This is a genomic window from Amycolatopsis sp. TRM77291, assembly GCF_054166285.1.
In genome coordinates, this window is the sequence record NZ_JBSZHF010000001.1 from 3,624,752 (window position 1) to 3,673,059 (window position 48,308).

At 69.9% G+C, this 48,308-nt stretch carries 43 protein-coding genes and 1 pseudogene; 21 read left to right on the top strand and 23 right to left on the bottom strand.

Going from position 1 to position 48,308, the window contains the following annotated elements; genetic code table 11:
* Positions 1–82: 82 nt before the first annotated feature.
* The 4 genes from ACXIZN_RS16865 to ACXIZN_RS16880 form a co-directional block, all read right to left on the bottom strand.
* The gene (locus ACXIZN_RS16865) at positions 83–529 is read right to left on the bottom strand and encodes a DUF6098 family protein (RefSeq protein WP_457955563.1); all 447 of its coding nucleotides are present in this window, start codon (positions 527–529) and stop codon (positions 83–85) included.
* Positions 530–680: 151 nt separating this feature from the next.
* Positions 681–1,604 carry an alpha/beta hydrolase gene (locus ACXIZN_RS16870; protein WP_457955564.1) on the bottom strand — a complete coding sequence of 308 codons (924 nt, stop codon included), beginning with the start codon at positions 1,602–1,604 and terminating at the stop codon, positions 681–683.
* The gene (locus ACXIZN_RS16875; protein WP_457955566.1) at positions 1,591–3,615 is read right to left on the bottom strand and encodes a CocE/NonD family hydrolase; all 2,025 of its coding nucleotides are present in this window, start codon (positions 3,613–3,615) and stop codon (positions 1,591–1,593) included. The genes ACXIZN_RS16870 and ACXIZN_RS16875 overlap by 14 nt, the downstream gene beginning before the upstream one ends.
* A gap of 3 nt (positions 3,616–3,618) precedes the next feature.
* Entirely contained in the window at positions 3,619–4,917 is a 1,299-nt protein-coding gene (locus tag ACXIZN_RS16880; protein ID WP_457955567.1) for an ATP-grasp domain-containing protein, read from the bottom strand.
* A gap of 74 nt (positions 4,918–4,991) precedes the next feature.
* Between ACXIZN_RS16880 and ACXIZN_RS16885 the strand changes: the two genes are divergently transcribed.
* From ACXIZN_RS16885 to ACXIZN_RS16895, 3 genes are read left to right on the top strand one after another with little or no spacing between them, the layout of a single operon-like run.
* Positions 4,992–6,506, top strand: a complete 1,515-nt coding sequence (locus tag ACXIZN_RS16885; protein WP_457955568.1) for an FAD-dependent oxidoreductase — start codon at positions 4,992–4,994, stop codon at positions 6,504–6,506.
* Positions 6,506–7,603, top strand: a complete 1,098-nt coding sequence (locus ACXIZN_RS16890; RefSeq protein ID WP_457955569.1) for a carboxylate-amine ligase — start codon at positions 6,506–6,508, stop codon at positions 7,601–7,603. Before ACXIZN_RS16885 ends, ACXIZN_RS16890 begins: the two co-directional genes overlap by 1 nt.
* 18 nt (positions 7,604–7,621) lie before the next feature.
* A complete protein-coding gene (locus tag ACXIZN_RS16895) occupies positions 7,622–8,632 on the top strand; it encodes an iron-containing redox enzyme family protein (protein WP_457955571.1) in 1,011 nt (336 codons plus the stop codon).
* Here the strand turns inward: ACXIZN_RS16895 and ACXIZN_RS16900 are convergent.
* Both ACXIZN_RS16900 and ACXIZN_RS16905 read right to left on the bottom strand, forming a co-directional pair.
* Entirely contained in the window at positions 8,600–8,815 is a 216-nt protein-coding gene (locus ACXIZN_RS16900) for a CDGSH iron-sulfur domain-containing protein (protein WP_034322975.1), read from the bottom strand. The genes ACXIZN_RS16895 and ACXIZN_RS16900 overlap by 33 nt on opposite strands.
* The gene (locus ACXIZN_RS16905; RefSeq protein WP_126730861.1) at positions 8,799–9,491 is read right to left on the bottom strand and encodes a methyltransferase; all 693 of its coding nucleotides are present in this window, start codon (positions 9,489–9,491) and stop codon (positions 8,799–8,801) included. Before ACXIZN_RS16905 ends, ACXIZN_RS16900 begins: the two co-directional genes overlap by 17 nt.
* A gap of 357 nt (positions 9,492–9,848) precedes the next feature.
* On the opposite strand from ACXIZN_RS16905, the gene ACXIZN_RS16910 reads away from it, so the two are divergent.
* The 3 genes from ACXIZN_RS16910 to ACXIZN_RS16920 are packed head-to-tail and all read left to right on the top strand — an operon-like array spanning position 9,849 to position 12,521.
* Positions 9,849–10,280 (top strand): DUF4383 domain-containing protein, encoded by a 432-nt coding sequence (locus ACXIZN_RS16910; protein WP_126730859.1) that lies wholly within the window; start codon positions 9,849–9,851, stop codon positions 10,278–10,280.
* 28 nt (positions 10,281–10,308) lie between these two features.
* Positions 10,309–11,274, top strand: a complete 966-nt coding sequence (locus tag ACXIZN_RS16915; protein WP_457955574.1) for a glycosyltransferase — start codon at positions 10,309–10,311, stop codon at positions 11,272–11,274.
* Positions 11,275–11,303: 29 nt separating this feature from the next.
* On the top strand, positions 11,304–12,521 hold the full coding sequence (locus tag ACXIZN_RS16920) for a glycosyltransferase (protein ID WP_457955575.1): 1,218 nt from the start codon (positions 11,304–11,306) through the stop codon (positions 12,519–12,521).
* Positions 12,522–12,845: 324 nt separating this feature from the next.
* Here ACXIZN_RS16920 and ACXIZN_RS16925 read toward each other — a convergent pair whose 3' ends face one another.
* Genes ACXIZN_RS16925 through ACXIZN_RS16935 form a run of 3 tightly spaced genes read right to left on the bottom strand, consistent with a single transcriptional unit; the run spans position 12,846 to position 15,497 of the window.
* Positions 12,846–13,751: a glycosyltransferase family 2 protein gene (locus ACXIZN_RS16925; RefSeq protein ID WP_457955577.1), complete on the bottom strand. Its 906-nt coding sequence runs from the start codon at positions 13,749–13,751 to the stop codon at positions 12,846–12,848.
* Entirely contained in the window at positions 13,741–14,613 is an 873-nt protein-coding gene (locus ACXIZN_RS16930) for a glycosyltransferase family 2 protein (protein ID WP_457955578.1), read from the bottom strand. Before ACXIZN_RS16930 ends, ACXIZN_RS16925 begins: the two co-directional genes overlap by 11 nt.
* On the bottom strand, positions 14,610–15,497 hold the full coding sequence (locus ACXIZN_RS16935) for a polysaccharide pyruvyl transferase family protein (RefSeq protein ID WP_457955580.1): 888 nt from the start codon (positions 15,495–15,497) through the stop codon (positions 14,610–14,612). The genes ACXIZN_RS16930 and ACXIZN_RS16935 overlap by 4 nt, the downstream gene beginning before the upstream one ends.
* Positions 15,498–15,567: 70 nt before the next feature.
* On the opposite strand from ACXIZN_RS16935, the gene ACXIZN_RS16940 reads away from it, so the two are divergent.
* The 11 genes and pseudogenes from ACXIZN_RS16940 (at position 15,568) to ACXIZN_RS16990 (ending at position 25,837) form a co-directional block, all read left to right on the top strand.
* Entirely contained in the window at positions 15,568–16,527 is a 960-nt protein-coding gene (locus ACXIZN_RS16940; RefSeq protein ID WP_457955582.1) for a UDP-glucuronic acid decarboxylase family protein, read from the top strand.
* Between the two features lie 401 nt (positions 16,528–16,928).
* Positions 16,929–18,550, top strand: a pseudogene (locus ACXIZN_RS16945) (carbamoyltransferase family protein).
* A 15-nt stretch (positions 18,551–18,565) separates the two neighbouring features.
* Positions 18,566–19,129 carry a D-sedoheptulose-7-phosphate isomerase gene (locus ACXIZN_RS16950; RefSeq protein ID WP_257487514.1) on the top strand — a complete coding sequence of 188 codons (564 nt, stop codon included), beginning with the start codon at positions 18,566–18,568 and terminating at the stop codon, positions 19,127–19,129.
* Positions 19,126–20,484, top strand: a complete 1,359-nt coding sequence (locus ACXIZN_RS16955; RefSeq protein WP_457955584.1) for a PfkB family carbohydrate kinase — start codon at positions 19,126–19,128, stop codon at positions 20,482–20,484. Before ACXIZN_RS16950 ends, ACXIZN_RS16955 begins: the two co-directional genes overlap by 4 nt.
* Positions 20,484–21,170 carry an SDR family oxidoreductase gene (locus ACXIZN_RS16960; RefSeq protein WP_257489706.1) on the top strand — a complete coding sequence of 229 codons (687 nt, stop codon included), beginning with the start codon at positions 20,484–20,486 and terminating at the stop codon, positions 21,168–21,170. The genes ACXIZN_RS16955 and ACXIZN_RS16960 overlap by 1 nt, the downstream gene beginning before the upstream one ends.
* Positions 21,167–22,105: a glycosyltransferase family 9 protein gene (locus tag ACXIZN_RS16965; RefSeq protein WP_457955585.1), complete on the top strand. Its 939-nt coding sequence runs from the start codon at positions 21,167–21,169 to the stop codon at positions 22,103–22,105. The genes ACXIZN_RS16960 and ACXIZN_RS16965 overlap by 4 nt, the downstream gene beginning before the upstream one ends.
* A 4-nt stretch (positions 22,106–22,109) precedes the next feature.
* Positions 22,110–23,408: a UDP-glucose dehydrogenase family protein gene (locus ACXIZN_RS16970; RefSeq protein ID WP_457960534.1), complete on the top strand. Its 1,299-nt coding sequence runs from the start codon at positions 22,110–22,112 to the stop codon at positions 23,406–23,408.
* A complete protein-coding gene (locus ACXIZN_RS16975; protein ID WP_457955592.1) occupies positions 23,405–24,016 on the top strand; it encodes a flavodoxin family protein in 612 nt (203 codons plus the stop codon). The genes ACXIZN_RS16970 and ACXIZN_RS16975 overlap by 4 nt, the downstream gene beginning before the upstream one ends.
* 8 nt (positions 24,017–24,024) lie before the next feature.
* Positions 24,025–24,438 carry a hypothetical protein gene (locus ACXIZN_RS16980; protein ID WP_457955593.1) on the top strand — a complete coding sequence of 138 codons (414 nt, stop codon included), beginning with the start codon at positions 24,025–24,027 and terminating at the stop codon, positions 24,436–24,438.
* Between the two features lie 98 nt (positions 24,439–24,536).
* The gene (locus ACXIZN_RS16985; protein WP_457955595.1) at positions 24,537–25,211 is read left to right on the top strand and encodes a DUF6766 family protein; all 675 of its coding nucleotides are present in this window, start codon (positions 24,537–24,539) and stop codon (positions 25,209–25,211) included.
* A 62-nt stretch (positions 25,212–25,273) separates the two neighbouring features.
* On the top strand, positions 25,274–25,837 hold the full coding sequence (locus ACXIZN_RS16990) for a hemerythrin domain-containing protein (RefSeq protein WP_457955596.1): 564 nt from the start codon (positions 25,274–25,276) through the stop codon (positions 25,835–25,837).
* Between the two features lie 284 nt (positions 25,838–26,121).
* On the opposite strand, the gene ACXIZN_RS16995 is transcribed toward ACXIZN_RS16990, so the two are convergent.
* From ACXIZN_RS16995 to ACXIZN_RS17020, 6 genes are read right to left on the bottom strand one after another with little or no spacing between them, the layout of a single operon-like run.
* The gene (locus ACXIZN_RS16995) at positions 26,122–26,793 is read right to left on the bottom strand and encodes a phosphate signaling complex PhoU family protein (RefSeq protein WP_457955597.1); all 672 of its coding nucleotides are present in this window, start codon (positions 26,791–26,793) and stop codon (positions 26,122–26,124) included.
* Complete coding sequence (locus tag ACXIZN_RS17000; protein ID WP_457955598.1) at positions 26,790–27,527, bottom strand: metallophosphoesterase family protein; 738 nt, start codon at positions 27,525–27,527, stop codon at positions 26,790–26,792. Before ACXIZN_RS17000 ends, ACXIZN_RS16995 begins: the two co-directional genes overlap by 4 nt.
* A complete protein-coding gene (locus tag ACXIZN_RS17005; RefSeq protein WP_457955599.1) occupies positions 27,524–28,333 on the bottom strand; it encodes a nucleotidyltransferase family protein in 810 nt (269 codons plus the stop codon). Before ACXIZN_RS17005 ends, ACXIZN_RS17000 begins: the two co-directional genes overlap by 4 nt.
* Positions 28,330–29,385 carry an NAD-dependent epimerase/dehydratase family protein gene (locus tag ACXIZN_RS17010; RefSeq protein WP_457955600.1) on the bottom strand — a complete coding sequence of 352 codons (1,056 nt, stop codon included), beginning with the start codon at positions 29,383–29,385 and terminating at the stop codon, positions 28,330–28,332. The genes ACXIZN_RS17005 and ACXIZN_RS17010 overlap by 4 nt, the downstream gene beginning before the upstream one ends.
* A gap of 28 nt (positions 29,386–29,413) precedes the next feature.
* Complete coding sequence (locus ACXIZN_RS17015; RefSeq protein ID WP_457955601.1) at positions 29,414–30,460, bottom strand: FUSC family protein; 1,047 nt, start codon at positions 30,458–30,460, stop codon at positions 29,414–29,416.
* On the bottom strand, positions 30,460–31,824 hold the full coding sequence (locus tag ACXIZN_RS17020; protein ID WP_457955602.1) for an aldehyde dehydrogenase family protein: 1,365 nt from the start codon (positions 31,822–31,824) through the stop codon (positions 30,460–30,462). The genes ACXIZN_RS17015 and ACXIZN_RS17020 overlap by 1 nt, the downstream gene beginning before the upstream one ends.
* Positions 31,825–31,930: 106 nt before the next feature.
* Here ACXIZN_RS17020 and ACXIZN_RS17025 point away from each other — a divergent pair, with 106 nt between their 5' ends.
* The 3 genes from ACXIZN_RS17025 to ACXIZN_RS17035 are packed head-to-tail and all read left to right on the top strand — an operon-like array spanning position 31,931 to position 36,586.
* On the top strand, positions 31,931–34,036 hold the full coding sequence (locus ACXIZN_RS17025; RefSeq protein ID WP_457955603.1) for a catalase: 2,106 nt from the start codon (positions 31,931–31,933) through the stop codon (positions 34,034–34,036).
* A gap of 40 nt (positions 34,037–34,076) precedes the next feature.
* Positions 34,077–35,564, top strand: coding sequence for an HAD-IIIA family hydrolase (locus ACXIZN_RS17030; protein ID WP_457955604.1), 1,488 nt, complete (start codon positions 34,077–34,079; stop codon positions 35,562–35,564).
* The gene (locus ACXIZN_RS17035) at positions 35,561–36,586 is read left to right on the top strand and encodes a glycosyltransferase family 9 protein (RefSeq protein ID WP_457955605.1); all 1,026 of its coding nucleotides are present in this window, start codon (positions 35,561–35,563) and stop codon (positions 36,584–36,586) included. Before ACXIZN_RS17030 ends, ACXIZN_RS17035 begins: the two co-directional genes overlap by 4 nt.
* Here the strand turns inward: ACXIZN_RS17035 and ACXIZN_RS17040 are convergent.
* The 8 genes from ACXIZN_RS17040 to ACXIZN_RS17075 form a co-directional block, all read right to left on the bottom strand.
* Positions 36,549–37,403: an SDR family oxidoreductase gene (locus tag ACXIZN_RS17040; RefSeq protein WP_457955606.1), complete on the bottom strand. Its 855-nt coding sequence runs from the start codon at positions 37,401–37,403 to the stop codon at positions 36,549–36,551. The two genes, ACXIZN_RS17035 and ACXIZN_RS17040, sit on opposite strands and share 38 nt — an antisense overlap.
* Positions 37,404–37,821: 418 nt before the next feature.
* Positions 37,822–38,832: a TauD/TfdA family dioxygenase gene (locus ACXIZN_RS17045; protein WP_457955607.1), complete on the bottom strand. Its 1,011-nt coding sequence runs from the start codon at positions 38,830–38,832 to the stop codon at positions 37,822–37,824.
* On the bottom strand, positions 38,829–40,238 hold the full coding sequence (locus ACXIZN_RS17050) for a cation:proton antiporter (protein ID WP_457955608.1): 1,410 nt from the start codon (positions 40,236–40,238) through the stop codon (positions 38,829–38,831). The genes ACXIZN_RS17045 and ACXIZN_RS17050 overlap by 4 nt, the downstream gene beginning before the upstream one ends.
* Positions 40,239–40,250: 12 nt before the next feature.
* Positions 40,251–41,063 carry a dimethylargininase gene (gene ddaH / locus ACXIZN_RS17055; RefSeq protein ID WP_457955609.1) on the bottom strand — a complete coding sequence of 271 codons (813 nt, stop codon included), beginning with the start codon at positions 41,061–41,063 and terminating at the stop codon, positions 40,251–40,253.
* A 74-nt stretch (positions 41,064–41,137) separates the two neighbouring features.
* Positions 41,138–42,391 carry an ATP-grasp domain-containing protein gene (locus ACXIZN_RS17060; RefSeq protein WP_457955610.1) on the bottom strand — a complete coding sequence of 418 codons (1,254 nt, stop codon included), beginning with the start codon at positions 42,389–42,391 and terminating at the stop codon, positions 41,138–41,140.
* A complete protein-coding gene (locus ACXIZN_RS17065) occupies positions 42,388–43,539 on the bottom strand; it encodes an NAD(P)/FAD-dependent oxidoreductase (protein ID WP_457955611.1) in 1,152 nt (383 codons plus the stop codon). The genes ACXIZN_RS17060 and ACXIZN_RS17065 overlap by 4 nt, the downstream gene beginning before the upstream one ends.
* 103 nt (positions 43,540–43,642) lie before the next feature.
* Positions 43,643–45,196 carry a carbamoyltransferase C-terminal domain-containing protein gene (locus ACXIZN_RS17070; protein ID WP_457955612.1) on the bottom strand — a complete coding sequence of 518 codons (1,554 nt, stop codon included), beginning with the start codon at positions 45,194–45,196 and terminating at the stop codon, positions 43,643–43,645.
* Positions 45,197–45,298: 102 nt separating this feature from the next.
* Entirely contained in the window at positions 45,299–46,750 is a 1,452-nt protein-coding gene (locus ACXIZN_RS17075) for an NB-ARC domain-containing protein (RefSeq protein ID WP_457955613.1), read from the bottom strand.
* Between the two features lie 862 nt (positions 46,751–47,612).
* Between ACXIZN_RS17075 and ACXIZN_RS17080 the strand changes: the two genes are divergently transcribed.
* A complete protein-coding gene (locus ACXIZN_RS17080; protein WP_457960535.1) occupies positions 47,613–47,963 on the top strand; it encodes an MmcQ/YjbR family DNA-binding protein in 351 nt (116 codons plus the stop codon).
* The last annotated feature ends 345 nt before the right edge of the window (positions 47,964–48,308 follow it).

Here is a 48,308-nt window from a genome sequence, read left to right on the forward strand (position 1 = left end):
TAACTCGCGTGCTTGGAGGCGTAACTCGCGAGTTACGCCTCCAAGCACGCGAGTTACGCCTTCAAGCACGCGAGTTACGGCGTCAGGTCCGGCCCAGCTCGGGCGGACGGCGCAACGGGCCCCAGTCCGCGTCGGAGCGAGCCCTGTCGCGCAACAGATCGCGGGCTTCGTCGAGGACCTCGGTCGAGATCCTTCCGACGGGTTCGGGGTCGGTGAGCAGCGGCTCGTTGTCCGGACCCGAGCCCACGATCCGGCCCGCCAGTACCCAGGGCTTGGTCTCGCGGCGGCGTTCGTGCCGGAGGTGGCAGTAGTCGTACAGCCGCCTGGCCAGCCAGAGTTCGAGCGGCTGATCCCGCCACCAGGGTTCGGGATCGAGCGGATTCACCGAAAGGCCGGGCAGTTCCGTGCCGGTGAGTTCGTCCAGGCTCGTCCCGGGACGGTGCTCGGGAGTCGGCGCCCACCGCACGTACAGGCCCTTCCGGCGCCGGACCAGCGCGGCGAGCTCCCCCAGTGATTCCAGCTGTTGCATCGAGCGCTCCTGTGCGACGGATGGACACGGTGACCGGCGCGCCGGCGTCCCTGCCCCGCCGGGGTTGCCCACGCCGGTCCACCTCACGGCCGGCGGACGTACAACCTCGCTGCACCGGCCGTTGACCTCCGGTTACCCGCTCTTCACGCGGCTACACCACTTTCACGAGCGCCCGGTCCACGAGATGCGCGATCTCCTCCAGCGCCAGCTTCGCTTCCGGGATCGAGGCCAGCATCCACGCGTGGATCATGCCCTCGTACTCGTGGTAGCTCAAGGGCACTCCCTGCTCGGTGCACAGCGTGTGGAGCCGCCGGGCGTCGGAGAGGAGGACGTCCTTGGTTCCGATGTAGACCGTCAGCGCCCCGAGTCCGGAAAGGTCGCCTGACAACGGCGTGAGCCGCGGATCGGTACGCGGCAGCTGTCCACTGTAGAGCCTGGCCGCCTCGTTCAGACCGGTGAGCGCGAGGTACGGGTCACGCTCGTCCAGCGCGGGTTGCGCCGGATGGCTCATCGTCAGGTCCAGCCACGGCGACAACAGGACGGTCTCCTTGGGCACCGGCCTTCCTTCGTCCCGTAACGCCTTGGTGAGCGCCAGCGCGATCCCGGCGCCGGCGGAATCCCCCATCACGATCTGTTCCTCCGGATCGGCACCCGCGGAGAACTCGTCGTAGGCACGGCGGACGAACGCGGTGGTCTCCGGGCACTGGTGGTCCGGCGCGAGCGGATAGATCGGCACGGTGACCGAGCAGCCGGTGCGGTCGATCAGCCGCCCGAAGAACCGCCAGTGGTCGTGCTGGATCTGGTGCACGTACGCACCGCCGTGGAAATACAGCACCTTCTTGCCGTCCCCACCGCCGCGCGGGCGGATCGAGTAGCACGGCCGTCCGTCCACTTCGGACCGGCTGACGTCGAACCGGCGCCTGATCGAGCGGATCGGCCCGCGATCTCCCTTCGCCTGGCTGTTTTCGATGCTCCGGCGGAACCGGTCGAGGTCGGCGTAGGTGCGCTTCCGGTTGGTAAGACGCAGCCACGCGAGCAGCGCCGTCGCCGGAAGGCTCGTCTTAGACCAGATCACGGGGTACCGTCCGATGCCAGTTGCGGGAGAACGTCCTTCGCTCGCCTTCGTAGGCGTCGAGCTGCGCGTCGATGACGAACTCGGTGGGAGTGCAGGAAACCCGGGTGCGGGTCTCGGATCGCGCTTCCCAGTCACCGCGGGCGAACTTCATCGACCAGGACGTCTCCGCCACCGGGGAACAGAAGTCGTCGGCCACCCACGAGTAGCGCTCGAAGACGTTCCTGGTGACGTCCAGATCGATGTCGTCGAACCGGACCTTGCCCTCGTTCTTGACGATGTCGAGCGCGGACCGGTAGTCGATCAGGTCACGCGAGACGGTCCAGCGCTGTTCGCCCGGCTCGATCTGGGTCGCGGGCAACGGTTCCGTCCCTTCGGGTTCCTCGAACGGGCGCGCCGGGACCTCGTCGGCTTCCGCCATCGGACGCACCGGCAGCGTGACCGAACTGCGTCCCGTGTGGACGGTCACCATCGCCGGTTCCGGCGGCGGCCACGCCAGCGGCCAGTACGACGACGAGAGCGACAGCCGGATGCGGTGCCCGGCGGGGAACGCCTGCGCGACGGCGTTGAGTTCGACGCGCACCCGGTACCGCTTGCCCGGTTCGAGCGGCTCCGGTTCGTCGTGCCCGTCCCGGTGGGTCAGGTTCAGCAGCCCGTAGGTCACCCGGGTGGCCCTGCCGTCGGGCGCGACGTCGGACAGCCGGACGGCGACCTGCGCCACCGGCTTGTCCGCGGAGACCTCCAGATCCACCACCGGCGAACCGAGGATCTCGCACGGCTCGGTGAGCGCGTCGGTATCGAAGACGAGCGAGCCGCCGTCCTCTTCCCGCTGGTCGTACGGCAGATCCGGCGGAGCGCTGTAGGAAGCCCACTTCCCGGCGAACTGGCCGACCGAAAGCGGCGACTCCACCGACAGGTCCTCCTCCGGGACGTCCTCACCCGGCCGGGCGATCCGGTGCCGCGTGAGCCGGTGCTCGGACGGGCGCACATGCGGCGAAGGCCAGGACGGCTCGCCCACCCAGCGGCCGGGGCGGTCCTCGTACGAGGTCGACGGTGGCACGCTGTCCTGCATCCAGGTCTGGAGCATCGGCCCGTCCATGACGCCGTTCTCGACATCCTTCAGCCAGTGGTCCCACCAGCGGACCAGCTCCTGCAGATAGCCGATGGCGGGGCCGGGCCGCCCGAGATGCGGATACTTGTGGGACCACGGGCCGATCAGCCCGCGCCGCGGCACGTCGAGATTGGCCAGCAGCCGCGAGACCGCGTTCGAGTAGCCGTCCGCCCAGCCGCTGGAGGCGAGGACCGGTACCTGGACGTCGCTGTAGTTCTCGCAGACCGACGCGTGCCGCCAGTAGTCGTCCCGGCGCTGGTGGCTCAGCCATTCACCGGCCCAGAGGCTGCAGTTCTCCAGGCGTTCGTGCCACAGCTCGCGCCACCGTTCACCCGCCAGCGCGGGGTCGGGCGGCAACGTGGCGTAGGCGAACATCGTGGAGGCTTCGGCGACGTTGTCCGAGAGCAGGCAACCACCCATGTAGTGCATGTCGTCGGAGTAGCGATCGTCGGTGAACGACGAGATCGCGATCGCGGTCAGGCTCGGCGGTTTGCGCGCCGCCACCTGCAACGCGGCGAACCCGCCCCACGAGATCCCCATCATGCCGGTCCGGCCGGAGCACCACGGCTGCGCGGCGATCCACTCCAGGACGTCCTCGGCGTCGAGCTGCTCCCGTTCGAGGTACTCGTCGGTGAGAATCCCCTCCGACTCCCCCGAACCACGGATGTCGACGCGGACACAGGCGTAGCCGTGCCCGGCGAGGTACGGGTGGTGCACGGAGTCCCGCACCGAGGTCAGGTCGCGGTGGCGGTACGGGATGTACTCCAGGATCGCGGGGACCGGCTCACCGTCCGAAGCGACCGGGCGCCAGATCCGGGCCGACAGCCGGACACCGTCGGACACCGGGATCCAGACATGGTCCTCCTCGGTGATCTCGTACGGCAGCGAGGCCACCGTCCGCATGGGCTATCCCTCCTCGAAGTCGAACCGCAGCGCCTCGACGCACCGGCGGTATTTGCTCTCCATCTCCCGTTCGGTCTGGGCCGCGACGAAGATGTGCGCGAGCTCGTAGCTGTAACTGTCCTGTTCGGGCAGGTCGGAGAGCCGGATCCCCTTTTCGGCCACCGGCTCGATCTTCACCCCGGGGATCTCCGCCTCCAGGTCCGCGATCTCGCCGCGGGTGGGCACCCGGGTGACCAGCCCGTCGCGGAAGCGGCGGTAGTACCACTTGCCCGCGATCCGGTAGTCGCCGCGGTTCCGCCGCGTCCGGGGATCCTGCCCGAGGCCCAGCTGGACCATGATCTGGTGGTTCGCCACCCCGTCGACGTATTCGAACAGCTCCGCGTGGGACTGCGAATGCCGCGGGTTGATCTCCAGCAGGCAGGCCTGCCCGGATTCGGGGTGACAGAAGAACTCGATGCTGAACGTGGCGTTGTCGAAGCCGATCTGCTCCATCACGCGGACGGAGATCTCCTTCATCCGCTCGACGGCGTCCTCGGGCAGCTGCGACGGGTACTGGTGCCGCTGGAACGACGCGGTGTCGGGGTAGTTGATCGAATCGAGCACACCGTAGACCGTGACCTGTCCTTTGTAGACATAGCCTTCGGTCGCGGCCTGCACGCCGTTGAGCTCGCCTTCCGCGAGGCACGCGGCTCCCCCGGCGGCGGCCACCTCGGCCGGGAGGTCGACCGTGGCGAGGACCCGCTCGAAGGGCTTCCCGACCCTGTCCACACCCGCCCGGATCTCGGCGACGGCCTTGTCGAACTCGTCCTCGTCACCGACGTGGAAGGCCAGCTCCGACGAGAACGACTTCACCGGCTTGAGCCACATGGGGTAGTCGACGCCCTCAGGCGGACGGGGGTCGTCCTCGTCCAGGTCGACGATGCCGAACGCCGGCACCTCGTCGATCACCTTCGACTGTTCGAGCCTGCTCCAGTACTTGTGCTCGCATTTCAGCACGGCCTCCAGCGAAACACCGGGAAGACCGTACTTCTCGCACAGCATGGCCACCATCGTCGAAGACGGGAAGTCCCAGTAGCTGACGATGGCGTCGATCGAGCCGTCGAAGGCGTCCAGCTGTGACTCGGCCTTCTCCACGAGTTCCACGATCGGGATCTCGCCGTGCTGGAGTTCCTCGGGCGACAGCAAGGCGTGGAAGCGATACCGGTCGGCGCCGGGAATTCGTCTCAGCACCTCTTCATTGCTGTCGTCGAGACCGATGACGAAGATGTTCTTTTCCTCTGGGGACGTGGAGGATGTGGTCATAGGCAAGTGCTACCCGCTCCGAAGTTCCGGAAAACCCTGGTTTGCCCCTGTCGCCGCCCGGGAATCCGGCCGTCATGACGGAGTTGCCCGGAACGCGTTCACTGTGGCTCGACACCGCTCCCGCTCCCGACCGCACCGGGACGCCGCTGCCGGCGGAGGTCGACGTCGCCGTGCTCGGTGGCGGTATCGCCGGGCTCACGACGGCGTACCGGCTGGCGAGGGCGGGCCGTTCGGTCCTGGTGCTGGAGGCGGGCCGCCTCGCGGCGGGGGTTTCCGGCCATACGACCGCGAAGATCAGCACCCAGCACGGGCTCAAGTACGCCACGCTGGCCAAGACCAAGGGTTCCGAAGCCGCCGCGACGTACGCGTACACGCAGGCGGCCGCGCTGGACTGGATCGCCGCGGCCACGGCCGAACTCGGCATCGACTGCGGTTTCACCCGTGCCGACAGTTTCGTCTACACCACCCACCCCGGGACGATCGAAAGCCTCGAACGTGAGGCGGAAGCGGCCGCCGAGGCCGGGCTCCCGGCCTCCTACGTCACCGAGGTCGACCTCGACGTGCCCGCTCTCGGCGCGGTGAAGTTCGCCTCACAGGCGCACTTCCACCCTCGTCGCTGGCTGCTCGCGCTGGCGGACGAGATCGAACGCGCGGGCGGGACGATCGTCGAAGGTGTGCGGGCGGAAGGTGTCGACGAACTCGGCGGCGTCAAGGTGCGCACCAGCTCCGGCGAGGTACGGGCGGGTGAGGTCGTGGTGGCGACCCACTACCCCGTTTTCGACCGCGGCCTGTTCTTCGCCCGGCTCGACCCGGTGCGCGACCTGGTCGTCGCCGGCCCGGTCGAAGGCAACCGCCCGCCGGAGGGGATGTACCTGGACGCCGACACCCACCACTCCGTGCGGAGCTACCTCAAGGACGGCGTCCCCTACGCGGTCGTGGGCGGCGAGCATTACCGTGTCGGCGACTCCGTCGACGTCGAGAGCCGCTACGAACGACTGGCGAGCTGGGCGGGCGAGCACGCGGCCGTGCACCGGGTCACCCACCGGTGGTCCGCGCATGACCTGTCCACTCTGGACTCGGTTCCGTACGTCGGGCGTTATCACCCGGCGAGCCGCCACCTCTGGGTCGCCACCGGCTTCGGCCAGTGGGGCATGACCGGCGGCACCGCGGCCGGGCTCCTGCTCGCGGATCTCCTCACCGGACGCGACAACCCGTCCGCGGGGCTGTACGACCCGAACCGTTTCGACCTCCGGTCCGCGATCTCGTCCGTCGAGAACAACGCCACGGTGGCGAAGTTCCTGGTCGGCGACCATCTCAGCGCGCTGCGCAAACCCGCGTCCGTGGACGAGATCCTGCCCGGCGAGGCGAAGGTGACCCGTGACGGTGGCGAACTCGTCGCCGCCTACCGCGATCCGGGCGGCGAACTGCACGCCGTCGGTGCCCACTGCACCCATCTGGGTTGCCTCGTGGCGTTCAACAACGCGGAGAAGACCTGGGACTGCCCTTGCCACGGTTCGCGGTTCGGTCTGGACGGGTCGGTGATCCAGGGGCCGGCCGTCCGCGCGCTGCCGAAGAAGCGGGAGCGGTGATGACCGGTATCGGTATCGAAGAGGAGTTCCTGCTGGTCGATCCCAGGACCGGGGTGAGCTGCCCCCGGGCAGAGGCGGTGCTCGAACGGCACCGGATCTGCTGCCCGCTGCCGGACGGCGCCGCGGTCCACCGCGAACTGCGGCCGACCCAGATCGAGGCCGCCACCGGCGTCTGCGAAACCGCCGACGAGCTGTACGAACACCTGACCGCCGGGCGCCGGACGCTCGCCGAAGCCGCCGCGGGCGAGGATTGCGCCATCCTCGCCTCCGGCACTCCCCCGCGTCCCTCACCCGACCGCGACTACGGCGCCGACGACAGGTTCGGCAAGGTCGACGCGCTCTACGCGGGCGTGGTCAAGGCGTACGAAGCCTGCGGATGCCACGTGCACGTCGGCGTTCCGGACCGGGAGACCGCGGTCGCCGTCGTCAACCACCTGGGTGAATGGCTGCCCACCTTGCTGACCCTGTCGGGCAACTCGCCCTTCGAGGGCGGTCGCGACACCGGATACGAGAGCTGGCGGATGGTCGAGCAGAGCCGGTTCCCCGGTTCGGGCATCGCACCGTACTTCGCCGACGCCGCCGCCTACGAGGAGCAGGTCGGACGGCTCGTCGACTGTGGTGTCCTGGTGGACGAGCACCAGACGTTCTGGCTCGCGAGGCCGTCCGCGCGGTGGCCCACGGTCGAGGTCCGCGCCGCCGACACCGCCTCCACTGTCGACGAAGCCGTCCTTCAGGGCCTGCTGACCCGCGCGCTGGTACGCACGGCCCTCACCGATCTGGACCGCGGAGTGGAGGCCACGCCGCTGGATCCGCAGATCGCCGCCGCCGCGGTGTGGTCGGCCGCGCGTCACGGCCTTTCGGGACCGGCCGTCGATCCGGCGGCGGGGAAGCCGGTCCCCGTGGGCGACCGGGTCGCCACGTTGCTGGCGCACACCAAGGAGGCGCTGGAGGAAACCGGCGACGCGGAACTCGTCCGCACCCTTCTCGGGCAGCTGGAACGGGAGGGCACCGGCGCCGAACGGCAGCGCCGGGCCGCCGCCGACGGCGAGGTCGCCGTGTTGCGGATGCTGACCGAAGAGACGGTTCCGCACGCCTAGATCGGGTACTCCCGGGGCATGACGACGATCGACCGTGAGGTGGCCGCGAGGCTGCCCGAAATCCGCGGCCCGCTCTCGGCCGCCGTGGTGGACACCCTGGCGGGCGGCCGCCGCGACGACTTCGACCTCGAGGCGGCGGCCGACGCCGACCCGTTCGGGGAAGACCTGCAACTGGCGCTGTACGTCTGTTACGAGCTGCACTACCAGGGCTTCGACGACGTCGACCCCGAGTGGGAATGGGACTCCCGCCTGCTCGGTTTCCGGTCCGTTCTGGAGCGCGCGTTCCTCGACGGGATCCGCGCCGCCGTACCCGGCGGGGACGACGTCGCCGGGCTGCTGGACGAGTTGCTCGTCGAACCGGTCGACGGTGGCGGGGTCTCCCACTTCCTGCGTGACGAGGGCGAATGGTGGCACGTCGAGGAGTACTTCGCGCACCGGTCGATCTACCACCTCAAGGAGGCAGATCCCCACGCGTGGGTGATCCCGCGGCTGCGGGGCAGGGCCAAGGCGGCGCTGGTCGCGGTGGAATTCGACGAGTTCGGCGGCGGGCGGGCCGACCAGGCGCATTCCCGCCTGTTCGCGGATCTGCTCACCGCGGCGGGCCTGTCCTCCGGTTACCTCGCCTACCTCGATCACGTCCCCGCGCACATGCTCGCGACGGTGAACATGATGTCGCTGTTCGGGCTGCACCGGAGCCTGCGTGGCGCGCTCGTCGGGCACTTCGCCGCCGCCGAGATCACCACCGCGCCCGCCGCCAGGCGCATGGACCAGGCGCTGGAACGCCTCGGCGGGCCCGCCGAATGCCGGTACTTCTACACCGAGCACATCGAGGCCGACGCGGTGCACGAACAGGTCCTGCGCCACGACGTGGTCGGAGATCTGCTGGAGCGGGAACCTGGCCTGGCGGCGGACATCGCGCTGGGCATCCAGGCCACCGACCTGCTGGAGGGCCGGCTGACCGAGCACCTGCTGGGTGCCTGGTCGGCCGGCGAGAGCTCACTCCTGCGGCCGTTGCACCCCTTGGCGTGAACGGCGGCGGTGACTGGTGTCGCAGAACGGGTAGCGCTTGCTGCGGCGACAGGCGCAAAGGGCGACCACGAAGCGATCCGAGGTCACCGTCTCGCCGTCTTCGGTGACGATCTCGACCGGCCCCTCCACCAGGAGGGGCCCGCCGGGTTCGATCCGGACCCTGGTCTCACGGCCGGTCGGCACGGATCACCACCAGTTCCTCGTGCCGCTGCCCGGCGACGATCAGGCCCGCCGCTTCGAGGAAGGCCGCCCGTGCCCGCATGACGGGCCCGAAGGGGATCGACCGGGTGGCGACCACCGAAGGCGTCAATCCCGCGGCTCGCAGCTGCTCCAGCGACTTGCCGGGGCCCGCGACCGCGGAGTGCACCATCATCAGGTAGCCACCCGGCGCCACCAGGGACGACGCCCCGGCGCACACCTGGTCGAGCACGATCCGGCCGTCCGGCCCGGCGTCCCACGCCCGGGCGGCCCCGGCCGCCGGTACCGGGGACGGCACGTACGGCGGGTTCGCCAGCACGACGTCGAACGGCCCGCCGCGTGCCGCTTCGGGCAGGCCGCCACGAAGCGGCCGCACCGGGAGCCGGCGCACCCGCGAATTGACCCACACCGCGGCCAGCGCCCGCCGCGAGATGTCGGCCGCCGTGACCGATCCCGCGCCGTGCGCCGCGGCCGCCAGAGCGAGGGCGCCGGTCCCGGTGCAGAGGTCGAGAACTCTCGCCCCGGCGGGCATCCCCGACTTGCTCAACTCGCTCGCCAGCATCCAGGTGTCGTGTTGCGGGCGGTACACCCCCGGCGGACGCAGCAGCCGGGGGCGCGCCGGGGTGAGTGGAATCGCTGCTGCGTTGGAGATCGCGGTCATGTCCCCTCCGGATTCGCCGATGTTGCTCCCGGCTACCCCGGTCGTGCGGTGCCAAACGTCCACAATGGCCGCGATCCGAGGGTTGGAGGCGCCCGGAAGGGGGTAGCCGCAGGGACAAACGACCGAAGGAGGCCCAAATGGAGAAGAAGGCCGACCCCGGCGAGAAACGAGACGAGGAAGAACGCGAAGAGGTCCGCGGGGAGCAGGGCACCTCGTCCGGTGATCCCCACGACGACACCGACCCGCAATCCGGCTGAGCCGGGGCGCAGGACTCCCCCGGCCCACCCGGCCGGGGGAGTTTCGCGGCGTCTCCACGGGGTATCCGACGGGCTTCTGGCGAAACGGGAGGCTTTTCCGATGAATCTGCGTACGACAGGCTTCCTCCTGCGACCGGTGGTGCTGGTCATCGCACTGGTCCATCTCGTCCTGGGGGTGCTCGGCTTCTTCTTCCTCCCCGAGGCGAACCAGGCGGGCGCGAACACGCTGTGGATCTTCAGCGCGACCGGGATGCTCGACGTCATCCGCACCGTGCTCGGAGCGCTCGGCGTGATCGCGTTCTTCAAACCGTCCGCGATCCCGGCCTACTGCTGGCTGGCTTTCGTGGCTTTTGCCGGGCTGACCGCGTTCGGTGTCCTCTCGGCAGGTACCGACGTGTCCGGTGACGCGGTCAACTTCAGCTGGGCCGACAACGTCCTCCACGCGCTGACCTCGCTCGCGGCCCTCGTGATCGGTATCGCGGCCACCAGGGTTTCCCGGCGGAAGCAAAGTAAGACAACGGAAAACGTTTAGTCCGTCCACAACGGGCAACCTGGCGGGTATGACGAAAACGGCCCCGCTCCGGATCCTCCTGTGGCACGTTCACGGATCCTGGACCGAATCCTTCGTGCAGGGCGGCCATCGCTATCACTTGCCGCTGCTCGCCGAAGGCGGGCCTTGGGGACGCGGTCTCAGCGGCCGTGACTGGCCCTCCGCCGAGGAGACCCCGGTCGACGAGCTGAAAGACCTCGACTTCGACGTCGTCGTTCTCCAGCGACCCGAAGAGATCCACCTGGCGGCGCGCTGGCTGCACCGCCGTCCCGGCAAGGAAATCCCCGCTGTCTACGTCGAGCACAACACGCCCCGGGAGCACGCGGCCACCACCCGGCACCCGCTGGCCGACCGGGACGACATCCCGCTGGCCCACGTGACGCACTTCAACGAACTGATGTGGGACTCCGGACTCGCGCCAACGGTGGTCGTCCCGCACGGGATCCCCGATCCGGGTGAGCGCTACACGGGGGAACTCCCCCACGGCGCCGCCCTGATCAACGAACCGGTGAGGCGCGGGCGGATCACCGGAACCGATCTGCTGCCCGCGTTCGCGGAGATCGCGCCGGTCGACGTGTTCGGGATCGGCAGCGAAGAACTCGAAGGCCGTCATCCCGCAGTGCGTCCGGGGGGCGACCTGCGCAGCCGGGAACTCCACACCGAGGCCGCCCGGCGCCGCGTCTACCTGCACACCGCCCGGTGGACGTCGCTGGGGCTGTCGCTGCTCGAAGCGATGCACCTCGGCATGCCGGTCGTCGCGCTGGCGACCACCGAAGCCGTTCTCGCGGTCCCGCCCGACGCCGGTGCCGTCTCGACGGACATCGACGTACTCGCGCGGGCCTACCGCGAATTGATCCATGAACCCGATTTCGCCGTCTTGGCAGGGAAATCCGCTCGCGAGTTCGCCTTGAGCCATTACGGGCTCGACGCGTTCCTCGCCCGCTGGGACGCCCTGCTGACCGAGGTGACCGTTTGACCACGCCGATCGCGGCGGGAAGGAGTCCGATGAGGATCGCGATGGTTTCCGAACACGCCAGCCCGCTCGCCGCGCTCGGCGGCGTGGACGCCGGTGGCCAGAACGTCCACGTCGCCGAGCTCTCCGCCGCGCTGAGCAGGCAGGGCCACGACGTCACCGTCTACACACGCCGCGAGAACCGGCGCGTCGCCGCGACGGTCGAGACGCCGGACGGCTACCGCGTCGTCCATGTCCCGGCGGGCCCGGCGAAGAAGCTGCCGAAGGACGAACTGCTGCCGCATATGGGAGAGTTCGGGCGGGTGCTGCGCTCCCGCTGGGCCAAGGACCGGCCGGACGTCGTCCACGCGCATTTCTGGATGTCCGGCCTGGCTTCGATCCTCGCGGCGAAGGATCTCGGCATCCCGGTGACCCAGACCTTTCACGCACTGGGCGTGGTGAAACGGCGCTATCAGGGCAAAAAGGACACGAGCCCGCCCGAACGGATCCGGCTCGAACGGATGATCGCCAAACAGGCCGACCGGGTGATCGCGACCTGTTCGGACGAGGTCTTCGAACTCGTGCGAATGGGCCTGCCGCGCTCACGCGCGTCCGTCGTCCCTTGTGGAGTGGACCTGACCGAGTTCACCCCGGACGTTGAGACGGCTCCCCGCACGGCCCGGCACCGGATCGTCAGCGTCGGCAGGCTGGTGCCACGCAAGGGTTTCGACCTCGCCATCGCCGCGCTGCCCTCGCTCCCGGACACGGAACTGGTCATCGCCGGAGGCCCGGACTCGGGTCCGCTCGCCGGGGCGCCGGAAGTGCGGCGGCTCCAGGCGATCGCCGACCGGGCCGGCGTCGCCGACCGCGTACGCCTGCCGGGCCTGGTGTCCCGTGAGAACATGCCCGCGCTCCTGCGCTCCGCCGACGCGGTGGTGTGCACGCCTTGGTACGAACCGTTCGGCATCGTGCCGCTGGAGGCGATGGCGTGCGGTGTCCCGGTCGTGGCGACCGCCGTGGGCGGGCTGACCGACACCGTCGTCGACGGCGTCACGGGTTTGCTGGTCCCGCCTCGTAGCCCGAAGGACCTGGCGGCGGCGCTGCGGCGGCTCCTCGGCGACGCTTCGGCGCGCGAGTCGTTCGGGATCGCGGGGACCGACCGGGTTCGGGCACGGTACTCGTGGGACCGGGTGGCGGCGGACACTTTGCGCGCTTACGGGCGCGTTTCGAGCGGGGAGACGGAAGTGGCGACTGCCGCTTCGCCTTCTTGAGCGGCCTCCCCGCCTGATACGCGCTGGGTCGCGCATGTCGCGAAAGCCACTTTCGGGACATCAGGTGTCCCGAACGCGAAAGCCACTTTCGGGACATCAGGTGTCCCGAAAGTGGCTTTCGCGACATCGCCCGACCTACCCGCCCCACCGACGTTGCGAAAGTGGCTTTCGCGACACCCGCGGCGAGGTGTGGAAATAGAGACATTGAACGTCCCTACTTCCACACCCCCACCACGCTGGGTCACTAAGCCCGATCCGGCGCGCAAGTCGCGCCCGGCCTGCCCTCGATCCACCTACCCACCGACGGTGCGAAGGAGAACCCGCTCACCCCACGTACCGTCGCGCGACCGAGTTCCGCTGCGACTCCTCCAGCAGCACCAGCCCCCGCTCCACCCCGGCCGGCACCACCGCGCGCTCCCGCAGTACCCACGGGATCCCCCGCACCGCCTCCGCCACCGCCGCGAACGTCGCCCGGTCGAAGGGCGCCGAGCGCAGCACCGCGACCATCCGGCGCGCGATGCTCCCGAGCGGACGGCGCAGCCACAACGTCCACAGCGTGTTGCGGATGCCGAGCTGACGCCGCCGCCGCGGGTCGCGAACGGCCGAGGGGGCGTGGTGGATCACCATCTCCTCGTCCCAGCACATCCACCAGCCCTTGGCCGCGAGGTCGAGGGCGAACAGTTCTTCCTCTCCCCCGAGCCACATCCGGTCGGAGAAGCCGCCGACGTCGTGGAACGCGCGCACGCGGACGGCCGACAGGCCCGCCATGACGCCCAGCAGCGCCGGGCCGGGCAGCCAGTCCGGGCCGGGGACCGGGGAGTGCCGCAGTTCCGGGGTGATCGGATCCTCGGTCAGCGCCGGCTCCACCAGGCACCGTCCGGTCACCACACCCAGGCCGGGGTGGGCGTCGAGCTGCTCGGCGGCGCGCCGCAGCGATCCCGGCTGCCACCGGGTGTCGTCGTCGCAGAACGCCACATACGGCGTCTCCACCTCACGGACGGCGAGATTACGCGCGACGGCGCCGAGGTTCCGCGGCGAGCGGATCACCCGGATCGACGGGAACCGTTCCTCGACCGCGTCCGCCGTGCCGTCACCGGAAGCGTTGTCCACCACCACGATCGGCGCCGCGTCGGGCAGCGCCGTCATCGAGTCGAGGGTTTCCAGCAGTTGCTCGCGCCGGTTGTGCGTGATCACCACGACCGTGATGCGGTCCGTCACTTCATCCTCCATGGGCGTGTTCCAGAACGCGGATGCGGCGCTCCACCGAAGCGGGCAGCCGTTGCCGGTCGGCGAGCGCGCGGGGCAGCCGCCGGAGCACCCCGGCGAGCGCGCCGAGCATGTGTGGTTCCCGTGGAACCCTGGCCAGCGCGCGGAATCCTTCGGCGAGGCAGCGGCGCACGGGCCGCCGCATCACCGTGATCAGCATCCGGTTGCGGAGTTCGGCGCGCTCACGCCACGACGACGAAGGCCGCACCGGCGACGGATGATGGTGTGCCCGCACGTCCTCCGCGTAACAGAGCCACCAGCCGCGCGCCGCCAGGTCGTAGGACAGCAGCCGCTCCTCGGCACCGAAATGCAGCAACGGGTGGAACCCCGCGGCCTGCAGATAAGCGGTCCGCCGGACGACCGCGGAGCAGGCGAGGAATCCGAGCACCGCCGGTCCGGGAAGCCCGTCGGGCCTGCCGAGCGGGCTGGCGGCCATCAACGAGACGACCGGATCCTCCCGTTCCTCCTTCCCCACCAGGGTTTTCGCGGCGACGAGGGCGACGTCTTCGTGGGCGTCGAGGATGCGCTCGGCCTCGGCGAGGGCGTCGTCGGCCCACCAGGAATCGTCGTCGCTGAAGGCGACATACGGCGTCCGCGCCACCGCCACGCCGAGATTCCGCGCGGACACACCGATATTGCGCGGCAACCGGACGACGCGCACGCCCGGGAAGGCGGCGGCCAGGTCCGCCGTGCCGTCGGACGAACCGTTGTCCACCACCACGATCGGCGGTGGGGGCCGCAGCGCCGTCAGCCGTCGCAACGTCCGTTCCAGTTCCGGTGCCCGATCGCGCGTGGCGATCACCACCGTCGTCGCGGGCGCGCTCATCGCACCGGCCTGGTCTTGAGCGCCTTCACCATGTCCCGCACGAGCCCGTCGTCACCGGGCAGTGCGCGCAGCGCGGCCACCGCCCGGCCCTGCACCGAAGAACACCAGCGCCACCAGGAGTCGAGCACGTCCCGGTTGCCCGCCTCCTCGGCCGGGACGAGCGCGGGCCAGCCGAGCGCGTCCGCCTGGGCGGTGACCTTGCCGCCGCCCTCGACCGGGTCGATGGCCAGTGCGGGCACGCCCGCCTGAAGGCTCAGTACCAGTCCGTGCAGCCGCGTCGTGATCACGACGTCGAGATGAGACAGGATCGAGGTGAACTGGTCCGGCGTCTCACAGCGTTCCCAATCCGACGCGGCCAGCCGCGTGTCGAGCGGCACCCGGGCACAGTCCACCCCGGCGATCCACTCCTTCACTGAGGCGTGCACCGCCGCGTGGCGGCCGGAGTCGCCGTACTCCCGCTGCTCCGGCGCCAGGATCACTCCCGTCACCAGCGCCGTGTCGGTCGCCACGCCGAGGGAGAGGTCCGGTGTGCCGACCCCGCCCCGGTCCCGCGCGAAGACCTGGTCGAAACCCGTGACCGTGTCGTCCTCGGGATCGATCACCGAGACCCCGACGGCGATCCGATGGCAGTGGGCGAACCTGCGGTGCACCTCGCGCACCTGCCTGCCGTGCGCGGGCCCGCAGACGAACACCACGTGGCTGTACCGTGCCGGATCCACCTCTTCGTAGTTCACGTCGCCCGGCCGGTACACCGGGCTCCACGCCAGGTCGTGCGGAAGCCCCATGGTCGACAGCGCTTCACCGACCCTGCGCATACTGAGAACGTCTCCTGCCGTCGCTTCGCCGTGCCGGAAGCTCGCCCAGCCGATCACCAATGCACGCATATCCGAGGCTTACCCGGCATCTCCGGATTCACACGGTTTTTCCGGCCCTCACCGCGGGTAGCCAGTCGCCATGGACAGAGTGCTGGTGACCGGGGGCGCGGGTTTCGTCGGCTCGCATCTGTGCGAACGTCTGCTCGACGCGGGCACGGAGGTCGTCGTGGCCGACAATTTCGCCACGGCCGTCATGGCCAACGTGGCGCATCTCCTCGACCGTCCGGGGTTCCGGCTCCTCTCCCGTGACGTCACCGGGCCGATGAGCGCGCCGGGCCCGTTCGACGCCGTCTTCCATCTGGCGTCCGCCGCCTCGCCCCGCGACTACTTCCGCCTTCCGCTCGAGACGTTGCGCGCGGGCTCGCACGGCACCGAGCGGGCGCTGGACATCGCCGAACGCGACGGCGCCCGATTCGTCCTCGCGTCGACGAGCGAGGTCTACGGCGATCCGCAGGAGCACCCGCAGCGGGAGGAATACTGGGGCCACGTGAACCCGATCGGACCGCGCAGCGTCTACGACGAGGCCAAGCGGTACGCCGAAGCGCTCACTTCGGCCATGCGCCGGGAGCGGGGCGTGAACACCGGCATAGCGCGGATCTTCAACACCTACGGCCCGCGGATGCGCCCCGACGACGGACGCATGATCCCGACGTTCATCGGGCAGGCGCTGGCGGGCGAACCGCTCACCGTCACCGGCACCGGCGACCAGACCCGTTCCCTGTGCTACGTCGACGACACGGTCCGCGGGCTGATCGCGCTGGCGGATTCCGACGTGCCCGGCCCGGTGAATCTGGGCAATCCGCACGAACTCGCCGTACTGCGCATAGCGGAAGAGATCCTGGCCGTCACCGGCAGCGCTTCGCGGATCGCGCATATCGACGCGGCGGTCGACGATCCGGCCCGCCGATGCCCGGACATCTCCCGCGCCCGCCGCGAACTCGGCTGGGAGCCGGAAGTCCCGCTGACGGAGGGGCTTCCGCGCACCATCGCCTGGTTCGCGCGGCCGCGGTCCGGACCGTACCCGGCCGCCGGAGCCTGAACTCCCGCCCCCGCCGCGTGTCGCGAAAGCCACTTTCAGGACGTCAGATGTCCCGAAAGTGGCTTTCGCGACATCCTCCGTTCCAGACCGATGAGGGTGCTGGAGCCCTCCCGGCCAAGCGATAGCAAAGGTCCCTTGCTCTCTTTCCGCAGGTCAGAGCCCCAAGCGGTAGCNGCGAAAGCCACTTTCAGGACGTCAGATGTCCCGAAAGTGGCTTTCGCGACACCACGGCCACACTCCCCCGCCCCGAAGCAGCGCCGCGTGAATCCCCCGAGAGACGCTTCGCTCCGTAGCGACGTCCTGGGCTTTTGCGCCGCGTCGTTTATCGCCGACTGCACCGGGTAGCGCTACGGGAGTAAGCGCGGGTCACGGCCCGCGACCCCGACCGGAGAGGTGGCCCGGTGCGCATACTCGGTGTCAACGCCGTTTTCCACGACCCGGCCGCGGCCCTCGTGGTCGACGGCGAAATCGTGGCCGCGGCGGAGGAAGAACGGTTCAGCCGTCGCAAGCACGGCAAACGGCCGGTGCCGTTCTCCGCTTGGGAACAGCCGGCCGAAGCCGCCGCGTGGTGCCTGGCGGAGGCGGGGATCTCCGCGCAGGATCTCGACGCCGTCGGCTATTCGTACGATCCGGCGCTCGTCGAGCCGGGTCTGGCGGGGCACGACGGGAAGAACGAATGCCTCCGCACCGATTTCGCCCGTCGGGCTCCCGCGTTCCTCAAGGCGGCCTTGCCGGGACTGGATCCCGCGACCGTCCGGTTCGTCCGGCACCACGTCGCGCACGCCGCCTCGGCCGCGCTCGCCGCGCCGTTCGACGACTGCGCGGTGCTGGTGGCCGACGGCCGCGGCGAGAGCACGTCCTATCTAGCGGGTGAGTACCGCGACGGCAAGTTCGAGGAGCTGGCCGAGCAACGACTCCCCCATTCACTCGGGCTGATGTACGAGGACCTGACCGAGCACCTCGGGTTCGCCCGCTCCAGCGACGAGTACAAGGTGATGGCGCTGGCCTCCTACGGGAAGCCCCGGTTCCTCGACCGGATCGCGGAAAGCGTTCACACCAACGGACTCGGCTTCCGCACCGACGAGATCGACTGGACCTCGTTCGCGCCCGCCGTCGAGCCGGGGCAGGAACCCGGCCAGGTCCACGCCGACCTGACCGCGAGCGTCCAGCGCTGCCTGGAGGACGTGCTGCTCGAACTCGCGGCCAAGATCCACGAGCACACCGGGCAAACCGACCTCGCGATGGCGGGCGGGATCGCGCTCAACTGCGTCGCCAACACCAGGCTCCATGCCGAGGGCCCGTTCGACCGGATCTGGGTCCAGCCCGCCGCCGGTGACGCCGGCACCGCGCTCGGCGCGGCGCTGCAGCTCGCAGCCGACTTCGGCGAACGCGGCCGCCCGATGACCGGAGCCGACCTGGGCCGCGGCTTCACGGACGACCAGCTGGAGAACGCGCTCAAGACCGCGAACGTGCGCTACGAACGTCCGGACGACGTCGCCGAGGCCGTCGCCGAAGCGCTGGCCGAGGACCGGATCGTGGCCTGGTTCCAGGGCCGGTCCGAATTCGGCCCGCGCGCGCTCGGCCACCGGTCGCTGCTCGCGCATCCCGGCCACGAGGCCAATCTGGAGCGGCTGAACGACGTGAAGGGCCGCGAACAGTTCCGCCCGGTGGCCCCCATGGTGCTCGCCGAACGCGCGGGCGAGATCTTCTCCCGCGGCCCGCTTCCCAGTCCGTACATGCTTTTCGTGCACGACGTCGCGCCGCAGTGGCGGGATCGCATCCCCGCCGTCACCCATGTCGACGGCACCGCCCGCGTGCAGACCGTCGACGCGGGCGAGGAACCGCTCGTGGCGCGCATGCTCGCGCGTTCGAACGGCGTACCGGCGTCCCCGCCGTGGTCAACACCAGCCTCAACACCGCGGGCAGGCCGATGGTCGATTCCCCGCGCGACGCGCTGGAGTGCTTCGGTTCGGCCCCCATCGACCTGCTCGCCCTCGGACCTTTCGTGGTCCGCCGTCCCTGACCTTGGAGGTGTGTCGTGATCGAAGAACACTTCGCAGCGTTGAGCGAGGCCGCCGGGAAGTCCGCTTCGTGGTCGCCGAAGATCCGTGACTGGGGTGGGCATCTGGCCACCGTGCTGTCCTCGGGCGGACGGCTGCTCGCGTGCGGCAACGGCGGGAGCGCCGCCGAAGCCCAGCACCTCACCGGCGAACTGGTAGGCCGGTTCCGCAACGACCGGCAGCCGTTCTCGGCGATCGCCCTGCACGCGGACACCTCCGCGGTGACGGCCATCGTCAACGACTACGGCGAGCACGAGGTGTTCGCCCGCCAGGTGCGCGCCCACGGCCGCTCCGGCGACATCCTCGTCTGCCTTTCGACCAGCGGGGGAAGCCAGAACGTCGTCGCGGCCGCGAAGGCCGCCCACGAACTCGGTGTGACCACCTGGGCGATCACCGGCCCCTCCCCCAACCCTCTGGCCGCTCTGTGCGACGACGCGATCCCGGTGGAGGCGCCGTCGACGGCCACCGTGCAGGAGGTCCATCTCGCGCTGGTGCACGCCCTGTGCACCGCGTTCGACGACGCGCTCGGGGTGCCCACGTGAGGCCGCTGGTCGTGCTGGGCGACGCCCTGCTGGACGTCGATGTCGACGGCACGTCGGACCGGCTCTGCCCGGACGCGCCGGTCCCCGTGGTCGACCTCGCCCGCGAATGGCGGCGGCCGGGCGGCGCCGGGCTGGCCGCGTTGCTCGCGGCCCGGTCCACCGCCGAGGTCGTCCTCGTCACCCCGCTGGGTGGCGACCAGGCGGGCCGGACCCTCGCCGGGCTGCTGGAGCGCGAGGTCCGGGTGGTACCGATGCCGTTGTGCGGCACCACCGTCACCAAAACCCGCGTGCGCGCCGCCGGGCAGTCGCTGGTCCGGCTCGACAGCGGTGACGGCAGGGCGGAGTACTCGCCGCTCACCGCAGACGTCCGTGAAGCGCTGCGCTCGGCGGGCGCGATCCTCGTCGCCGACTACGGCCGCGGCGTCACCGGCCATCCGGAGATCCGCGAGCTGCTCGCCGAACTGGCGGGCACGATCCCGGTCGTCTGGGATCCCCATCCCCGTGGATCGGAGCCGGTGACGGGCATCCGGCTCGCCACCCCGAATCTCGCCGAAGCCGAGCAGCTCACCGAGTCCCGCGCCGACGCCGAGGACCTGGCGAAGCAGGTGCACTCGCTCTGGAAGGCCGACGCGGTCTGCGTCACCACGGGTTCCCGTGGCGCTGTGCTGACCGAGGGCGGCTCGTGCACGACGTTCCGGCCGCCGTCGGGCGTCGTCGCCAAGGACACCTGCGGCGCGGGCGACCGCTTCGCGTCCGCGGTCACCGCCGCGCTGCTCGACGGAGCGTCGACCGCCGACGCGGTGGCCACCGGGGTCGAGACGGCGGCGCGGTTCGTCGCCACCGGCGGCGCCGCCACACTGTCCACTGTGGACAACGAACCGCGGCCGGAGACCTCGTACCACGGTGCTTCGGCGTTCGACGTGGCCGCACGGGTCCGCGCGCGAGGTGGCAGGCTCGTCGCCACCGGTGGCTGTTTCGACCTGCTGCACCCTGGGCACGCGAGTCTGCTGCGGCAGGCGCGCGCCTTGGGCGACGCCCTCGTCGTCTGCCTCAATTCCGACGCCTCCGTACGCGGCCTGAAGGGTCCGGGACGGCCGATCGTGACCGCCCGGGACCGCGCCCGGCTGCTCACCGAGCTCGCGTCGGTCGACGCCGTCGTGGTGTTCGACGAACCCGATCCCGCCGCGGTGCTGGACCGCCTCCGCCCGGACGTCTGGGTCAAGGGCGGCGACTACGCGGACACGGAACTCCCCGAAAGCGCCGTCGTGCGCAGGCACGGCGGCGAGATCGTCCTGATCCCGACCATCCGCGGCTATTCCACCACCCGGCTGGTGGCCGCGGCGGAAGGAGCATGATGCGCCCTCTCGGCAACGTCCTGATCACCGGCGGCGCCTCCGGACTCGGTGCCGCGACCGTCGAAGCCGTCCGCGAAGCGGGCGGTACACCCCTCGTCATCGACCGCGCCGAACCGGCGGCCGACGTCGCCTTCGTCCAGGCCGACCTGGCCGATTCCGCCGCGGCCGCGAGCGCCGTGGACGAGCTCGCCGAACGGGCGGGCGGCATCGACGGCGTCTTCACCGCGGCGGGGACCGACGCGTGCGGCGCGCTCGACGAAGTGTCCACGGAGGACTGGGAGCGCGTGGTGCGGGTCAATCTGCTCGGCACGGCCGCGGTCGTCCGCGCCGCGCTGCCCCACCTGCGGCTGAGCCACGGCACGGTGGTGACCTGCGCGTCGACGCTGGGGCTGCGGGTGGCCGGGGACGCGAGCGCCTACTGCGCCTCGAAATTCGGTGTCGTCGGCTTCACCAGGGCACTCGCCATGGAGCTGGCCGGCCGGGTCGGGGTGACGCTGCTCGTCCCCGGCGGGATGCACACGGCGTTCTTCGACGACCGGGCGGAGCAGTACAAGCCGCCGCCGGACGCGAAACTCAACCAGCCCGAGCACGTCGCGGCTTCGGTGGTGTTCGCGCTGTCCCAGCCACCCGGCTGCGAGGTCCGTGAACTCGTGGTGTGCGCTTCGGAAGAGGGGTCCTGGCCGTGACCGGGGGCATCCTCGTGCTGCGCGCCCTCGGCCTGGGGGATCTGCTCACCGCGATTCCCGCCCTGCGGGCACTGCGCCGCACCTTCGACGGTGAGCGCCTGGTGCTCGCCGCGCCCGAGAAGCTGCGCGACATCGTCGAACTGATCGACGCGGTGGACGAGCTGCTCCCCACGGCCGGGCTCGGCGAACTGTCCTGGCCCGGCGAGCCGCCGCGGCTGGCGGTCAACCTGCACGGCCGCGGCCCGGAGAGCATCCACGACCTGCTCGCCCAGGACCCGCTCGAACTGATCACGTACCGGCATCCGGACTTCCCCGGCGTCGACGGGCCGGACTGGCCCGCCGAAGCGCACGAAGTCGACCGCTGGTGCCGTCTGCTCGAGGCCGCCCGCATCCCGGCCGACCGCACCGATCTCGCGCTGCCCCCGCCTCCCGGCCCCAGCCCGGCGGCGGGCGCGGTGGTGATCCATCCCGGCGCCGCCTACGCCGCCCGGCGCTGGCCGCCGGACCGGTACGCGCGGGTGGCGCGGGCGCTCTCCGGCGGTCACCGCGTGGTCGTCACGGGAAACGCGGCGGAAGCACCGCTCGCCCGCGAGATCGCCGAAGCGGCCGGGCTGCCGGCCGAGTCGGTGCTCGCCGGCGACGGGCTCGCCGAACTGGCCGCGACCGTGGCCGAAGCGCGGCTGGTCATCTGCGGCGACACCGGTGTCGGGCACCTCGCCACCGCATACGGGACACCGTCGGTCCTGCTGTTCGGGCCGACCCCGCCGCGGCTCTGGGGCCCGCCTCCCGAGGCCCGGCAGCACACCGTCCTCTGGGTGGGCGACGTCGGCGATCCGCACGGCGAAGCCCCGGACCCGGGGCTGCTGCTGTTACGCGAGGAGCGCGTCCTCGCCGCCGCAGAAGGCCTGCTGGCCGCGGGGGCTTCCCGTGGGTGAGCGGGTGGGGGTGATCGGCGCCGGCTACGTCGGGCTCACGAGCGCCGCGTGCTTCACCCGGCTGGGGCATCAGGTGGTCTGCGTCGACAACGATCGGTCCAAAGTGGACGGGCTGCGGCGCGGCGAGGTCACCATCGTCGAGCCGGGGCTCACGGAACTCGTCCGGGACGGCCTGGGCTGCGGACGGCTCCGGTTCACCACCGAGCCTGCCGACCTGTCCGAAGTGGACTTCGTGTTCCTCTGCCTGCCCACTCCGGAAGGTAAGGACGGCGCCGCCGACGTCCGGGTGCTGGAAGAGGTCGTTGCCACGCTTCCCGCCCTGCTGCGGCCCGGCTGTGTCGTCGTCACCAAGTCCACCGTCCCGGTCGGCACCGGAACCCGGCTGGCGGAGCTGCTCGGACGGCCGGATCTGCCCGTGGTAAGCAATCCCGAATTCCTCCGCGAGGGGCACGCCGTCGAGGACTTCCTGCAGCCCGACCGGATCGTCCTCGGCTCGCTGCCGGAGAGCCGGAAGCCCGCCGAACGGGTGGCCGCGTTGTACGGCGAGACGAACGCGCCGGTGTGGTTCACCGATCCCGCCAGCGCCGAACTCGCGAAGTACGCCAGCAACGCGTTCCTGGCGCTGAAAGTGTCCTATGTGAACGTCCTCGCCGAACTGTGCGAGCACTACGGCGCCGACATACGCGACGTCGGGCGGCTCATGGGGCTCGATTCCCGGATCGGCCCCGCCTTCCTCGTGCCAGGGCCCGGCTGGGGCGGCTCGTGCCTGCCCAAGGACACCGCCGCGCTGCTGCGGACCGCCGAACACGCGGGCGTCGACTTCGGCATCCTGCGTGACGCCATGAAGGCCAACGCGCGCCAGCGGGCGGCCGTCGTGCGGAAGATCCGCCTCGCGATCACCGGGGTTTCGGACGGCTCGCTCTCGGGCATCCGTATCGGGCTGCTCGGACTGGCGTTCAAGGCGGGGACCGGGGATCTGCGCGAGTCCCCCGCGCTCGCGGTCGCGCGGGAGCTCGCCAGGAGCGGCGCGGTGCTGACCGCGTACGACCCCGGCGTCGAGGCCGTCGAACCGGACATCGTCCAGGTCGTCGACGACCCCTACCTGGTCGCGAAGGACGCGGCGGCGCTGGTGGTGCTCACCGAGTGGCCCGAGTTCCGCGAGCTCGACTGGGAACGGCTCGCCGCCGCCACCGAGCGCGCCGTCGTCGTCGACGCCAGGAATCTCCTGGATCCGGCGACCGTCGGCGAGGCCGGCTTCACCCATACGGGGCTCGGTACCGACCCGAACAGGAGGACAGGATGACACAGCCGTTGAAGGCCCTCGCACTGGTGTGCTCGCTCAAGCCGTCGCCCGCGCCGTCGAGCAGCGCGCTGCTCGCCCAGCAGTTGCTCGACGAACTGGCCGGGCACGGCGCCACCGGTGAACTCGTGCGCGTGGTCGACCACGACGTCAAACCCGGAGTGGAGGGCGATATGGGCGACGGCGACGCCTGGCCGGAGATCCGCCGGAAGGTCGCCGCGGCCGACATCCTGCTGATCTCCACGCCGACCTGGGTCGGCCACATGTCCAGTGTGGCCCAGCGAGTGCTGGAACGGCTCGACGCCGAACTGTCCGAAACGGACGAAGAGGGCAGGCCCGCGATGTTCGGCAAGGTCGGTGTCACCGCCGTCGTCGGCAACGAGGACGGGGCGCACAAGATCACCGCGGACCTGTTCCAGGCCCTCAACGACGTCGGTTTCACCGTGCCCGCCCAGGGCGGGACCTATTGGAACGGCGAGGCGATGAAGGGCGGCGACTACAACGACCTCGACGAAACGCCCGAAGCGGTCGCCTCGACCAACGCGACCCTCGCGCGCAACGCCGTCCACTTGGCGAACCTGCTGCGGGAGAGGCAGTACCCCGCTTCCTGACTCCAGGTGTGAACGACGGCACGGACGGGTACTCCCCCTCCGTGATCGTCAAGACGCTGGCGTTCGGTGTCTGTCTGCTGCTCGCCGGCTGCACCGGAGCGAGTGCGCAAGGGCCGGCGAAAGAGGCCGCCGCGCGGTTCCTCGGCGCGCTCGCGTCGGGTGATCACCGCGCGGCGTGCGCGCTGCTGGCGCCCCGGGTCCGGGAGTCGTGGGCGCCCGAGAGCTGCGAACGCGGTCTGGCGGGTTCGGACGTCCCGGGCGGAACGCCCGAAACGGTCTCGGTCTGGAGCGAAGAAGCCCAGGTGAAGACCGCCCGCGACACCCTCTTCCTGCACGAATCGTCCACCGGATGGGTGATCACTGGCGCGGGCTGCCGCCACCGGAACGAACAGGTCTACGACTGCGCGGTGGGTGGACCGTGAAAGCGCGCCCGGTGTTCACCGTCTATCTCGTCTTCGTCGTGGCCGTGCTCGGCTATTGCGTCCTACTGGGCCTGCTCCACCGGTGAAGGAGGCGGATGATGCGGCGCTTTCTCCGGGACAACGCCCTCTCGCTGGCGTTCGGGCTGCTGTTCCTGCTGAGCCTCGCGGGACAGGCCTTCGCGGGCCTCGCCGCCTATAACGACAGGCGGCTCACCCACGCCGCCGAACCGATCAGCCTGCTCGACTATCTGACGTCCGCTGACTTCGCCGTCGACGTCGCCGAAAACTGGCAATCGGAGTATCTGCAGTTCTTTCTGTACGTGTTCGCGACCGTGTGGCTGCTGCAGCGCGGCTCCCCGGAATCGAAACCGGCGGGGCGGGCCGGGCTGGAATCGGACGAAGCGCAGCAGATCGGCAAGTATTCGACGACCGATTCACCGAAATGGGCGCGGGCGGGCGGCTGGCGCACCGGGATCTTCTCGATGTCGCTCGGACTGGTGATGCTGGGGCTGTTCCTGCTGTCCTGGCTGGCCCAGTCCGTGGCCGGGATGAGCGCCTACAACGCCGAGCAGCTCACCGAATTCGGTGATCCGGAGTCGTGGTTCGGTTATTTGGCGTCGTCGGACTTCTGGAACCGCACCCTGCAGAACTGGCAGTCGGAATTCCTCGCCATCGGCTCGATGGCGGTGTTCAGCGTGTACCTGCGCCAGCGCGGCTCCCCCGAATCGAAACCCGTGGGCGCGCCGCATCACGTCACCGACGAATCCGGGTGATTGAACCGCGGGGAACGGGTATCCGTGCGGCGTCGGACTGACGACCACGGACAGGAGTGTCCATGACCACCACCACGAAACACGACCTCGTCTCGGTGATCACCGAGGACCATCGCGCCTTCGAACGGATCTTCAAGGAACTCGAATCCGGCAAGGGCGGTGATCGGCACCGCAAGGACCTCGCGGATCACGTGATCGCCGAACTCGTGCGGCATTCGATCGCCGAGGAGCAGCACATGTACCCCGCCGCGCGGAAGCACCTTCCGGACGGCGACAAGGTCGCCGACCATGAGATCGAGGAGCACGCCGAAGCCGAGCGCGTGATGAACGACCTCATCGGCCTGGAGCCGTCGGACAAGCGGTTCGACGAACTGGTCGGCAAGCTGATCGAGGACGTGCGGCACCACATCGAGGAGGAAGAGAGCGATCTGCTGCCGAAGCTGCAGGCCGCCTGCTCGCCGGAAGACCTGCGGGAGCTGGGCGAGAAGGTGTTGCGGGCCAAGGAGATCGCGCCGACACGGCCGCATCCCGCCGCCCCCGACCGGCCGCCGGCGAACCGGATCCTGGCGCCGGGGACGGCGTTCATCGACAAGATCCGGGACGCGCTGGCTGACCGCGCCACCTGAGCCTGGCCGGAATGCCGTGAAGGCCTCCTTCCCTACGCTCAAGGTAGGGAAGGAGGCCTTCACGGACCTCTCGCCGGTGGTGCGGGGTGGCGAGGTGTCGCGAAAGCCACTTTCGCGACGTCAGATGTCCCGAAAGTGGCTTTCGCGACATGCCACTTCAGCTACTGGACGAGTCACCCGGCTCAGGGTGCTGACGGGGTTTTCAACCGCCACAAGGGGTCGCGAAAGCCACTTTCACAACGTTGAAGGTTGCGAAAGTGGTTTTCACAACCTTCGGCGGCTCCTCAAAGCGAAGCGTGCACATCCCGCACCGAGGACTCGGGCAGCTCCCCCGTGAGCGCGAAGTCCACCCGCCGCGCCACGGAGACCACCTGGTCCGCGAACCGCTCGTAGAACCGCGCCAGCAGCGCCACCGAGATCGCCGGCGCGACACCGTGGGTCCAGCCCGGCTCGGTGACCAGCGTCATCAGCTCCTCGTACAGCGCGTCGACACGCTGGTCGGACCGGGCGAGCGAGTGGAAGACCTCCGCGGTCGGCCCGTCGATCGCCGCGCCGAGGTCGTCCGCCATCGAGCAGACGAGCCCGGCCATCTCACCGAACCGGCCTGCGACGGCGTCGGGGACGGCGAATTCCGGCGCCCGCGCGGCCTGGTCGGCGATGTGCTGGGCGAGGTCGCCCATCCGCTCCAGCCGGTCGGCGCAGTACACCGCCGCGAGCACGGTCCGCAGGTCGCGCGCGACCGGCGCCTGCAGGGCGAGGAGTTTCTGCGCGGTGCCCTCACACGTGGTCCGTGCCGCGTTCAGTTTCGCCTCGACCTCCGCGAGTTCGGCGGCGGCTTCGACGTCCCGGTCGAGGAAGACCCGGTTCGCGAGCCGCAGCTCTTCGCAAGCCATCCCGCACATGCTCGACAGCAGCTCGCCGAGAACGCTCAGCTGTCCATGGAATCGATCCCTCATGTCAGCACCTTCGCGGGTTCGAGGACGTACGTCGCGTACGCCGCCCGGATCACCGGCTGGGCGACGTTGCGCACGGGGACCCCGCCCGGGCTGACGCCTTGCTCGCTGCCGTAGTGCGCGTGCCCGTGCACGGCGAGCGCCACCTGCGCGTCGTCGATCGGCTCGCACAGCAGGTACGAACCAAGGAACGGGTGGATTTCCGGCGGTTCGCCGTGCAGGGTGCCGGGGATCGGCGAATAGTGCGTCAACGCGACGGTCACGTCGGGCTGCTCGTGTTCGAGCCCCTCCAGCGCGGTGCGCAGCCGCTTGGCGGCCGCCATGGTGTGTTCGACGAAATCCTTCATCTCGCGTTCGCCGAACCGGCTCGCGCATTTGCCCGCGAACCCGCCGCCGAAGCCCTTCACCCCGGCGACGCCGAGCCTCCCGCCCTCCAGGTCCACGGTGGTGGCCGAACCCTCCAGGACGGTGATCCCGCTTTCCTCCAGCAGCCCGCCGATCGCTTCCGCCTGGTCCGAGTGGTAGTCGTGGTTGCCGAGCACCGCCACCACGGGGACGTCGAGCCCGGCGAACTCGTCGGCGACCACCCTGGCCTCTTCGACGCTGCCGTGCCGGGTGAGGTCGCCCGCGAGCAGCAGCACCTCGGCGTGTTCGGCGATGTTGTCCAGTGCCGGCCGCAGCAGGCCTCGGTTGTCCTCCCCGAGGTGGACGTCCCCGACCGCGGCGACCCGGATCACCGGATCTCCTCGGCGCGCGCCGGTTCACGGACGTCGGCCAGCCGGACGTCATTGTGCACCAGTTCGGCCGCGATGTGTTCGCAGACGACCGCCTCGATGTCGGCCTTGCGGTTGGCGCACGGGACCTCACCGCTGAGCCGGACCTGGTCGCCGCGCACGGTGACGTGCACGCCGAGTTCGGCGGTCCTCGGATCCTCCGCCAGCGCCTTGGTCAGCCTGGCGACCAGGTACTGGGGCGCTTCCTGAGGCATCGGAAGCTCCTTTCCGTCGATGATGGACAGTGCCGCGAGCAGCGTCAGGAACGACCAGGCGTACGGCGATTCGGCGGTCTCCTCGGCCACGCGGTGCCAATCGACCTGCTCGCGGAGGTCACGGGCGATCCGCAGCAGCGGCGCGAAATCGCAGCGATGCGGGCTGAGCACGAGCGTCTTGTCGACGAGCAGGTCGGTCCCGTTGAGCACGGGGGCGGCGGTCGCCCCGACGCGCATCAGCGAAGCGCGGTCGAGCATCTCGTCGGTGACCGGCCGGTGATTGGGCCGGAAGATGAGGTCGACGAGGCAGTCGCCGTCGTAGACCTTGGTGAGCCAGTCCTCCGGCGGATGCACCCGTCTCAGCCCCGCGGCTTCCAGCGCTTCCGCCGCTTCCTCGATGTCCTCGTGTTTGAGGAAGAGGTCGACGTCGTGGTCGGACGGCGGGCCGCCCCGCGCGTACACGGCGAGGCCGCCCGCGACGGCGAACCGTACCGAAGTGCCGTCCAAAGTGGACACCACCTTGGTCAGCGTGTGCAGCAGTTCCTTCTCGTTCACGGTCGCTCCCCCACCCCTGTGGCCAGTTCGTGCCACCTGCCGACGTCCGGTTTCAGCGGTTCGGTCGGAAGTCCTTCACCTTCCCGCAATCCCTTGAGGAACGCTTCGATCGCGTCTTCCGACGAGTATCGCGGCGTCCAGCCCAGCTCTTCCCTGGCGCGCCTGCAGTCCATCACCGGGAGATGCAGCACGGCGTCGAAGAGTCCCGGCGTGGCCGGGATCAGGTGCAGCGACCAGGCCGCGGCGAGCGCGCGCCGGACCAAGGAGGCCGGGACCTTCACCGGCTTGGCGCCGAAGATCCGGGCCAGCGCGCGGGTGTCCAGCACCGGGTCGGCGGCGATGTTGAAGGCGCCCTTGACGTCCTGGAGCGCGCAACGACGGTAGGCATCGGCCACGTCTTCGGTGTGCGTGGTCTGAATCCTCAGTTGCGGGATGTCCGGAAGGATCGGGACGAGCGACGGCCGGACGAGCTTGCCGGGCACGAACGGGCCGCCGAAAAGGCGGCGCTGTTCGGGTGCCGCGGCCTTCTGGAAGAGGAATCCCGGCCGCACCCGCACCACCCGCAGCCGTGGATGGCTCCGGTCGAACGCCTCGAGAACCCTTTCCACATAAGCTTTTTCCCGGGTGTACGCCGCCTTGGGCGAGCCGTGCGTCGGCCAGTCCTCGGTCACCGGGTGGTCGTCGTCGCGCGGCGAGTACGCCCCGATCGACGACGCGTACACCAGTGACGGCACCCGCATCGCCTGCACCGCCTCGAACACCCGGACCGAACCCAGCACGTTGGCCCGCCAGGTGACCTCGGGCCGGTGCGTGGGCTGGAAGAGCCAGGCCAGATGGATCACCACGTCGGCACCGTCGAACACGGCCCGGAGGTCGTCGCGGGCGACGTCGGCGGTGACGAACTCGGTCTTCGGGCTCTCCCACCGGCTGGGGCGCCTCGCCAGGCCGACGATCGAGCCGACCTCGGGGTCCGAACCCAGCGCGCGCACCACCGCCGTCCCGACGTTACCGGTGGCGCCGGTGACCACGATCCGCTTGCCACTGCTGCTCATGGGTACGGTTACCCGCCGTCGCCCCGGCTTAATCGGCGCGGAGGCGCTGGACGAGACGACGGGCGGGCAGCGCCATCGCCCCCAGTCCGATCGACGAGGAGACCTCGTCGGTGGGTGTCACGAGCAGGTGGTCGATCTCGTCGAGCAGCCTGCGGCACCGGTCGAGTTTGTCCGCGTCACCCGAACGGGCCACCTCGGCGAGTGCTTCGAGCAGGTCGCCGACCACCCCGCGCGCGTGCTCGCCGGGATGCCGGAACGGCTGATCGCTCCGGGCGGCCTCGTTCACGGCGTCGATCAGCTGGGCGAGCGGCTGCCACAGGGAAATGAGGTTCGCCAGCGGTTCCTCCGGGGTCTCACGCCGTCCGCGCAGGTTCAGGTACCGGCCCTCGCGGGTCCAGCCGATCGCGTCCTCCGCCTCCGCGGCCAGGCTGCGGACGTCCTGCACGCGGCCGTCGAGGGCGTCGGCCGAATCGCCGCCACGGACCAGTTCCGCGGTCTCGTCGAGGACGTCGGCGATCGCCGCGGCCAGCCGGGAGGCCGCCTCCCGCAGGCGCTGGCCGTGCAGCGGGGGCAGGATCACCGCGTTGAGGACCGCGCCGATCGCGGCGCCCAGCGCCGTTTCCAGCAGCCGGTCGGCGAGCAGGACGGGTTCGGTCGCGTTGCCGTAGGAGATCAGCAGCATGCCGGTGATCCCGACCCATACCCCCGAATCGCCGAAACCCCGCCATGAGCCGATCAGCAGCCCGACGAAGATGACCAGCCCGAGCGCCACCGTCACCGAGGGGATGAGCTGACCGGCCCCCGCCGCGAGCAGCACCCCCACGCTGACCGCGCCGACCTGCTGCGCCCAGCCGCGTAGTGAGCGGTAGACGGTGGCCTGAACCAGGAACACCGCCGCGTACGGCGCGAGAAAGGGTTGCGGCAGCCGCAGCACCGCCGTCGCGACGATCCACGCGATCACCGCCGCGGCGGCGGCCTTCGTGGTCTGGATGAGACTCCGGCGCTCCTCCCCCGGAACCCGGAACGCCCGGGCGGTCCAGGCGAACGGTGCCGTCAATCGGTGCCGGGCACCCATCACGGCCCCGGGGGTGCCAGGTGGACGACCTTCGTCTGCGTCATCTCGTCGAGCAGTTCGGGCCCGTAGCCGTAACCGCTGCCGCTGGCACCGCGCGGATGGGCGGCTCCGCCGGGCGCACCGCCGAAGACGTTGTTGATCTTCACGGTCCCGACCGGGAGTTCGCGCCAGGCCCGCTGCGCGTGCGCCATCGAGGGGGTCAGCACCGTCGCGGCGAGACCGTATTCGCCCTCCGCCGCCCGGCCGAGGGCCTGCTCGAAGTCCGCGACCACGCTCACCGGCGCGACCGGGCCGAACGTCTCCTCGCGGAGGATCCGCATCCCGGAGGTGCAGCCGGTGAGGACGGTCGCCGGATAGAAGGCACCCGGACCGTCCGGCACGACGCCGCCGACGAGCGGATCGGCGCCTTGCGCGATCGCTTCCGCGACCTGGGCGTGTACCCCCTCGCGGTGACGCCGATCGACGAGCGGGGCCAGTTCGCGCTGGCCGGCTTCGGCGACCAAAGCGGTGAGGAAGGCTTCCGCGACGTCCTGGTGCACCAGGATCCGTTCGACCGAGACACAGATCTGTCCCGAGTTGGCGAAGGCCCCGGTCGCCGCTTGACCGGCCGCCCACACGGGATCCACGCCGGCGTCGACGACGAGCGGATCGTTGCCGCCGTTCTCCAGCAACGCCTTGGCGCCGGTCTTCGCCGCGCTCGCCGCGATCGAACGACCCGCGACGGTGCTGCCGACGTGGGCGATGACATCCACGTCCGCGTGGGCCGCGAGTTCGGCACCGACGCTCCCGTCACCCTGAACGGTCTGCAGCACTCCCTCGGGAAGCGCCTCCGACAGCACGTTCCCCAGCCAGGCGCCGGTGTGCGGGCAGCGTTCACTCGGCTTGTGCACCACCGTGTTCCCCGTGACCACCGCGGCTCCCAGCAGCCCGCAGGCCACCGCGACGGGGTCGTTCCACGGCGTCAGCGCGACGACCACGCCCCGGGGTTCCGGCACCATCAGGTCGGTCGCCGACGGATCGCCCAGCAAGGAGCGTCCGCGGTGCACCGGGCCCAGTTCGGCGTACTGCTCCAAGGTCCCGGCTCCGGCGAGGACACCTTCTTCGGCCTCGTCGCGGGGCTTGCCGGTCTCGCTCTCGATGAGGACGGCGAGTTCACCCGCCCGTTCCCGGAGCGACCTGGCCGCGTCCTTCAGCGCGATCCCGCGTTCGGCCGCCGGCGTGGCTGCCCAGCCCGGCGCCCGCCTCTTCGCGGTGGCGATCGCCGTCTCGACGCCATCGGGGGTCGCCGCCTTGACGCTGCCGACGAGCCTGTCGTCGGCGGGGTCGCGGATCTCCAGCACGGCCGGCCGGTCCACCGTCGTCATTCGCACCTCCTCGAAGTTTCCTGCGCGCCGGTTACCCGGTGTCGTTTCGCCGAAACAGTGCCGGGGTAGCCGCGAGGGAAACCACCACCGCGAAGGGGCGACACCAGTGGCACAGCATCGAGAAGACGCGAAGGACGAACAGCTGGGCGGGAGCCGGGTGGATCCGGAGCAGTCCGTGCTGACGACGCAGCAGGGTGTCCGCGTCGATCACACGAACGACTCCCTGACCGCGGGGTCCCGGGGGCCGACGCTGCTGGAGGACTTCCACGCTCGCGAGAAGATCACGCATTTCGACCATGAGCGCATCCCCGAACGGGTGGTGCACGCGCGTGGCGCTGGCGCCTACGGGTTCTTCGAGGCCTACGACGACGCGCTGGCCGACTACACGGTCGCGGAATTCCTCACCAGCGGCGAGAAGATCCCCGTGTTCGTGCGGTTCTCCACCGTCGCGGGTTCACGCGGCTCGGCCGACACCGTCCGCGACGTCCGCGGTTTCGCGACCAAGTTCTATACCCGCCAGGGCAACTACGACCTCGTCGGCAACAACATGCCGGTGTTCTTCATCCAGGACGGCATCAAGTTCCCCGACTTCGTGCACGCGGTCAAACCCGAGCCGCACAACGAGATCCCGCAGGCGCAGTCGGCGCACGACACCTTCTGGGACTTCGTGTCGCTGCAACCGGAGAGCCTGCACATGGTGCTCTGGCTGATGTCCGATCGCGCGCTGCCGCGCAGCTACCGGATGATGCAGGGCTTCGGCGTCCACACGTTCCGGCTCGTCAACGCCGAGGGCAAGGGCACCTTCGTGAAGTTCCACTGGAAGCCCGTGCTCGGCACGCATTCCCTGGTCTGGGACGAATGCCAGAAGATCGCGGGCAAGGATCCCGATTTCAACCGGCGCGACCTGTGGGACGCCATCGAGTCCCGGCAGTACCCGGAATGGGAGCTCGGCGTCCAGCTGGTGGACGAGGACTCCGAGCACGACTTCGATTTCGACCTGCTGGACGCCACGAAGATCATCCCCGAGGAGCAGGTGCCGGTGCGGCCGGTCGGGCGGATGGTGCTGGACCGCAATCCCGACGACTTCTTCGCCGAGACCGAGCAGATCGCCTTCCACACCGCGAACATCGTCCCGGGCATCGATTTCACCAACGATCCACTGTTGCAGGCACGCAACTTCTCGTACCTCGACACGCAGCTGATCCGGCTCGGCGGCCCCAACTTCTCCCAGCTCCCGGTGAACCGGCCGATCGCGCCGGTGCACACGAACCAGCGCGACGGGCACGGCCAGCAGAACATCCACAAAGGACGGACGAGCTACTTCCCGAACTCGCTCGGCGGCGGCTGCCCGGCGATCGCCGACTCCGGCGTCTTCCGGCACTACACCGAAGCCGTGGCGGGCCACAAGATCCGGGAGCGCAGCGAGAGCTTCAAGGACTTCTACAGCCAGGCGACCCTGTTCTGGAACAGCATGTCCCAGGTCGAACGCGAGCATATCGTCGCCGCTTTCCGGTTCGAACTCGGCAAGGTCGAGGACCGGGAGGTCCGGGCGCGGACCGTCACCGAGCTCAACAACGTCGACCACGACCTGGCGGCACGGGTGGCCGAGGGAATCGGCGTGAGCGTGCCCGCCGCTCCGGCCACGCCACACCATGACCGCTCCTCCCCCGCGCTTTCCCAGCTCAACCAGCCTTCCGTCGCCCCGACCAGCCGGAAGGTGGCGGTGCTCGCCGCCGACGGGGTGGACACGATCGGCGTCCGCCGCCTGGTCGAAGCACTCACCGAGCAAGGCGCGATCGCCGAGGTCCTCGCACCGGCCGAGGCCGAACTCCGGCCCGGCGGAGAAGGGGACCCGCTGCGGCCGGACCGGCAGCTCAACACCATGGCTTCGGTGCTCTACGACGCCGTCGCCGTGCCATGCGGCCCGGGTGCGATCAACATCCTCGAACGCGACGGGTACGCGGTGCATTTCGTCGCCGAGGCGTACAAGCACGGCAAACCGGTGGCCGCCTTCGGCTCGGGGTTGGAACTGCTGCGCCGGGCAGGGGTGACGTCGAAGCTGGCCGACGACACCGAAACCCTGATCGACCAGGGCGTCGTGACGACCACGGCGGCCGAGGCGACCCTGCCCGACGGCTTCTTCGCCTCGTTCCTCGCGCAGCTGGGCGAACATCGCTCGTGGCTGCGGAAGACCGACGCGATCCCCGCGTGACCCTGAGTTTGCGGCCGTGGCACCCGGGTACCGGAAGAGGGTGAGCGACCTCGACTACACGATCGTGATCCCGACGACCGGCCGGGAGAATCTCCACACGCTCCTGGCCGGGATCGAAGCCGCCGGGGAGCCCCGGCCCGCGCGGATCGTCGTCGCCGACGACCGGCCCGGCGGCGAGGACCTGCGGCTTCCCCCGTCCAGTACGGAAATCGAAGTGGTCCGCTCCGGCGGACGCGGTCCCGCCGCCGCCCGTAACGCCGGCTGGCGGCGGGCGGAGACCGAGTGGATCGCCTTTCTCGACGACGACGTGGTGATCGGCTCGGACTGGCCGCGGAAACTCGCCGAAGACCTCCTCCCCCTCGGGCCGGAGACGGCGGCGTCGCAGGCGCGGCTCGTCGTACCACTGCCGCCGGACCGCCCTCCGACCGACGACGAGCGCGGAACGGCCGGGCTGGAGACGGCCAGGTGGATCACCGCCGACATGGCCTACCGCCGGTCCGTGCTCGCCGAGGTCGGCGGCTTCGACGAACGTTTCCCCCGCGCCTACCGGGAGGACTCTGATCTGGCCTTGCAGGTTGCCAAGGCGGGCTACCTCATCGCGCGGGGTGAACGCGTCACCGTCCATCCGCCCAAGCGGTCGGGTCCGCTGGCCAGCCTCCGCGCGCAGAGGGGCAACGCCGACGACGCGCTGATGCGGCACAAGCACGGTGTCCTGTGGCGGCAGCAGACCGGAGCCGGACACGGGCGTCTCGAACGGCACGCGCTGGCCACCGCCAGCGCGGCCGGCGCCGCGGCATTGTTCGCACTGGGCCGCCGTAAGGCCGCCGCGGCCGCGGCAGGACTGTGGGCGGGACTGACCGCCGAGTTCGCCGCGCGCCGGATCGCGCCGGGACCGCTCACCCCGGGTGAGGTGTCGCGGATGCTCCTGACCAGCGTCCTCATCCCGCCCGCGGCCTGCTATCACCGGCTGCGCGGGGAACTGCGGCACCGGCTGGCCCGGCGGCCGCAGGCCCTGCTGTTCGACCGGGACGACACCCTCATCGTCGACGTGCCCTACCTCGACGATCCCGACGGCGTCCGTCCCGTGCCCGGCGCCAAGGAACTCCTGCACGGCCTGCGGGCGGCGGGGATCAGGATCGGCGTGGTCAGCAACCAGTCCGGGGTGGCGAAAGGGCTGATCACGCCGGACCGGCTGGCCGCCGTGAACGGCCGGGTCGAACAGGTCCTCGGCCCGTTCGGCACCTGGCAGGTCTGCGTGCACGACGACGGTGACGGCTGCGCCTGCCGCAAACCCGCGCCTGGGCTGGTGCGCCAAGCCGCGGAGGCGCTCGGGGTGGACGTCCGCCGCTGTGTGGTCATCGGCGACACCGGTGCCGACGTCGACGCCGCACTGGCGGCCGGAGCCCGCGGGATCCTCATCCCGACGGCGCGGACCCGGCCCGAGGAGATCGACCGCGCCCGTCGCCGGGCGACCGTCGCGCGCGACCTCGCCGAAGCGGTCCACTTGGCCGTCGCGGGGACTCGATGAACGTCCTGGTCGCGAGGATGGACAACCTCGGCGACGTCCTGCTCGCCGGACCCTGCGTCCGCGCCGTCGCGGCCGGGGCGGACCGGGTGGTCCTGCTGACCGGGCCGCGGGGGCGCGCCGCGGGCGAGCTGCTGCCCGGCGCCGACGAGGTCATCACCTGGTGCGCGCCGTGGATCGACCCCGAGCCCCCACCGGTCACCCAGGAGGACACAGACGCGCTCGTCCGGTGTTTGCGGGAATTCTCCTTCGACGCGGCCTTGATCCTGACGTCGTTCCACCAGTCGCCGCTCCCGCTGGCGCTGCTGCTGCGCATGGCGGGCGTGCCGTGGATCGGCGCGATCAGCGAGGACTACCCCGGATCGCTGCTGGATCTGCGGCACCGGGTCGAGGGTGATCCGCCGGAGCCGGTCCGGATGCTTTCCCTGGCCGAGGAAGCGGGCTTCTCGTTGCCGCCCGGTGACAACGGCGGTCTCGCCGTCCGCTGGCCTCTGCCGCCGGTGGAGGAACTGGTCGGCGACGAGGACTACGTGGTCGTCCATCCGGCGGCGTCGGTCCCGGCCCGGCAGCCGTCCGCCGAACGCTCGGCCGCCATCGTGCGGGCGCTGCAGGCCGCCGGGCGCCGCGTCGTCGTGACGGGCTCGCCGTCGGAAAGCGTCCTGACCAAGGAAGTCGCCGGGGAGGCGCTCGACCTCGGCGGCCGCACGGGACTGGCGGAACTGGCGGCCGTACTAGCCGGCGCGGACGTCGTGGTGGCACCGAACACCGGACCCGCCCATCTCGCGGCCGCCGTCGGGAGCCCGGTGGTCTCGCTGTTCGCGCCTGTCGTGCCGGCGTCGCGCTGGGCGCCCTACGGTGTCCCGTCCGAAGTGCTCGGCGACCAGCACGCGGCCTGCAAGGACAGCCGGGCCCGGGTCTGCCCCGTGCCCGGCCATCCCTGCCTGGACCGCCTCGCGCCCGAAGCGGTCGTCGAAGCCGTGGCGCGCCTCAGCCGGGTGTGGTCTCGCCGCCCAGCGCGGCGATGACCTCGCCGCTGTAGTACGACGAAAGCCGGTTCGAGGCCAGGAAGACGTACGACGGCGCGAGGTCGTCGGGATGCGCCGCCCGCTCGAACGGGACCTGGAGGCCGAACTTCTCCACCTTCTCCGGCGGGAAGGTCGACGGGATCAGCGGTGTCCACACCGGACCGGGCGCGACGCAGTTGATCCGGATGCCGCGATCGGCCAGTGCCTGCGCCATCGCGTACGTCCAGGCGTGCACGGCGCCCTTGGTCGCGGAGTAGTCGATCAGCGATTTGTTGCCGCGCAGGCCGTTCACCGAGCCGGTGTTGATGATGACCGAGCCCTCACCCAGATGGGGCAACGCGGCGTTGGTCACCCGGAAGAAGCTGTGGATGTTCACGTCGAACGTGTGGGTCCACTGCTCGTCGGTGAGCTCTTCGGGGCTGTCGACCGGCCACTGCGTGGCGACGTTGTTGACCAGGATGTCCAGACCGCCGAGGTCCTTCACGGTCCGGTCCACGATCTCGCGGCATTGCGCCGCCTCGGCGAGGTCACCCGGCAGGAGGAGGCACTCGCGCCCCTCGGCGCGTACGCGTTCCTCGGTGTACTTCGCGTCTTCGTGCTCGTTGAGGTAGGCGATCGCCACGTCGGCGCCTTCCTTCGCGAAGGCGATGGCGACCGCGCGGCCGATCCCTGAGTCACCGCCGGTGATCAACGCGCGTTTGCCCGCCAGCAGCTCGCGGCCCTCGTAATCCTCCATGGAGTCGCGAGGCGGCGGGTCCATTTTCGACGTCACGCCCGGCGGCTCCTGCTGCTGTGGCGGCCGTAACTTGTCTGCCATCGGTTTCCCTCCCGTCGGGTGCTTTCGCAGAGGGTTACCCGGATGGCCGCTTTCTCGAACATGCCCGGCCGGGTGTCGCGAAAGCCACTTTCGGGACGTCTGATGTCCCGAAAGTGGCTTTCGCGACATGCACAGCCGAGCCTCAAGCCCGGTCGATGACCGCCTTGAGGAACCGCCGCGTCCGGTCGTGCTCCGGATCGTTGAACAGCTTGTNCCCCCCCCCCCCCCCCCCCCCCCCCCCCCCCCCCCCCCCCGGCCCGGTGCGGCTTCGCGTGACTGGATGGCCGCCTCTCGTGATTGGACGGACGTCACGCGTGTCCAGGCGGACGACACGCCTTGGACCCGGGCCGAACGTGAGTCGTCCGTCGGATCACGCGTGACGTCCGTTCAGGCACGGCGCGACCGCGGGCAGGAAGGCTCAGTGCACCCGCCGGTCCTCAGCCGTCCCCCGGTACCGGATCGTCCACAGGCTGCGCCGGATGTACGTGCGCTGCAGCCACCGGTCCCGCCCGTTGTGCCGCGCGAAGAACTGCGACCGCGCGTGCAGGCCCTTCCGATTGTTGATCAGCAGCGCCGTCCCCGGCTCCAGCTTGACCTGGTGCGCGACCTCGCGGCAGACCCGCTGCAGTTCCTCCAGCGCCTGTTCCGCCTCGACGGTCTCTCCCACCACACCGTTGGCCGAAATCGCCACCTCCGGGGATTCCGCCGGCCCGGAGATGACCGCCACGAGGTCGGAGAGCACGTCGGCCCCGTTGGCCACGTCACGCACGTAGCTGCCGGGCGCGTTGAGCCGGAAGAGCGGACGGCGCAGGACGTCGAGCACCTCCGGATCCAGCGCGGCCGAGATGTCCCTGCCGTCGGCGTAGTAGGTGACGGCTTCCTTGTTCCCGTCCTGGCGGACGCAGTTCAGCACCAGGAAGTCCGGATTGGACACGTCGTATCGGCCGACCTCGTCGTGCACGATGTCGTTGTGGAAGTTCAGGAACACGTGCGAGCTCTGGTTCGTCTGGCTCCGCGCCCCCGCCGACACCGGGACGACGTCGTGCACGAGCCGCCCGCTCTTCTCGGTGGTGAACCCGACGGGCTCGCCGAGCAGCTGGCTCAGTCCCAAAAGGACGGTCTCAGCGACGAACGTCTTCTTGTCCTTGCTGGGCTCGCCGTCGATCGGCGTCTCCGGCAGCTCCGGATCCACCGGCAGGTTGCGCACGAGCGCGACGCCGGGGGTGTCGACGTGCCTGCCGAAGTCCAGGATCGTCTGCGACTGGTCGATCGGCAGCTTCGAGAACGCGACGCGGAGCATCGCCAGCGAGCGGTCGATGTCGTCGACAGGATTCGGGAAGGACCGCAGGTCGCTCCCGATGGTGTCCCGGACTTCGTCGTCGAGGACGACCTCGGCGAAGGTGCTGACTAGGGTTTCCTTGCTGGTCATGGTGTCCTATCCACTTTCCGCCGCCGCTGGACCGGCGGTCTCGTCTTGAACTTGGCGATGAGACTGAGCGCGGGGGCGGTCGCGATCGTCGACACGAGCGTCATGATCACGAGCATCGCGAACACCGCCGGGCTGATCACCTTCAGCTGGAGGCCGACGTTGAGCACCACCAGTTCCGTCAGCCCCCGGCAGTTCATGAGCGCACCGAGCGACAGAGATTCACGCCAGCCGACCCCGGTCAGCCGGGCCGCCGTGGTACTGCCCACCCATTTCCCGAACACCGCCACCGCCGTGATCACCACGGTCCACAGCCACAGCGAACCGGAGCCGAGCAGGCTGAACTCGGTGTGCAGCCCGGTGTAGGCGAAGAACAGCGGCAGCAGCAACGTCAGGGTCACGCTGCCGAGCTTCCCGGCCGCGCGGGTGACGACCGGATCGTTCCTCGGCGCGATCACCCCGAAGAGGAAGGCGCCGAAGATCGCGTGGATGCCGATCTCGTTGGTGGCCAGCGCCGACAGCATGATCCCGCCGAGCAGGATCGCGAGCACCGCGGACTCCGGCACGCGGGCGAGCGCCTTCGCCAGCAGCGGCCGGACGACGTAGAGCATGACCACGACGAACACCAGGGTCAGCCCGACGGTCAGGATCACCTCCGACGGTGACCCGCCCTGGCTGACGGCGACCACGACGGCCAGCAGGCACCACGCGGCGACGTCGTCGACGGCGGCGCACGTGAGCGCCAGCGCCCCCAGCGGCGTCTTCGAGAGGCCGCGGTCGGTCAGGATCCGCGCCAGCACCGGGAACGCCGTCACGCTCATGGAGACCGCGATGAACAACCCGAAGGCGAGGAAGCCGACGTCACCGCCGAAGGTCGGGTACATGCCGAGCGCGAGCACGATGCCGCAGACCATCGGCAGCGCGATGCTGACCTGGCTGACCGTCACCGCGGTGAACCCGCGCCTCCGCACCGCGCCGAGATCGATCTCCGAACCGACCAGGTACATGAAGAAGATCAGGCCCAGCTGCGAAAGGATGTTGATCGCCGAGACCACCCCGCCCGGGAACAGCCAGCCGAACGCGCCGGGCCAGACGAGCCCGAACAGCGACGGACCCAGCAGGATGCCGGCGACGATCTCGCCGATCACCGCGGGCTGGCCGAGCCGCCGGGCCAGGACGCCCGCCAGGTAGCAGGCGCCCAGGATCACCGGAAGCGCGACAAGCAGGCGCGCGTAGGTGTCGGGCCCGCCGCCAGCGGCCTTGGCGCCCGTGCTCGCGACGGGCGCGTAGGCCGACCCCAGGCCGAGCACCACGACGACGACCACCGCCGGAACCGCGATCAACGCCGTCCCGACGACGATCCGGCGCAGCGTGGTGCGCCCGCCCCGGTCCCGCACAGCCGAATCCATCGAGTTCTCTCCCTAACCGGCACGCAGTTCCAGCGTGCAGCATTTGACGCTGCCGCCCGCCTTGAGCAATTCGGACAGGTCGGCACCGATCGGTTCGAAGCCGTGTTCCCGTAGCTGCGCGGTCAGCTCGGTGGCCGCCTGTGGGAGCACGACGTGCTTGCCGTCGGAGACGGCGTTGAGCCCGAACACGGCGGCGTCGCTCTCGGAGGCCAGGATCGCGTCGGGATACAGCTCCTTCAGCAGCAGAAGGCTTTCCTCGGAGAACGCGCCCGGGTAGTACATGACCGTGTCCTCGTCGAGGACGGCGAGCGCCGTGTCGAGGTGGTAGTACCGGGGGTCGATGAGCGTCAGCCTGGTCACCGGGCGGCCGAAGAACTCGCGCGATTCGTTGTGCGCCTCCGGATTCGTGCGGAACCCGGTCCCGGCGAGGATCGTCTTCCCGGAGACCAGGTAGTCTCCTTCCCCCTCGTTGACCCACTGCGCCTGCCGCACGTAGCGATATCCGTTGGCCCGGAACCACTTCAGGTACGCGGCGGATTCGCCGGCGCGTTGCACGTGGTGGAAGCGCGCGACGAGCACCTGCCCGTCGACCACGGTGGCGCCGTTGGCCGCGAACACCATGTCGGGCAGGCCGGGCAGCGGATCGAGCAGCTCGACACGATGGCCGAGGTCGACGTACAGGTCGCGCAGCCATTCCCACTGCGCGATGGCCAGCTCGGTGTCCGTCGGTTTCTTCGGGTCCATCCAGGGATTGATCGAGTACTCGACGTCGAAGTACGTCGGTCTGACCATCAGGTAGTGCCGTTGGGTGGCAGTCCGTGACACGCTTCCTCCACGCGGTTTTGGGCGTCTTCCGCCACCGGACCCTGGGTAAGGGCCCGGTTTCGTCGTATTCGTTGCTATTTCTGGGTTTCGGAGAGTTTGACCTCGATCTTCCCGGCCAGGTCGTTCGCGTTGCGCATGGCTTCCTCGAAGGACGCGCCCAGCGCCCCGATGCCGCCGAAGATGTTGTTGCCGAGCGGCGGGCGCTTGATCAGGTCACCCGGTTTGGCGAAGATCTTGAGGTAGTACAGGGAGTCCGATTCGTTCACCGCGGGCGGGACGTCGATCGAGGCGATCACGCCGCCGGGGCAGATCAGGCACATCGCGGCGGTGTGCAGCCCGGTCGGGCTGAAGTGCCGGACGTCCGGCCGCACCCCGCGGGAGACGTCCATGAGTCCCTTGATCGGGTCGTATCCCGCCGAAAGCCGCGCCATGTGGTCGAGTCCCCCGCCGCCGGGGCGGACGGCGATCTCCAGCAGGAACGGTTTGCCCTGGTGGAACCGGACTTCGGCGTGCAGCGCGCCGCGGGTGAGCCCCTGCGCACGCACGCCGGCGGCCACCACCGCGTGCACTTCGGCCACCTGATCGGCGGTCAGCGACGTGGGCGCGTGGTGCACGTCGTCGTCGAAGGTCTCCCCCTCCGACGTAACCCTGTCCACAATGGACCCGAGGTAGACCTCGTCGTCCCAGGCCACCGCCTCGATGAGGTGCTCGTGACCGTCCAGAAAGGACTCGACGAGCAGGCCGTGCGGGCCGAGATCCAGGCCTTCGGCCTCCATGTTGTACCAGGACATCCCGTCGATGCCTTCGCGCGCCTGTGCGTAACGCTCCCGCATCTTCTCTTCGTCGTCGACCCGGAAGACGAAGTTGCTGGCCGCGCCGAGGGTCGGCTTGAGGATCACCGGATAGCCGAAGTCCCCGGCCGCTTGAAGGGCCGAATCGAGGTCTTCGACGAACCGGAAGTCCGGATGCGCGGCACCGCCCTTCTCGTGCGCCTGCCGCATGATCAGCTTGTTCCGGCTGGTCCGCGCCGCGTCGACGCCGATTCCGGGCAGGCCGAGCGCTTCGGCCACCGCGGCGACCAGGACCACGCCGGACTCGGAGAAGGTGAGCACACCGTCGAAGGACTCTTCCGCGTGCCAGGCCTTCGCGTGCCGGATCAGGTCGTCGATGTGGTTGCTGCCGGCGATCCGGTAGCGCTCGGACGGCCAGAGATCCTCGGTCCCGATCCCGTTGAGCACGTACAGCACCCCGCCGAAATCCTCGATCTGCTGATACCGGGGCAGGTAGTAGTAGGAGTTCTGGCTGGCTTCCAGCGCGAGCAGTTTCACGACACACCTCGCAGGGCAGGACGGATCGGGTGGGCACCGCCCGCTCGCACGAGCGGCCGGTCGAGCGATTCGAGTCCGGTCGGGACCGGGCCGGCGCCGGTCAGGCGCGCGGCGAGGGACCGGGCGATCAGCGGGGCGAACTTGAACGACGAGCCGCCGCACGCCGCGTAGGCCAGCACCCGGTCGCCGAGGACGGCGAGCAGCGGGCCGAGGGTGGAGCGCCGGGCCAGGTAGTGACAGTCCCGGGTGTCGACCAGCCAGTCCCGGCGGAAACCCGGGATCAGCGTGGCGAACGTGTCGATCAGGTGCTCACGCCACCACGAGGGCACTGTGGCGCCACCGATCTCGTCGACGACGCGGCACGCGCTCGCGGCGCTGAGCTTCAACGGCGTTCCGGCGACGGGCGGCACGAGCCACGCGCCCCCGTCGGACCCGAGCGACGTGATCGCCGGGGTCGCGGCCCACGCGGCGGCGTCGGCGGGCGGCACGTCGCAGTAGAGCATCGTCTGCCGGTGCAGCACGAGTTCCCTGGACAGCGCGGGGGCCAGCAGATCCCGCGACCACGGGCCCGCCGCCACCAGGACGGCGTCACCGCGGAGGGTCTCCCCGTCGGCCAGCCGGACCTCGGCCCGATCGGCGGCGATCCCGGCGACCTTGCGGTGCGGGTGGAGTTCCGCGTTCGCGTGCCACCGCAGCCGGGTGGCGCACGCGGTCAGGACGCGATCGGCGAGCAGGACTCCCGCGTGCGACTCGAAGACCGCGCTCGTCCCCGGGACGAACCCGGCGTGCGGGAATTCCGCGGCGAGCTCGTCCGCGCCGAGCACTTCGGCCTTCGATCCGGCCGCCGTCAAGAGATCCCGCGCGGCCTCGGGCGCCGGAAGCGCGGTGAGCGCTCCGACCTGTTCGTAGAACGACGTGGACAGCCGGTTTTCGAGTTCGATCCACGCGTGATGCGCGGCGACCGCGGCCGCCGTGGTGGCCGGGTCGCCGGTATGCAACGCGCGCAGCACGCGGTGCCGGTCGAACGAGGTCGCGCCGGAGAACGGGATGTCCGCCTGGTCGGCGATCACCACTTCGTGCCCGGCGGACACGCATTCCAGCGCGGTCAGCAGCGCGATGACGCCACCGCCCGCGAACACGACTCGCATGGTCTTCCCCCTCCGGGCGAGACTTCGTTCGGGCAGCACGAGGTACCCGGATGCCACTGCTGGGTGGTGGCATCCGGGCCTTACCCCCGTCGGGCAAGGTTTCTCAGGAAGCGCGCGGGGTCACGAACGTGTCGTTGATGACGTAGCCGTCGAGGCCGTACGTCTCCCCGTACTCGATGAGATCGCTGGTGCGGTTGAGGAAACCGCGCCCGTTGTTGTTCAGCGAGGTGTTGCACAGCACGCTGAACCCGGTCTGCTCGCGGAACGCCTCGAGCAGGTCGGTGATGCCGGCGTTGCGCTCCCGCGTGACCGTCTGGGTGCGCGCGGTACCGTCGACATGCGTGATGGCCTTCAGCTCGTCGGAGGTGACGTGGTTGAAGTACAGCATGTACGGGTCTTCCACCGAGCCGACGAACCACTTGGGGGCGTCGGATTCCAGTGCGATCGGCGCGATCGGGCGGTAGTCCTCGCGGCGCTTGATCTTGTTGAGCCGCACGGTGGTGTCCACGGTGAACGGCGCGGCCAGGATCGACCGGTTGCCCAGCGCCCGCGGGCCCATCTCGTACCGGCCGCGCGCCCAGCCGATGATGTTGCCGTCCTTGAGGTACTTCGCGACCTCGCTCGCCACGAGCGGCCGCGTCTCGTACTTGGCGGGATCCGGGACGACGTCCTCGACGAAGTTCTCCCCCGCGTAGACGTCCCACTCGATGGTCGCCTGCCCGGTGTAGAACCATTGCGCGTCGATGGCGGTGCCCAGTGCGGAGCCGCTGTCGTTCGGGCACGGCGGCACGAACACCGAGGAGAACAGGCCGCTCTCCCGCCACAAGCGGTTCCAGTCGCAGTTCAGGCCGCAGCCACCGGAGATCAGCAGCGGCAGGCCTTCGGTCAGGTTCTTCTCGGCGTAGTCGTAGAACCGGTTGAAGATGGCCTGCGAGTGCTTCGCCGCCGCGTTGCGGTATTCCTGCGACCACACACCGGCGTTGTACAGATGGGACCAGGACATCTCCTCTTTGGACAGACCGAGGATGATGCCGTCGCGGTCGAGGATGAAGTCGATGGTCTTCTGCTCGTCCGGCGTGAGCGGGCCCGGCTCGGCGAACCCGGTCAGCGCCATCTGCTTGCCGGCGTCGTTGAACCGGAATTTCCCCTTGCCCAGCGGGAAACCCGGGTCGGCCAGCGCGAAGAGATACGCGTACTTCGCGCCCGGGTCGGTCAGGACGTGCTGCAGGTGCGTGGCCTCGCCGCGCTCGTCGATCCGATAGAAGTCACCGATGTTCCCCTCCCACACCAAGGAGTAGTACGCCTGACCGGGTGCCGCGGGGGCCATCCCGAGGGAGGTGTAGATATGCGAGCGCTCGTGGGTCGAGGAGAAGTACCGCACGTCCTTGCCGAAGAACTTGCCTGCCTCGTCGGAGATCGCGCCCTCGCCGACACCGAAGTATCCGGTGCGGGACGGCGGTTCCACCGAGAACTCCCCCTTGACCCAGCCGCCGAGCGCGACCACGTCGGGCTGCTTGTCGAGCATGCCCGCCGCGCGCGCCATCAGCTCGCCGGTGATCCGGTCGTAGCGCGGGTAGTTGTCCTTTTCCGACTCCAGCGCGAACAGCAGCTTGCCGTCCTCGATCGCCACGATCCCGCCATCGTGACCCTCTTTCATCGACAGAATCAGCATTGTGTCACCGAATTTCGCTCGCCTTCATTCGTCGACTCATTCAAGCCGCGCGGCCCGTTGACCGGAAGCGCCGCGCGGGGAGAACAATCAACCTTCGGACGAGCCGCCCGGCAGGGTGCGCACCGCCTCGTGACGCAGCGATTCGAACGCGTTCTTGCGTGTCCTTCGGCCGGCCATCGGGACGGCGGCGGCCAGCGGCCCCGGTTCCCGTCGCCGTTCGGCGGCGAACGCGCTGACCAACCGGGAGACCGCGTAGCGCCCGGCGACGTTGGCACGCTGGAGAAGTCCGGCGTCCACCACGGATTCGAGGAGTTCGTCGGCGGTCTCGATCATGATGCCCATCGCGGCGGCGACGCCGATCGACGTCGTCCAGCCCGCCCCGCTCTGCCCGAAGTGCTGGACGACCTCCCGTTCGGTGGGCGACAGATGCTCGTACGCGGCGGAGAACCGGTCCCGCACGTTGACGTCGCCGACACAGAGACTGTCCATGAGCCGTTCGCGATCCGCGAGCTGGCCGGCGGTGTAGGCGATCGCCCATTCCGGGCGCGCGGCGATCTTGCGGCCGACGATGTTGACCGCCAGCGGAAGATCACCGCACAGTCCGGCGATCGTGTCGGTGGCGTCGTGTTCCGCCCGCACCCGGCCCGGACCGGCGATCCGGCCGATCAAGGCCAGCGATTCCTTGCGGGAGAACGTATCGAGCTCGATGCGGTTCGTGTCCTCCAAACCGAGCAGCCGGGCGCGGCTGGTGACCACGACCTGGCTGTGCGGAGCCTGGCCGAGCAGCGGCCGCACCTGCCCCTCGTCCCGGACGCCCGTCAGGAGCACGAACAACCTGCGTTCCGCCAGCAGGGACCGGTAAAGCCCGATCCGCTGCATCGGATCGTCGGGCACGAGATGCGCCGGCACACCGAGCGCGCGCAGGAATCCGCGCACGATCCCATTGGCCGACCGGCCGCCGGAGCCGCTGTCGCCCAGGTCGGCGTACAGCTGCCCGTCCGGGAAGTCCGCCGCCACCTCTTCCGCCAGCCGCAGGGCGAAAGCCGTCTTCCCCACCCCGATCGGGCCGCTGACGAGCAACGGCACCTTGACCGGCCCGCTCGCGCCGATCATCTCGGCGGCGTCGGCCAGATCCCGTTCCCTGCCGACGAAAGTCCTCGACGCCATCGGCAGCTGGGCCGGACGGGCGAGGCGGATGACGCCGGATGCCGTCGCGTGCGCGCCGTCCGGTGGCGTGTCGGCCGCACGGTCTTCCCGGGTCTCGGCGCCGGTTCCCGGCTGTCCGGCGACGCTGCGCCAGCGCCGTTCCCACACCGCACGGTCCCCACCGCACGCGGAGACGAACGCCAACGTCACGGCGAGCGTCGGCAAGCGATGGCCGCTCGCCGCGCTGGACAGCACGGAAGGTGCGAACAGTGCGGTCCTGGCGAGTTCCCGGTAACTCGGGTTTCCCGCCCGGTTCCTCAAAACGCGCAGATCGTGAGCGAATGCGGCGATCGGACCAGTGGAGCCGTCCAACGGTCGCTCGGGTCTGCCCATGCCCTCTCCTCCCCTGGATGGGGTAACGCAATCGCGCTGCGTGACCGCCATCCTTGTGACCTTCCTGGCCACAACCCTAAAGGACCAATGAAGGATGCAGCAGATACAAATAGGTGACTCAATGTACAAAGTCCAATAGTTGGACGCGGAAATTCACCCCCTTGGTGGCACCGGATAGGGTTCGCCCATGTCTGACCCCCTGCCTCCGCTCGCTGAACTCAGGCGGGCCGCCGAAGTGTTCAACGGCTTCGCGAATGTCGACGCCTCGTGGCTTCGGTTGCTCGAGGAAACGCACACCGCGATCGACCTGTCACAGCCCGCGCACCGCACAATTCTTCTTCGCTGGCTGAACTCGTGGGGATGCCGTATCCGGTACCCGCGGGACGGCGAACCCGCACCCTTCGACGACGGCGTCCGCGCCTGGTGGGAGACCTGGGGGACCACGCTCCCGTCGGCCGATCTCGCCGGCTTGACCGACGCGGAGATCGACGCCGCCGCGAAGGCCTACGCGGACCTCTCGGGTGTCGTCGTCTCAGCGGGACGAACCAGGCGTACGCTGGGCCCGACCGCCGCAGCCAAGGCGCTGTATGCGTTGCGGCCCAACACGATCATGCCGTGGGACGCCGCCATCGCGGCCGCCCTCCACGGCGCCCGTGACGGCGTCGCCTTCAGCGCGCACCTGCGCCTCGGCCGCGCGTGGGCCGCCGCGGTGATCGCCGAGGCGGGGGTCGGCGGGGCGGAAATCCCCGCCCTGGTGGGCAGGCCCGTGACACTGGCGAAGATCCTCGACGAATACCTTTACGTCGCCTTCACCATGGGCGCCACGGGTGACTGGGAACACACAGCGGAGAATGGTGGAAAAATGGTAACCGGTGATGACGTCAGACGGATCGTTTCGGACCTTCCTCGTGCCTATGAGGCACTGGTCCGTGACCGGGCGAAGTTCCGCGTGGGGCGAATCGTCTTTCTTTCGCTCTCACCGGACGAAACCGTGATGGGATTCGGCTATCCCAAAGAGGAGCGGGAAGCGCTCGTGGCGGTCGAGCCGGAGAAGTTCATGATGCCGATTCCGTCCGATATGCGCTATCAGTGGGTCCGCGTCCGGCTGTCCGCGATCGATTACGAAGAGTTACGAGAGCTGATCGTCGACTCGTGGCGAATGTGCGTTCCGAAGAAGGTCTGGACGGAATACCTGGAAAAGAACCCGAGCTGAACTACTCCTTTCGGCGTGCGCCGTTCAGCCCCGTCGCTTGCCCTTTTCGGTCGCGTGAATTCGCCGTTCGGGCGACGGACGCGGGTAAGAATCCCGTGCCGCCCGGGTCGATGTCCGTGAAGGCCTCCTTCCCTACCTTGAAGGTAGGCAAGGAGGCCTTCACGACCCACCCGACTCGCGCGACACCAGCCGGACGCGTCGCGAAAGCCACTTTCGCGACGTCTGATGTCCCGAAAGTGGCTTTCGCGACATGATCGCCGGGTTCGCGCTGGCTCCTGCCGCACCCCGAACGCGCGTGAAGGCCCCCTTCCCTCGGCTGAGCCGAGGGAAGGGGGCCTTCACGCG

Excerpts from the sequence above, each read along its gene's own strand:
- ACXIZN_RS16920 (WP_457955575.1), top strand. The coding sequence starts at position 11,304 with ATGAGGATCGCGATGGTTTCCGAACACGCCAGCCCGCTCGCCGCGCTC.
- ACXIZN_RS16910 (WP_126730859.1), top strand. The coding sequence starts at position 9,849 with ATGAATCTGCGTACGACAGGCTTCCTCCTGCGACCGGTGGTGCTGGTC.
- ACXIZN_RS17045 (WP_457955607.1), bottom strand. The coding sequence starts at position 38,832 with ATGACCAGCAAGGAAACCCTAGTCAGCACCTTCGCCGAGGTCGTCCTC.
- ACXIZN_RS16960 (WP_257489706.1), top strand. The coding sequence starts at position 20,484 with ATGCGCCCTCTCGGCAACGTCCTGATCACCGGCGGCGCCTCCGGACTC.
- ACXIZN_RS17015 (WP_457955601.1), bottom strand. The coding sequence starts at position 30,460 with ATGGGTGCCCGGCACCGATTGACGGCACCGTTCGCCTGGACCGCCCGG.
- ACXIZN_RS17065 (WP_457955611.1), bottom strand. The coding sequence starts at position 43,539 with ATGCGAGTCGTGTTCGCGGGCGGTGGCGTCATCGCGCTGCTGACCGCG.
- ACXIZN_RS16905 (WP_126730861.1), bottom strand. The coding sequence starts at position 9,491 with ATGACCGCGATCTCCAACGCAGCAGCGATTCCACTCACCCCGGCGCGC.
- ACXIZN_RS16885 (WP_457955568.1), top strand. The coding sequence starts at position 4,992 with ATGACGGAGTTGCCCGGAACGCGTTCACTGTGGCTCGACACCGCTCCC.
- ACXIZN_RS17020 (WP_457955602.1), bottom strand. The coding sequence starts at position 31,824 with ATGACGACGGTGGACCGGCCGGCCGTGCTGGAGATCCGCGACCCCGCC.
- ACXIZN_RS16880 (WP_457955567.1), bottom strand. The coding sequence starts at position 4,917 with ATGACCACATCCTCCACGTCCCCAGAGGAAAAGAACATCTTCGTCATC.
- ACXIZN_RS16935 (WP_457955580.1), bottom strand. The coding sequence starts at position 15,497 with ATGCGTGCATTGGTGATCGGCTGGGCGAGCTTCCGGCACGGCGAAGCG.
- ACXIZN_RS17035 (WP_457955605.1), top strand. The coding sequence starts at position 35,561 with ATGAACGTCCTGGTCGCGAGGATGGACAACCTCGGCGACGTCCTGCTC.
- ACXIZN_RS16990 (WP_457955596.1), top strand. The coding sequence starts at position 25,274 with ATGACCACCACCACGAAACACGACCTCGTCTCGGTGATCACCGAGGAC.
- ACXIZN_RS17050 (WP_457955608.1), bottom strand. The coding sequence starts at position 40,238 with ATGGATTCGGCTGTGCGGGACCGGGGCGGGCGCACCACGCTGCGCCGG.
- ACXIZN_RS16875 (WP_457955566.1), bottom strand. The coding sequence starts at position 3,615 with ATGCGGACGGTGGCCTCGCTGCCGTACGAGATCACCGAGGAGGACCAT.
- ACXIZN_RS17070 (WP_457955612.1), bottom strand. The coding sequence starts at position 45,196 with ATGAAAGAGGGTCACGATGGCGGGATCGTGGCGATCGAGGACGGCAAG.
- ACXIZN_RS17040 (WP_457955606.1), bottom strand. The coding sequence starts at position 37,403 with ATGGCAGACAAGTTACGGCCGCCACAGCAGCAGGAGCCGCCGGGCGTG.
- ACXIZN_RS16940 (WP_457955582.1), top strand. The coding sequence starts at position 15,568 with ATGGACAGAGTGCTGGTGACCGGGGGCGCGGGTTTCGTCGGCTCGCAT.
- ACXIZN_RS17010 (WP_457955600.1), bottom strand. The coding sequence starts at position 29,385 with ATGAGCAGCAGTGGCAAGCGGATCGTGGTCACCGGCGCCACCGGTAAC.
- ACXIZN_RS16895 (WP_457955571.1), top strand. The coding sequence starts at position 7,622 with ATGACGACGATCGACCGTGAGGTGGCCGCGAGGCTGCCCGAAATCCGC.
- ACXIZN_RS17075 (WP_457955613.1), bottom strand. The coding sequence starts at position 46,750 with ATGGGCAGACCCGAGCGACCGTTGGACGGCTCCACTGGTCCGATCGCC.
- ACXIZN_RS16975 (WP_457955592.1), top strand. The coding sequence starts at position 23,405 with ATGACACAGCCGTTGAAGGCCCTCGCACTGGTGTGCTCGCTCAAGCCG.
- ACXIZN_RS16995 (WP_457955597.1), bottom strand. The coding sequence starts at position 26,793 with ATGAGGGATCGATTCCATGGACAGCTGAGCGTTCTCGGCGAGCTGCTG.
- ACXIZN_RS16865 (WP_457955563.1), bottom strand. The coding sequence starts at position 529 with ATGCAACAGCTGGAATCACTGGGGGAGCTCGCCGCGCTGGTCCGGCGC.
- ACXIZN_RS16925 (WP_457955577.1), bottom strand. The coding sequence starts at position 13,751 with ATGGAGGATGAAGTGACGGACCGCATCACGGTCGTGGTGATCACGCAC.
- ACXIZN_RS16985 (WP_457955595.1), top strand. The coding sequence starts at position 24,537 with ATGCGGCGCTTTCTCCGGGACAACGCCCTCTCGCTGGCGTTCGGGCTG.
- ACXIZN_RS16915 (WP_457955574.1), top strand. The coding sequence starts at position 10,309 with ATGACGAAAACGGCCCCGCTCCGGATCCTCCTGTGGCACGTTCACGGA.
- ACXIZN_RS16930 (WP_457955578.1), bottom strand. The coding sequence starts at position 14,613 with ATGAGCGCGCCCGCGACGACGGTGGTGATCGCCACGCGCGATCGGGCA.
- ACXIZN_RS16890 (WP_457955569.1), top strand. The coding sequence starts at position 6,506 with ATGACCGGTATCGGTATCGAAGAGGAGTTCCTGCTGGTCGATCCCAGG.
- ACXIZN_RS17080 (WP_457960535.1), top strand. The coding sequence starts at position 47,613 with ATGGTAACCGGTGATGACGTCAGACGGATCGTTTCGGACCTTCCTCGT.